Annotated in this window: 61 protein-coding genes and 2 pseudogenes (2 of these 63 cut by a window edge); 17 read left to right on the top strand and 46 right to left on the bottom strand. The window is 35.0% G+C overall.

Features of this window, described 5'->3' with window-relative positions; translation table 11 throughout:
- Positions 1 to 65, bottom strand: the 5' end (the start) of a protein-coding gene (locus ACUXEY_RS00625) for a vWA domain-containing protein (protein WP_461299821.1). It extends 2,035 nt beyond the left edge of the window; only the first 65 of its 2,100 coding nucleotides appear in the window; the start codon lies at positions 63 to 65; its stop codon lies off the left edge, out of view.
- A 250-nt stretch (positions 66 to 315) separates the two neighbouring features.
- A complete protein-coding gene (locus ACUXEY_RS00620; RefSeq protein ID WP_071757695.1) occupies positions 316 to 651 on the bottom strand; it encodes a hypothetical protein in 336 nt (111 codons plus the stop codon).
- 134 nt (positions 652 to 785) lie between these two features.
- Between ACUXEY_RS00620 and ACUXEY_RS00615 the strand changes: the two genes are divergently transcribed.
- Complete coding sequence (locus ACUXEY_RS00615; RefSeq protein WP_151634227.1) at positions 786 to 1,175, top strand: hypothetical protein; 390 nt, start codon at positions 786 to 788, stop codon at positions 1,173 to 1,175.
- Positions 1,176 to 1,215: 40 nt separating this feature from the next.
- Here ACUXEY_RS00615 and ACUXEY_RS00610 read toward each other — a convergent pair whose 3' ends face one another.
- The 10 genes from ACUXEY_RS00610 to ACUXEY_RS00565 all read right to left on the bottom strand — a co-directional run bounded on the left by ACUXEY_RS00610 (position 1,216) and on the right by ACUXEY_RS00565 (position 12,522).
- Complete coding sequence (locus ACUXEY_RS00610; RefSeq protein ID WP_166703959.1) at positions 1,216 to 1,935, bottom strand: class I SAM-dependent methyltransferase; 720 nt, start codon at positions 1,933 to 1,935, stop codon at positions 1,216 to 1,218.
- Positions 1,936 to 2,047: 112 nt separating this feature from the next.
- Positions 2,048 to 3,754: a peptide ABC transporter substrate-binding protein gene (locus ACUXEY_RS00605; RefSeq protein WP_166703960.1), complete on the bottom strand. Its 1,707-nt coding sequence runs from the start codon at positions 3,752 to 3,754 to the stop codon at positions 2,048 to 2,050.
- 404 nt (positions 3,755 to 4,158) lie between these two features.
- The gene (locus ACUXEY_RS00600; protein ID WP_461299820.1) at positions 4,159 to 5,871 is read right to left on the bottom strand and encodes a peptide ABC transporter substrate-binding protein; all 1,713 of its coding nucleotides are present in this window, start codon (positions 5,869 to 5,871) and stop codon (positions 4,159 to 4,161) included.
- 348 nt (positions 5,872 to 6,219) lie between these two features.
- A complete protein-coding gene (locus ACUXEY_RS00595; RefSeq protein WP_461299819.1) occupies positions 6,220 to 7,482 on the bottom strand; it encodes a dicarboxylate/amino acid:cation symporter in 1,263 nt (420 codons plus the stop codon).
- A gap of 198 nt (positions 7,483 to 7,680) precedes the next feature.
- The gene (locus tag ACUXEY_RS00590) at positions 7,681 to 8,718 is read right to left on the bottom strand and encodes an LCP family protein (RefSeq protein WP_461299818.1); all 1,038 of its coding nucleotides are present in this window, start codon (positions 8,716 to 8,718) and stop codon (positions 7,681 to 7,683) included.
- 17 nt (positions 8,719 to 8,735) lie between these two features.
- A complete protein-coding gene (locus ACUXEY_RS00585; RefSeq protein ID WP_461299817.1) occupies positions 8,736 to 9,734 on the bottom strand; it encodes an anti-sigma factor in 999 nt (332 codons plus the stop codon).
- A gap of 12 nt (positions 9,735 to 9,746) precedes the next feature.
- Positions 9,747 to 10,280: a sigma-70 family RNA polymerase sigma factor gene (locus ACUXEY_RS00580; RefSeq protein WP_461299816.1), complete on the bottom strand. Its 534-nt coding sequence runs from the start codon at positions 10,278 to 10,280 to the stop codon at positions 9,747 to 9,749.
- A gap of 127 nt (positions 10,281 to 10,407) precedes the next feature.
- The gene (locus tag ACUXEY_RS00575) at positions 10,408 to 10,779 is read right to left on the bottom strand and encodes a VOC family protein (protein ID WP_461299815.1); all 372 of its coding nucleotides are present in this window, start codon (positions 10,777 to 10,779) and stop codon (positions 10,408 to 10,410) included.
- A 50-nt stretch (positions 10,780 to 10,829) separates the two neighbouring features.
- Positions 10,830 to 11,636: an ABC transporter permease subunit gene (locus ACUXEY_RS00570; RefSeq protein ID WP_166703967.1), complete on the bottom strand. Its 807-nt coding sequence runs from the start codon at positions 11,634 to 11,636 to the stop codon at positions 10,830 to 10,832.
- Complete coding sequence (locus ACUXEY_RS00565) at positions 11,629 to 12,522, bottom strand: ABC transporter ATP-binding protein (RefSeq protein ID WP_461299814.1); 894 nt, start codon at positions 12,520 to 12,522, stop codon at positions 11,629 to 11,631. Before ACUXEY_RS00565 ends, ACUXEY_RS00570 begins: the two co-directional genes overlap by 8 nt.
- Before the next feature lie 155 nt (positions 12,523 to 12,677).
- On the opposite strand from ACUXEY_RS00565, the gene ACUXEY_RS00560 reads away from it, so the two are divergent.
- Complete coding sequence (locus ACUXEY_RS00560) at positions 12,678 to 13,280, top strand: TetR/AcrR family transcriptional regulator (protein ID WP_166704111.1); 603 nt, start codon at positions 12,678 to 12,680, stop codon at positions 13,278 to 13,280.
- Positions 13,281 to 13,370: 90 nt separating this feature from the next.
- Here ACUXEY_RS00560 and ACUXEY_RS00555 read toward each other — a convergent pair.
- A pseudogene (locus ACUXEY_RS00555) lies at positions 13,371 to 14,314 on the bottom strand (helix-turn-helix transcriptional regulator).
- An 82-nt stretch (positions 14,315 to 14,396) separates the two neighbouring features.
- Here ACUXEY_RS00555 and ACUXEY_RS00550 point away from each other — a divergent pair.
- On the top strand, positions 14,397 to 14,840 hold the full coding sequence (locus ACUXEY_RS00550) for a VOC family protein (RefSeq protein ID WP_461299813.1): 444 nt from the start codon (positions 14,397 to 14,399) through the stop codon (positions 14,838 to 14,840).
- 56 nt (positions 14,841 to 14,896) lie between these two features.
- On the opposite strand, the gene ACUXEY_RS00545 is transcribed toward ACUXEY_RS00550, so the two are convergent.
- The 8 genes from ACUXEY_RS00545 to ACUXEY_RS00510 all read right to left on the bottom strand — a co-directional run bounded on the left by ACUXEY_RS00545 (position 14,897) and on the right by ACUXEY_RS00510 (position 25,862).
- Positions 14,897 to 15,928 (bottom strand): oxidoreductase, encoded by a 1,032-nt coding sequence (locus ACUXEY_RS00545; RefSeq protein ID WP_461299812.1) that lies wholly within the window; start codon positions 15,926 to 15,928, stop codon positions 14,897 to 14,899.
- 229 nt (positions 15,929 to 16,157) lie between these two features.
- On the bottom strand, positions 16,158 to 18,581 hold the full coding sequence (parC, locus tag ACUXEY_RS00540) for a DNA topoisomerase IV subunit A (protein ID WP_429603156.1): 2,424 nt from the start codon (positions 18,579 to 18,581) through the stop codon (positions 16,158 to 16,160).
- Between the two features lies 1 nt (position 18,582).
- A complete protein-coding gene (gene parE, locus ACUXEY_RS00535) occupies positions 18,583 to 20,547 on the bottom strand; it encodes a DNA topoisomerase IV subunit B (RefSeq protein ID WP_353768512.1) in 1,965 nt (654 codons plus the stop codon).
- Between the two features lie 376 nt (positions 20,548 to 20,923).
- A complete protein-coding gene (locus ACUXEY_RS00530) occupies positions 20,924 to 21,337 on the bottom strand; it encodes a CoA-binding protein (RefSeq protein WP_461299811.1) in 414 nt (137 codons plus the stop codon).
- Between the two features lie 79 nt (positions 21,338 to 21,416).
- Entirely contained in the window at positions 21,417 to 22,658 is a 1,242-nt protein-coding gene (locus ACUXEY_RS00525) for a S1C family serine protease (RefSeq protein WP_166703974.1), read from the bottom strand.
- 202 nt (positions 22,659 to 22,860) lie between these two features.
- A complete protein-coding gene (locus ACUXEY_RS00520; protein WP_001044683.1) occupies positions 22,861 to 23,538 on the bottom strand; it encodes a response regulator transcription factor in 678 nt (225 codons plus the stop codon).
- An 18-nt stretch (positions 23,539 to 23,556) separates the two neighbouring features.
- Positions 23,557 to 24,009 carry an anaerobic ribonucleoside-triphosphate reductase activating protein gene (gene nrdG, locus ACUXEY_RS00515; RefSeq protein ID WP_001994666.1) on the bottom strand — a complete coding sequence of 151 codons (453 nt, stop codon included), beginning with the start codon at positions 24,007 to 24,009 and terminating at the stop codon, positions 23,557 to 23,559.
- Entirely contained in the window at positions 24,006 to 25,862 is a 1,857-nt protein-coding gene (locus ACUXEY_RS00510; protein ID WP_461299810.1) for an anaerobic ribonucleoside triphosphate reductase, read from the bottom strand. The genes nrdG and ACUXEY_RS00510 overlap by 4 nt, the downstream gene beginning before the upstream one ends.
- A 225-nt stretch (positions 25,863 to 26,087) precedes the next feature.
- On the opposite strand from ACUXEY_RS00510, the gene plsY reads away from it, so the two are divergent.
- Complete coding sequence (plsY, locus tag ACUXEY_RS00505) at positions 26,088 to 26,684, top strand: glycerol-3-phosphate 1-O-acyltransferase PlsY (protein ID WP_000258967.1); 597 nt, start codon at positions 26,088 to 26,090, stop codon at positions 26,682 to 26,684.
- Between the two features lie 108 nt (positions 26,685 to 26,792).
- Positions 26,793 to 27,083, top strand: a complete 291-nt coding sequence (locus tag ACUXEY_RS00500; protein ID WP_001054449.1) for a HesB/YadR/YfhF family protein — start codon at positions 26,793 to 26,795, stop codon at positions 27,081 to 27,083.
- Between the two features lie 26 nt (positions 27,084 to 27,109).
- Here ACUXEY_RS00500 and ACUXEY_RS00495 read toward each other — a convergent pair whose 3' ends face one another.
- On the bottom strand, positions 27,110 to 27,529 hold the full coding sequence (locus tag ACUXEY_RS00495) for an acyl-CoA thioesterase (RefSeq protein WP_000495807.1): 420 nt from the start codon (positions 27,527 to 27,529) through the stop codon (positions 27,110 to 27,112).
- Between the two features lie 109 nt (positions 27,530 to 27,638).
- On the opposite strand from ACUXEY_RS00495, the gene ACUXEY_RS00490 reads away from it, so the two are divergent.
- Complete coding sequence (locus ACUXEY_RS00490; RefSeq protein WP_166703977.1) at positions 27,639 to 28,931, top strand: glycosyl hydrolase family 18 protein; 1,293 nt, start codon at positions 27,639 to 27,641, stop codon at positions 28,929 to 28,931.
- Between the two features lie 28 nt (positions 28,932 to 28,959).
- Here the strand turns inward: ACUXEY_RS00490 and tlp are convergent, their stop codons facing one another.
- The 5 genes from tlp to ACUXEY_RS00465 all read right to left on the bottom strand — a co-directional run bounded on the left by tlp (position 28,960) and on the right by ACUXEY_RS00465 (position 31,357).
- Positions 28,960 to 29,157 (bottom strand): small acid-soluble spore protein Tlp, encoded by a 198-nt coding sequence (tlp, locus tag ACUXEY_RS00485; RefSeq protein WP_002172888.1) that lies wholly within the window; start codon positions 29,155 to 29,157, stop codon positions 28,960 to 28,962.
- A 99-nt stretch (positions 29,158 to 29,256) separates the two neighbouring features.
- Positions 29,257 to 29,391 carry an acid-soluble spore protein SspN gene (sspN, locus tag ACUXEY_RS00480; protein WP_000527987.1) on the bottom strand — a complete coding sequence of 45 codons (135 nt, stop codon included), beginning with the start codon at positions 29,389 to 29,391 and terminating at the stop codon, positions 29,257 to 29,259.
- Between the two features lie 43 nt (positions 29,392 to 29,434).
- On the bottom strand, positions 29,435 to 29,578 hold the full coding sequence (locus ACUXEY_RS00475; protein WP_001254697.1) for an FbpB family small basic protein: 144 nt from the start codon (positions 29,576 to 29,578) through the stop codon (positions 29,435 to 29,437).
- 139 nt (positions 29,579 to 29,717) lie between these two features.
- Entirely contained in the window at positions 29,718 to 30,665 is a 948-nt protein-coding gene (locus tag ACUXEY_RS00470) for a 3'-5' exonuclease (protein ID WP_461299809.1), read from the bottom strand.
- Between the two features lie 116 nt (positions 30,666 to 30,781).
- Positions 30,782 to 31,357, bottom strand: coding sequence for a TlpA family protein disulfide reductase (locus ACUXEY_RS00465; protein ID WP_461299808.1), 576 nt, complete (start codon positions 31,355 to 31,357; stop codon positions 30,782 to 30,784).
- Between the two features lie 483 nt (positions 31,358 to 31,840).
- On the opposite strand from ACUXEY_RS00465, the gene ACUXEY_RS00460 reads away from it, so the two are divergent.
- Both ACUXEY_RS00460 and ACUXEY_RS00455 read left to right on the top strand, forming a co-directional pair.
- Complete coding sequence (locus tag ACUXEY_RS00460; RefSeq protein ID WP_429603159.1) at positions 31,841 to 32,053, top strand: hypothetical protein; 213 nt, start codon at positions 31,841 to 31,843, stop codon at positions 32,051 to 32,053.
- Positions 32,054 to 32,064: 11 nt separating this feature from the next.
- Entirely contained in the window at positions 32,065 to 32,379 is a 315-nt protein-coding gene (locus ACUXEY_RS00455) for a YmzC family protein (RefSeq protein ID WP_166703997.1), read from the top strand.
- A 40-nt stretch (positions 32,380 to 32,419) separates the two neighbouring features.
- Here ACUXEY_RS00455 and ACUXEY_RS00450 read toward each other — a convergent pair whose 3' ends face one another.
- Positions 32,420 to 34,078, bottom strand: a complete 1,659-nt coding sequence (locus ACUXEY_RS00450) for an ABC transporter ATP-binding protein (RefSeq protein ID WP_429603160.1) — start codon at positions 34,076 to 34,078, stop codon at positions 32,420 to 32,422.
- Positions 34,079 to 34,194: 116 nt separating this feature from the next.
- Entirely contained in the window at positions 34,195 to 36,918 is a 2,724-nt protein-coding gene (gene acnA, locus ACUXEY_RS00445) for an aconitate hydratase AcnA (RefSeq protein ID WP_166704001.1), read from the bottom strand.
- A 290-nt stretch (positions 36,919 to 37,208) separates the two neighbouring features.
- On the opposite strand from acnA, the gene sspO reads away from it, so the two are divergent.
- Positions 37,209 to 37,358, top strand: coding sequence for an acid-soluble spore protein SspO (gene sspO / locus ACUXEY_RS00440; protein ID WP_000518057.1), 150 nt, complete (start codon positions 37,209 to 37,211; stop codon positions 37,356 to 37,358).
- A 41-nt stretch (positions 37,359 to 37,399) separates the two neighbouring features.
- Here the strand turns inward: sspO and pdaB are convergent, their stop codons facing one another.
- Both pdaB and ACUXEY_RS00430 read right to left on the bottom strand, forming a co-directional pair.
- Positions 37,400 to 38,125 (bottom strand): polysaccharide deacetylase family sporulation protein PdaB, encoded by a 726-nt coding sequence (gene pdaB / locus ACUXEY_RS00435; RefSeq protein WP_461300037.1) that lies wholly within the window; start codon positions 38,123 to 38,125, stop codon positions 37,400 to 37,402.
- Positions 38,126 to 38,170: 45 nt separating this feature from the next.
- On the bottom strand, positions 38,171 to 38,434 hold the full coding sequence (locus ACUXEY_RS00430; RefSeq protein ID WP_001146291.1) for a hypothetical protein: 264 nt from the start codon (positions 38,432 to 38,434) through the stop codon (positions 38,171 to 38,173).
- 121 nt (positions 38,435 to 38,555) lie between these two features.
- Here ACUXEY_RS00430 and ACUXEY_RS00425 point away from each other — a divergent pair, with 121 nt between their 5' ends.
- Both ACUXEY_RS00425 and ACUXEY_RS00420 read left to right on the top strand, forming a co-directional pair.
- A complete protein-coding gene (locus ACUXEY_RS00425; protein ID WP_000517650.1) occupies positions 38,556 to 38,678 on the top strand; it encodes a small acid-soluble spore protein P in 123 nt (40 codons plus the stop codon).
- Positions 38,679 to 38,802: 124 nt separating this feature from the next.
- Entirely contained in the window at positions 38,803 to 39,189 is a 387-nt protein-coding gene (locus ACUXEY_RS00420; RefSeq protein ID WP_429603162.1) for an Hsp20/alpha crystallin family protein, read from the top strand.
- A 43-nt stretch (positions 39,190 to 39,232) separates the two neighbouring features.
- Here the strand turns inward: ACUXEY_RS00420 and ACUXEY_RS00415 are convergent, their stop codons facing one another.
- Both ACUXEY_RS00415 and ACUXEY_RS00410 read right to left on the bottom strand, forming a co-directional pair.
- Entirely contained in the window at positions 39,233 to 40,471 is a 1,239-nt protein-coding gene (locus tag ACUXEY_RS00415) for an MDR family MFS transporter (protein WP_461299807.1), read from the bottom strand.
- A 68-nt stretch (positions 40,472 to 40,539) separates the two neighbouring features.
- Complete coding sequence (locus ACUXEY_RS00410; RefSeq protein ID WP_000965138.1) at positions 40,540 to 40,947, bottom strand: hypothetical protein; 408 nt, start codon at positions 40,945 to 40,947, stop codon at positions 40,540 to 40,542.
- Between the two features lie 137 nt (positions 40,948 to 41,084).
- Here ACUXEY_RS00410 and ACUXEY_RS00405 point away from each other — a divergent pair, with 137 nt between their 5' ends.
- A complete protein-coding gene (locus ACUXEY_RS00405; protein ID WP_461299806.1) occupies positions 41,085 to 42,287 on the top strand; it encodes an alanyl-tRNA editing protein in 1,203 nt (400 codons plus the stop codon).
- Between the two features lie 44 nt (positions 42,288 to 42,331).
- Here ACUXEY_RS00405 and ACUXEY_RS00400 read toward each other — a convergent pair whose 3' ends face one another.
- The gene (locus ACUXEY_RS00400) at positions 42,332 to 42,775 is read right to left on the bottom strand and encodes an NUDIX hydrolase (RefSeq protein ID WP_429603166.1); all 444 of its coding nucleotides are present in this window, start codon (positions 42,773 to 42,775) and stop codon (positions 42,332 to 42,334) included.
- 104 nt (positions 42,776 to 42,879) lie between these two features.
- Between ACUXEY_RS00400 and ACUXEY_RS00395 the strand changes: the two genes are divergently transcribed.
- A complete protein-coding gene (locus tag ACUXEY_RS00395) occupies positions 42,880 to 43,461 on the top strand; it encodes a DUF6434 domain-containing protein (protein ID WP_461299805.1) in 582 nt (193 codons plus the stop codon).
- Positions 43,462 to 43,468: 7 nt separating this feature from the next.
- Here ACUXEY_RS00395 and ACUXEY_RS00390 read toward each other — a convergent pair whose 3' ends face one another.
- The 7 genes and pseudogenes from ACUXEY_RS00390 to ACUXEY_RS00360 form a co-directional block, all read right to left on the bottom strand.
- Positions 43,469 to 44,560 carry an acetyl-CoA C-acyltransferase gene (locus ACUXEY_RS00390; protein ID WP_461299804.1) on the bottom strand — a complete coding sequence of 364 codons (1,092 nt, stop codon included), beginning with the start codon at positions 44,558 to 44,560 and terminating at the stop codon, positions 43,469 to 43,471.
- A complete protein-coding gene (locus ACUXEY_RS00385; RefSeq protein ID WP_461299803.1) occupies positions 44,553 to 46,016 on the bottom strand; it encodes an acyl-CoA synthetase in 1,464 nt (487 codons plus the stop codon). The genes ACUXEY_RS00390 and ACUXEY_RS00385 overlap by 8 nt, the downstream gene beginning before the upstream one ends.
- Before the next feature lie 65 nt (positions 46,017 to 46,081).
- Complete coding sequence (locus ACUXEY_RS00380) at positions 46,082 to 46,657, bottom strand: biotin transporter BioY (protein ID WP_166704019.1); 576 nt, start codon at positions 46,655 to 46,657, stop codon at positions 46,082 to 46,084.
- A gap of 123 nt (positions 46,658 to 46,780) precedes the next feature.
- On the bottom strand, positions 46,781 to 48,394 hold the full coding sequence (locus ACUXEY_RS00375; protein ID WP_461299802.1) for a long-chain fatty acid--CoA ligase: 1,614 nt from the start codon (positions 48,392 to 48,394) through the stop codon (positions 46,781 to 46,783).
- 136 nt (positions 48,395 to 48,530) lie between these two features.
- The gene (locus ACUXEY_RS00370; protein ID WP_461299801.1) at positions 48,531 to 49,181 is read right to left on the bottom strand and encodes an ABC-2 transporter permease; all 651 of its coding nucleotides are present in this window, start codon (positions 49,179 to 49,181) and stop codon (positions 48,531 to 48,533) included.
- Positions 49,182 to 49,538, bottom strand: a pseudogene (locus ACUXEY_RS00365) (ABC transporter ATP-binding protein); the annotation flags it as partial.
- A 257-nt stretch (positions 49,539 to 49,795) separates the two neighbouring features.
- Positions 49,796 to 49,999, bottom strand: a complete 204-nt coding sequence (locus ACUXEY_RS00360) for a hypothetical protein (RefSeq protein WP_000810205.1) — start codon at positions 49,997 to 49,999, stop codon at positions 49,796 to 49,798.
- Between the two features lie 152 nt (positions 50,000 to 50,151).
- Between ACUXEY_RS00360 and ACUXEY_RS00355 the strand changes: the two genes are divergently transcribed.
- Positions 50,152 to 50,958: a GNAT family N-acetyltransferase gene (locus ACUXEY_RS00355; protein ID WP_166704024.1), complete on the top strand. Its 807-nt coding sequence runs from the start codon at positions 50,152 to 50,154 to the stop codon at positions 50,956 to 50,958.
- A gap of 171 nt (positions 50,959 to 51,129) precedes the next feature.
- Entirely contained in the window at positions 51,130 to 51,354 is a 225-nt protein-coding gene (locus ACUXEY_RS00350; protein ID WP_461299800.1) for a CsbD family protein, read from the top strand.
- Positions 51,355 to 51,479: 125 nt separating this feature from the next.
- Here ACUXEY_RS00350 and ACUXEY_RS00345 read toward each other — a convergent pair whose 3' ends face one another.
- The 4 genes from ACUXEY_RS00345 to ACUXEY_RS00330 all read right to left on the bottom strand — a co-directional run bounded on the left by ACUXEY_RS00345 (position 51,480) and on the right by ACUXEY_RS00330 (position 54,935).
- Positions 51,480 to 52,958: a DUF4822 domain-containing protein gene (locus ACUXEY_RS00345; RefSeq protein ID WP_461299799.1), complete on the bottom strand. Its 1,479-nt coding sequence runs from the start codon at positions 52,956 to 52,958 to the stop codon at positions 51,480 to 51,482.
- 420 nt (positions 52,959 to 53,378) lie between these two features.
- On the bottom strand, positions 53,379 to 53,630 hold the full coding sequence (locus ACUXEY_RS00340; RefSeq protein ID WP_001994665.1) for a DUF2164 domain-containing protein: 252 nt from the start codon (positions 53,628 to 53,630) through the stop codon (positions 53,379 to 53,381).
- A gap of 11 nt (positions 53,631 to 53,641) precedes the next feature.
- Positions 53,642 to 54,100, bottom strand: coding sequence for a peptidoglycan recognition protein family protein (locus ACUXEY_RS00335; protein WP_000402967.1), 459 nt, complete (start codon positions 54,098 to 54,100; stop codon positions 53,642 to 53,644).
- 13 nt (positions 54,101 to 54,113) lie between these two features.
- Positions 54,114 to 54,935: a protein phosphatase 2C domain-containing protein gene (locus ACUXEY_RS00330; protein ID WP_461299798.1), complete on the bottom strand. Its 822-nt coding sequence runs from the start codon at positions 54,933 to 54,935 to the stop codon at positions 54,114 to 54,116.
- A 126-nt stretch (positions 54,936 to 55,061) separates the two neighbouring features.
- On the opposite strand from ACUXEY_RS00330, the gene ACUXEY_RS00325 reads away from it, so the two are divergent.
- Positions 55,062 to 55,871, top strand: a complete 810-nt coding sequence (locus tag ACUXEY_RS00325) for a YitT family protein (protein WP_000251333.1) — start codon at positions 55,062 to 55,064, stop codon at positions 55,869 to 55,871.
- A gap of 20 nt (positions 55,872 to 55,891) precedes the next feature.
- Here ACUXEY_RS00325 and ACUXEY_RS00320 read toward each other — a convergent pair whose 3' ends face one another.
- Positions 55,892 to 56,263 carry a VOC family protein gene (locus ACUXEY_RS00320; protein WP_429603176.1) on the bottom strand — a complete coding sequence of 124 codons (372 nt, stop codon included), beginning with the start codon at positions 56,261 to 56,263 and terminating at the stop codon, positions 55,892 to 55,894.
- 236 nt (positions 56,264 to 56,499) lie between these two features.
- Here ACUXEY_RS00320 and ACUXEY_RS00315 point away from each other — a divergent pair, with 236 nt between their 5' ends.
- Positions 56,500 to 57,671: the 5' portion of a BA3702 family sensor histidine kinase gene (locus ACUXEY_RS00315; protein WP_461299797.1), read on the top strand. 361 nt of this gene lie beyond the right edge of the window; the window shows 1,172 of its 1,533 coding nt (coding positions 1-1,172); its start codon is at positions 56,500 to 56,502; its stop codon lies beyond the right edge, outside the window.

The raw sequence follows: 57,671 nt of genomic DNA, 5'->3' as shown, positions 1-57,671 counted from the left end.
GTCCAAAAAGGATGTAAACATATAAATAAAAACAACATGAATGTGGCACAAATTCGAATTTTCATGATGAGGCTTCGCCACCTTTGTAGACAAATTCCTATGTTTAAATTTATGAGAGGATACAAGATATATGACTTGTATTTTAGGACAACTAACACACCATAACTTTATTATGTAAACAGTTATACAAACTGAATATGCCCCCTTCAAGCATTTTCTATCCGATACTATAAGTAAAAAAGCCTGTTTAAGCTCTACACTTAAAACAGACTTTTCCTACTTTTTATATTGAAAACACATAATAAAAAGTTTGATTTATTGCTTCACATACACTTCAACAATTGGATTATCTTTATGATCCGCATGTAAGCGTAAATTCTCTTCACTTGTACTATAAATGCTAGCTAATAACATAATCGTTAACACGTTAGGAGTTTTTGCATCGCTCCCATATTTTCTTTCAAGCGCTTCCTTATATTCAAAATCCAAATCCCCTTGCACATATGTATACACTTCAAAACCGTCTTCTAAATTACAAACTACTGTATCAATAATATCTGCTCCTACTTGCTTCTTCATTTCCTCTCGCAACGCTTCAATAAATTCTTCCCATGGTACTTCATATGTCTGAAACTGATCTGTAGATTTCATGCCTTTTCCTCCTTATATATCCTCTTCCTATATTTCCCCTTTCCTATAACAATTATGATAGATAGGGCATTCGTACAAGCCGCACTTGTCCCCTTTACATATCGTATTACTGTAATGGGGAAGGAGGAATGAATATGCATAGACAAAAATGTTATGATACGTGCCGACGTTATTTCGGTAAAGTCGTTCGCATTGAAGATCGTGATGGTCGCATTCATTTAGGTAAAATAATTGATGTGACAAACAGCTCTGTATGGATTGAGCCAGTGCAACAGCGCTCATCTTTTGATACTGGATTCGGATACTATGACGCATATGCAAACGGTGGTTGTGACCTTTGTGGCGGCATTAGCAGATGTGATAGTTGCGGATTTGGTTGTGGTGGTGGATTCAGCGGCTGTGGATGTGGCGGTCGTGGTTGCGGTAGTTGCGGCGGCTGGGGAGGCGGCGGTTGTGGATGGGGCGTCGAACTCGGATTTGGTTTCATCTTCGGAATTACATTAGCTGCATTATTTTTCATTTAACATAGTAAAGAGTTGACTACCTTTAGCCAACTCTTTACCTTTATTTTTCACATATAAAAATACGATGACCTAAAATGTGCTGGTACATAAGCCGTACATTTTCATGCTGTACCCATGCCTCATATAATTCATTTGGAATATGCGAGGATACATTCCATTCTGGCTCTTCTATATAGCCCGAGATCGTTTCTGCAATTGTACCACCACCAGCGATTGTAATTCTTTTAAAGTTTGCTTTCTGAAATAATTGTACCCATTCACGCTCAGTTAATAGTTCTTTCATCCCGTATAATTGAGCGATTTTTTCTTCCTCCCCCTTATCAATATGCCTATCAATAATCATTTCAATGACAACAAGCTTACCGTCTTTCTGTAGTACACGATAGCACTCTGAGATAACCCTTTCTTTCTCTGTAAAAGCAAGTATCGATTCTCCGAGTACGAACTCAAATGAGTCATGCAAACATGGTAATTGCTCTACATTCCCTTCAATTAATTGAATATTTATTCCTTCAAACGACCATCTATCTTTCGCCTTTTGAATCATAATCTCATTCTTTTCAACCGCCGTTACTTTATAACCACACTCTTTTGTCATGTACGCCGCTGTTTTCCCTGTACCGCAGCCGATTTCAAGGACTTTTGCTCCATATTTAAAAGGCAATTGTGCTAACAATTGTTTTGTTAACGTAAAACCACCAGGATGAGCACTTCCTATTCCGTAATAAGCTAGGAAATCGATGTAAGTATTTCGTTTCATAAAATTCTCCTTTAAATTTTCTATAATACATATATTCACCCATCAATAAATCGTGCACATAAAAAAGCATTTCCAAGTGCTATACAGCAGCTTGAAAATGCTCTTATCTTTTTTATTTCTCTTCTACATACGCCCATTTAAAACTATATTCCGGACTAATATTATGTTTCACAATTCCCTTTACATTTGGTTTCATAACATATGCATCACCACGTTGGTATAAAGGTACAATTGCTACATCTTTTTCTAGGAGTAATTTCTCAGCTTTTCCTAGTTCGTCCCAACGTTTTTTCGCATCACTCATTAATTCGCCGCCAGCTTTTTTGATCATATCATCATAGTTTGAATCAGAGAAACTCATTTGGTTCTGTGAATTTTTTGATTCAAACATATCAAGATACGTCATTGGATCCGCATAATCAGGATTCCAACCACCATATGAGAAATCATAATCTTGGTCTGACTCTAATTTCAGTTTTTGCTTAAATGGTTGTAGCTTAATATTTACTGTCACACCTTTTAGGTTCTTTTCAACTTGGTCTTTTATATATTCCCCAACTTTTTTCGCATTACCAGTATCATAATTTAACAGTTCAACTGTCACTTGATCTTTTCCAAGTTCTTTTTTCGCTTCTTCCCAAGCAACTGCTGCCTTTTTGGAGTCTTGTTTTAAACCGTTTTTGAATGTTTCTGCAAAATCTTTACCGTCTGGTCCAGCCGCTAAACCTTTTGCTACTAAGAAATCAACTGGTTTTGAACCATCATTTAAAATAACATTTGCTAAATTTTTCTTGTCAATAGAGTAGGCAATTGCCTCACGTAGTTTTTGGCTCTTGAACGGCGTATCTTGTCCGCCACGTTTTTGGTTCATACGGATAAAGTATGTGCTTACTTGTGAATAAGTCCCAAACTCTTCTTTATTATTTCTATACTTATCAACAAATTCTCCTGATAACAACGCGAAATCAATTGCACCTGTATCATATAAGTTTACTCTTGTAGCTACTTCTTTTACTACACTATAATTAATTTCATCTAGTTTTACAGTCTTTTTATCCCAATATTGATCATTTTTCTTCAGTTTCCATCCTTGCTCATGTTTCCAATCAGTAAGAACGAACGGGCCGTTATATACTGTCGTATCAGATTCTAAACCGTATTTATCTCCTTTTTCTTTTACGAACTTTTCATTTAATGGATAGTACGATGGGAATGCCATTAAATTCAAGAAATATGGTACTGGTTTTTCTAATTCGACTTCCAGCGTATAATCATCTACTGCTTTTACACCTAATGTAGACACTTCTGCTTTTCCTTGATTAATCGCTTCTGCATTTTTAAGATAGTATGCAATAAACGCATACTCAGCAGCTGTTTTTGGATCTAATATACGTTGCCATGCAAATACGAAATCTTTCGCTGTTACTGGATCACCATTCGACCATTTTGCATCTTTTCGTAATTTAAAAGTATATTTTTTACCATCCTCGCTTTTTGTGCTAGATTCTGCTACAGCGGGAATTGGTTTATTATCTTTATCAAGGCGATATAAACCTTCCATCGTATTCCCTAAAATTTGAGAACCTAAAGTATCAGTTGATTTAGAGGTATCCATTGTCGGAATTTCATTCGTTTCTGTACGATTTAACACTTGCTTTGCCGCATATTTGATATCAGATTTCTTCTCTTCCCCACCATTATTAGACGTCGTTGTCGTTTTCTTCTCCCCACCAGAAGATCCAGAACACGCAGTTAACGCCATACTCATCGCTAAAACTGGCGCTACAACCGCCGTAAACTTTTTCATCTTTTTCTTCATTCTTGTACCCTCCCCAATTATATGTACGAAATTAACTTTGAGAGATTTCCCGTTAAATTAGTTATCAGAAAATTCTTATTAATTAATATTCTACTGATTTTTCAGTTTTTGTAAAGTTATTTTTCTTTTTTTTAGAATATTTAACTTTTTGTTATAGTAACAATATATTTTTCTATTACTACTAAATAGGTTATCTCCCCCATCTACTATATGTTAGCTATATTTTTCTTATTCTCTCTATATATAAAATTTGATCAAATAGTAAAAAGCATCCCAAAAGTAAGTAGTCTACTTTCGGGATGCTCTATCATTTTATCTTTCTATTGTGGACAATGAGATTCTCACTACAAAATAAGTTAAGAAGCTTGTATACATCCACTTAAAACTAGCATTATTGTTTAAAATTATTTCCCATCTTTTTCAGTCATGTATGCCCACTTGAAGCTATACTCTGGGCTAATGTTATGGTGAACGATGCCTTTTGCATTTGGTTTTTGAACGTATGCATCACCACGTTGGTATAAAGGTACAAGTGCTACATCTTGCTCAAGAAGCAATTTCTCAGCTTTTCCTAGCTCTTCCCAACGTTTCTTCGCGTCACCCATTAATTCGCCGCCAGCTTTTTTGATCATATCATCATACTTCGGATCTGCGAAGCTCATTTGGTTATGAGAATGATTAGATTGGAACATATCTAAGAATGTCATTGGATCAGCATAGTCAGGTCCCCAACCAGCATATGATAAATCATAATCTTGCTCTGTTTCTAATTTCAGCTTTTGCTTGAATGGCTGAAGTTTAATATTAACAGTTACCCCTTTTAAGTTTTTCTCAATTTGATCTTTTACATATTCCCCAACTTTTTTCGCATTACCAGTGTCATAGTTTAATAACTCAATTGTAACTTGGTCTTTTCCAAGCTCTTTTTTCGCTTCTTCCCATGCAGCTGCTGCTTTTTTCGCATCTGGTTTAATACCATTTTTAAATGTTTCTTGGAAGTCTTTACCGTCTGGGCCAGTCGCTAATCCTTTTGGTACTAAGAAGTCCGCAGGCTTAGATCCATCATTTAAAATAACATTTGATAAATTCTTTTTATCAATTGATAATGCAATTGCTTCACGTAATTTTTGGCTCTTTAACGGTGTATCTTGTCCGCCACGTTTTTGGTTCATACGTAAGAAGTAAGTACTTACTTGTGAGTATGTGCCAAACTCTTCTTTATTGTTTCTATACTTATCAACGAATTCACCTGATAATAGCGCGAAATCAATTGCATTTGTATCATATAAGTTTACTCTTGTAGCTACTTCTTTTACTACACTATAGTTAATTTCGTCTAGTTTTACAGTCTTTTTATCCCAATATTGATCGTTTTTCTTTAGTTTCCAACCTTGCTCATGCTTCCAATCAGTAAGAACGAACGGTCCGTTATATACTGTTGTATCAGACTCTAAACCGAATTTATCCCCTTTTTCTTTTACAAATTTCTCATTTAACGGATAGTACGATGGGAATGCCACTAAGTTTAAGAAGTATGGCACTGCTTGTTCTAATTCAACTTCTAAAGTAAGGTCATCTACTGCCTTCACTCCTAGTTCAGTTGCAGGTTTTTCCCCTTTATTAACCGCTTCTGCATTTTTAATTGGGAATGCAATGAATGCATACTCAGCAGCTGTTTTTGGGTCTAATAGACGTTGCCATGCAAATGCGAAATCTTTCGCTGTTACAGGATCACCATTTGACCATTTTGCATCTTTACGTAATTTGAATGTATATTTTTTACCATCCTCACTCTTCGTGCTTGATTCTGCCGCAGCTGGGATTGGTTTGTTATCTTTATCTAATCGATATAAACCTTCCATTGTGTTCCCTAAAATTTGAGAACCTAATGTATCTGTATTTTTAGAAGTATCCATTGTTGGAATCTCATTTGTTTCTGTACGATTTAGCACTTGCTTCGCTGCTAGTTTTTCTCCTGATTTACTATCTCCGCCAGAGCTAGAATTTGTGTTTGTCTTCTTATCTCCGCCTGATGTAGAACATGCTGTTAATGCCATACTCATTGCTAAAACTGGTGCTACAACCGCTGTTAGTTTTTTCATTTTTTTCTTTTTCACTTTCTGTACCCTCCCTAATTCTTAACGCTCTCATTTAAGAATTTTCTGATAATTCTGTTTTTATTTATATATTTATCAGAAGATTCTTATTAACTATTATTCTACTAATTTTTCGAGTTTTGTAAAGTGTTATTATTGAAAATTTTTAAAAAATTATTTTTTTACAGTAATATTCATAAAAATTCCATATTCTTTCGAAACACTATACCTTATTGAATTCTATGTATTGATTTAATAGTCTTTATATCTCTTCACTATAAAACACTTGTAAATTATTGTTAATAAATAATGTATATCGTAACAAAGCTCTTTTCTACAAAAATAAAAAAGTCAGCAAAGCTGACTTTTTTATCCGGCCATTTTCTCTCTTTTCATTTCCTCTATTACTCTCGTATACTTCTCATCATCAAATTCATTTTCACTTTTTGCAACAACTACAGTCGCAATACCATTACCAATTAAATTGACGATAGCACGTGCTTCTGACATGAAACGATCTACACCAAGTAATAGTGCTAACCCTTCTAACGGGATAACATTCATTGCAGATAACGTAGATGCTAGTACAATAAAGCCTCCACCTGTTACTGCTGCTGCCCCTTTAGATGTAACTAATAAAATAGCTATTATAGTTAATTGTTGACCTAGTGAAAGATCGACGTGAAAGACTTGAGCTAAAAATATTGTAGCCATCGATAAGTAAATTGTCGTTCCATCTAAATTAAAAGAGTATCCTGTCGGAATGACTAAACCTACTACTGGCTTCGAACATCCGAAGTCTTCCATCTTTGTCATCATTCGCGGCAGTACTGATTCTGATGACGATGTCCCGAGAACAATGAGTAATTCTTCTTTAATGTGAGCTAAATATTTCCACAAACTAAATTTGTACAGTTTACAAATAAAATTTAAAACAATAAAAACAAATAATGCCATTGTCGCATACACACAAATCATTAATTTACTAAGTGGTATGAGCGTGCTTAAACCATATTTACCAATTGTAAACGCCATTCCGCCGAATGCTCCAACCGGTGCTAACTTCATAACAATAGATAAAATATTAAAAAATACTTTCGATAATCTTTCAAAAAAGTCGATAACCGGCTGTCCATTTTTCCCGAGCATCGTTAACCCTGCACCGAATAAAATAGAGAAGAACAGAACTTGTAAAATATCACCTTTTGCAAATGCTTCAAACATGTTAGACGGCACAATATGTAAAAAGAAATCCATCCACTTCATTTCTTGTCCGCTTTGTACATATTGGGAAACATCTCCGCCCTTTAGTTTTGAAGGATCTAATCCATCTCCGGGACGTACAACATTCGCTACGATGATACCAATAAGTAAAGCTGCTGTTGTAACAATTTCAAAATATAATAGTGCCTTACCACCAACACGACCAACCTTTTTCATACTTCCCATACTTGCAATACCAAGCACAATCGTTAAAAAGATTATCGGTGCAATAACCATTTTAATCATATTGATGAACGTTTCACCAATTGGCTTCATCTCTTGTCCAACACTAGGCCAAATTGCCCCTACTGCAATACCACAAATAATTGCCACAATAACTTGGAATGTTAAATTCTTTACAATTCTCATTTTTAATACTCCCCTGTTTTTCATTTCTCCCAAACTATTTTAATCAATGACATGTATTCTATGTGATAGCCTCCTTGTTATTTAACTTAAACCACAACTTTATGTTACACTATTATCTTTAATTTTAAAATAATATATAACATTGATAAATAAATGACATACTATTATACACAATAAAAAGCAGACATTACGTCTGCTTTAATTCTCCTCAATCTGCTTTTCACTTAATCCTAAATGTGTTCTAAGCGTATTACTCAAACTCTGCAAATCTTTTTTATTAGGATTATAATAATATACACGTTGCCCATTTGGACCGTTAGGTAAATATAAATCATCACCAGCTAATTGTATTTTTTCAACTGAACCGTTTAAACCGTATTTATAAAAAGATAAAATATCATCCATTACTAAGTTTGTTTTAAAATCGCCGTCAACCGCTTCAACTATTTTTTCTAGCTTCGTAATCGAGCCTACACTTTTTAATTTACTTAACATCGCTTCAATAACAAGCTGTTGGCGCTGACCTCTCATTGCATCACTATCAATATGACGCGTTCTTGCCAGTGCAAGTGCTTCTTCCCCTGTTAATTTTTGTAGTCCCTTTTTCAAATGAATTGCGTCAGGTTCATCTTTACTATTTTGCTCCGTAAATTCAACCGGGACATCTACTTCAATCCCATCTAATCCATCAACAATTTTCGTGAATGCATTAAAATTAAACTTCACAAAATAATCAACAGGCACTTGTAACAATTTTTCTACCGTTTCCATTGAAGCTTGTGGCCCTCCATCTTTACCATTTTTAACGAAACCACTTCCATATGCATGCGTTATTTTATCTTTTTTCTTTTCAACTGGAACATATGTGTATGTATCACGTGGTATACTCGTTAATTTCACTGTCTTATCATCTTTATTAAAAGTAGCTAACAGTAGCGCATCTGTATGAAATGCACCATTATACTCCTTTTGTCGTTCTTGATTTTCATCAATGCCCATAATTAAAAGTGAAACATTATTTGTAATCGGCTTTACGGCTTTCTCACGTAAATTTGATTTTTCACCGCGTGCTAAATTCAAACTAGATTTTTGTACGAGATTAGAAGTTTTCATATACACATAAGCACCATATGCAACTCCGCCAAATAATAATACTGCTAACAATACACTTATTATCATTGTCTTCTTATATTTTCTTTTATTTTTCTTTTCTCTTGAAGAAGAGGTATTCTCCATATATTTCCCTCCGTTTTCTATTCATCTAATATGTTTTTCAATTTTTCATACTTAGCGCGATCCTTTTGAAATACATTCTCTTTCAACCCTTTGTTTATTTGTATCCATTCAGTCGTAATCGAATATTGAATCATACCTTCGTGGAGACTAAGGAACTTTAGCATAATTCCTGTATTTTTCTCTACAACCATTTCAAATTTCCCTCTTAAATCTTCAGATGTATTTACAGGCATTTCTATATTTATTGTCCCTTCTATTTTGTAGCAATCAAGTCCAAGATACTTCGTTTCTTTATAATTCCAATCTTTATATCGAATGAGTAGATCAGCAAATTCTGATTGAATACTATACTTCGCGAATCCTATATATTCATCATCATACCTTTGTTTCTCGCCTGATTTTCTCAATAACCTTTCCGTAGGATTTAATTTTAATAGTTCATAGTTTCTTCCTTTCGGGCTCCATTTCGTCTCTTTATATGTATACTTCTCATCATCAAATTCTTTTTTCTTGCCCTCGTGATATATAATTGTTCGTTTTTTCGTTAGCTTATCTTCTTTCGAAGAGATACCACTTTGTTGCTCCGTATCAATCGCATATTTGTATGTTGTAGCAATTCTTGACGAACTAGAATATTCCTCAAATTGTCCTGAAATATTATTAAAATGATCAATGGAATCCAGCATCTTTTCATGAATCTTTTCTTTATCTGGATAATTTACGTTCGATTTTATTTCTTCTTCATTTTCATAATCAGAAAACGCCTTTTTCTTTACATATTCAAATACTCCACCATTTTGAGCAAAAATTTGATCAGAAAACTCCGACATAGACACAATGGAAAGTGTTAGAACCGCAGCACTTATAGCCATCATATAAACTCTGTAACCTTTCTTTTTTACCGGAAGATTATGTAGTGTACGATTAATCTTTTCATTTAACTCTGGCGGTACTATAACATTCTCTTCTTTTATTTTCTTTTTTAATTTCTCATCAAATAATTTTTCGTTATCCATCCAATACACCCCCTATTCCATCTTTAATCGCTTTTGCAGTTGTTCCCTCGCGCGTGACAATCTCGATTTCACTGTTCCTTTTGGCACTTCTAAAAGCTTCGCTATACTTTCTTGATTCATATCTTCATAATAAAAAAGCACCGTAACAGCTCTTAACTCTTCATGTAATGATTGAATCGCATTACACAAATCTATATCTTCATACTGATCATAAGCACTCATATTGTAATTACTTTCTTCTATTACCATTACCTTTTTGTATGATCTAATAATGTTGTTACACTCATTTATCAAAATTCGAACTAACCAAGTTTGAAAAAACTCTTCTTTCTTTAATTTTTTTATATTTTCATAGGCTTTTAAAATTGTTGCCTGTATCGCATCTTCTATATTTGCCTCATCGCGTAACATAGCCTTTGCAATGCGATACATCTTCACTTTTTCTGTATGTATAAGCGCCATAAACGCTTCATGATCACCTTTTTTCGCTAAAGAAACATCCGTTTCTTCTTTTACAATCATTTTATATAAAGGGATTACTTTCACAATTGCTCCTCCTGTTTCATCCTCACTTCAAATTTAACTTTACATGTATTAGACGGGTGAGCCTAGAAAAAGGTTCATTTTTTTGAATATTTTCATAAAAAAAGGTAAACATTCTTCATGTTTACCTTTACTTAGATGTGATCCTAAGGAAATATCCGTCTGGATCCACAACTTTAAATCCTCTCATCTCCCACGGATAAGTTTGAATTTCTTCTTGTATTGTACATCGCTTCTCTTTACAACGTTCATATACATCTTCAATGTGGTCGACAACAATAATTAGTTCAAAGCCATTACCCTTCCTTTCTTTTCTATCGTAAAAATAATGATTTTCATTCAATATTGAATCACTAGCTAGTAATAAAGAAAACTGGTCGTGATTAAAACGCACTGCATGCATATTTCTTTTATACAGCTTTAAACCAATTACTTCTTCATAGAACAATAATGTCTTTTCGATATCATTTACATATAGCTTCACCCGGAATAAATGATCCACTAGTTTCCTCCTCATCAAAAAAAGTCCACTCATATAGTGGACTTTCTACTCTATAACGGTAAATCCCTCTTCCTAAACACTACAATCGCTACGATGAAAATACAAAGTGCTCCAGCAGTTAAACCTATACTCACTGGCCATATATTATACGTTCCCTCAGCAATTTCTTTCGGACGAAATAGCGTAAATAATGATATATTTCTCATCCACTCTAACTTATCACTTAATTTACCTACCATATCCGTTACGAAAAACAAAATTGTTAAACTTGCTGAATAGCTAAGTGCCTTTCTTTCGTCATTACATATACAAGAAAAGAAAAATGAATAAGCACTAACGACTAAAAAGATGAGCCCTCCGACTACGTTTATCTTCAGGAATAATTCTTTATTTAAATTATTATCTTCTAAAAACCATTCTGCACCTACTATACCTGCTACATACGTAACAGCTACAATAATTAGTAGTCCCAATATAAGAATAGATGCTTGCGTGATTGCAATTTGCACTCTAGATACAGGCGTTGCGAGTAAATATGCCATCGCTCCTTTATCTACATGACGGGCAATTAAATGCGTCGCAACTGTTACACAAAAAATTGTCAATATGATAATAAACAATAGACTATAATATTCGCCAGCTAAAAAATCCATTACATTTTGAATCGGACTTTCCATGCCAACAATTTTTTTCACACTATCAGGCATAGCACTTATTAATTCATTTAACCCTTTCGCCGATACCATTGAAGGGAAGATCCAAATTATCAACCATAAATATAAAGCTGCGCCAGTTGCATAACTCAAAATACTTTTTTGTGTTTCTTTCAAACTAGCTAAAAACAATTGCTTATTCATGCTTTACCCCTTCTTTCTTATCGTAATAATGCATAAATAAATGTTCTAAATCCATTGCTCTCGTTTGAAGTGCCGTTACATTATAGTTTGAAAGTGTTTGTAAAACAGTTTGATAGTTTCCTTGTACAATAATCGATACTTCTCTACCTTTCACCGCTTCAAATTGCAAATTACATTGCGTAAGAGATTCAATCTCTTCTTGCGATGATACAGTTACATCTATTACTTGTCGTCTCATACTTTGTAAATCATGAATATTTTCAACTGTTACAAGGCGGCCATCTTTAATTATAGCCACTCTGTCACAAGTTCTCTCAATCTCAGTAAAAATGTGTGATGACATAAGGATTGTTTTCCCTCTTTGCTTTTCCTCTACTATTAAATCTATAAATACTTGCTGCATAAGCGGATCGAGTCCTGATGTCGGTTCATCCAAAATTAACACTTCTGGATCATGCATAAAAGCAGCAACAATTCCTACTTTTTGTTTCATTCCTTTAGACATTTTGCGAATTGGTGTTTTTACATCAAATTGTAGACGTTCTATTAGTTCATCTCGTCTTTTCGTATCCTTTAAACCGCGCATTCCTTGCATTAATTTTAAAAACTCTAATCCGTTCATTCCTTCAATAAAAGAAATTTCACCCGGCAAATAACCGACTTCCCTTTGAATTTTCGCCGCTTCATTCCAACAATCTAATCCGAAAATTGAAGATTTTCCAGCAGTCGGTTTTATAAATCCCATTAAATTACGAATCGTTGTGGATTTACCGGCACCATTCGGTCCTAAGTAACCAAATACTTCTCCTTCTTTTACATCAAATGTAATATGAAACAAGCCTTTTCCATTTGAAAACTGTTTTGTAACATCTTGAACTGAAATCATAATTCCACCTCATTTTTTGAAATATTTAACATGTGATATTTCAAAATTATTGTACTCCTCATCTTCCATATTCGCAACAACTTTTTGAAATATTTTTAAGTCGATATTTCAAAATTATTGTTTTTACGTGTATTTTCTTGTATATTTTTATTGAGGTGATTGTATTGAACGGCTTTGAAAAAGTGAAAGAAAAGAAAAAACGTGCTATTAAAGAGGCAGCCTTCTTATTATTTTCAGAACGCGGATTTAATGAAGTGAAAATAGAACATATTGCAAAAGAAGCAAACGTTTCTCAAGTTACCATTTATAATCATTTCGGAAGTAAAGATGCGTTATTTAGAGAGCTTATACAAGAATTTATCATATCTGAATTTCAATATTATAAAGATCTTGCAGCGGAAAAATTACCTTTTCATGATATGATGCAAAAAATGATTGTAAGAAAAATGAATACTGGTGGGTTATTTCAGCCGGATATGTTACTACAAATGATGCAAAGAGATGAAGAGCTCCGAGAGTTTATTTATAGTTATCAAAACGAAAAAATTCTGCCTTGGTATTTAGAAATATTAGAACAAGCACAGCAAAAAAATGAAATTAACCCTCACCTTACTAAAGAAATGATGTTGCTATACATTCAAATGTTCACTAAATTAGGTGATGATTTCGGGGCACAGCTTCTTGAAGGAGATCGCGAAAAACATATACAAGATATCGTTACGATGTTCTTTTATGGACTGTCCGTCCCAAAACAATAATGTTTCTAAAGAACAAATACCATCATAAAAAGCCCTTTGGATATTTAAATCTCAAGGGCTTTTTCATGTCAAAAATGACTAAAGCTGAATTTACCTTAAAGAAGTTAAATGTTGCTTTAAAGAAAATACCTTATTATAGATTAACTCTTTTAGCATAACAGGCTGAATTGAGATAATCGTTTCACCGAAATTCAGAAAATAACTTGAAATAAACTCAACTTCTTGCTTGTTAAAATAGCCTGTTATACTATAATTTTCATTTTCTTTTTGTATCCTCATGGAAGGATAATTCTCTTTATCAAAAATGTCTTTTCCTTTTTGATTAACAATGACAATAAAATCAATTGCATCAGGCTTTCTATGAAAATCAGTAAGATAACTTAACAACTCTTCAAGGTTTTTTGGATTCGTATTTCTTGTTTCCTCAATAGAAAGAATTTTATCACATCTAATTATTTGAACATGATTTGTCTCAAAGTTAAAGATTTTAGCATACCACTGGCCAAATTTAGATTCGATTCGAATAAATTGGGCGATCAATACTTTCTCCGCATCTTTTTTTAAATATGTTAAATGATAAACTCGCTCAGCAAAAATCCCCTGTAAAATTTCTTTTAAGTACGGACTAAAATTACTATGATTTGTTACTTCAAAGGAAAGCGTTCGCTCCATAATAGAAATATTTTTACTCACATTATCCGGTAGTACATGTTTAACTTTATTTTCAAGCGCTATACTTTCTATATTAAATGGTTTCGTCTTGTATCCATTTAGTGTAAGAATCGAAAAGTATAACGCATACATTTCATCCACACTAAAATAAATTGGCGATAACACACTATTTTCTATAATTTTGTAACTTCCATTTCTACCTAGTTCAGAATATATCGGTACACCTATTTCTTCCAGTGATTGAATATCTCGCAACGCGGTACTTTTAGAAATATCATATCTAACCATTAAGTCCTTTAAATTAAAATACCTTTTATTATTTAAGTAAATAAGCATATCATTATTCGTTCCGTTTTTTTCATATTTCCCTCCCGAAAGGTGTCATGTATTGAAACCTTTTTAGTTTATATTATAATTATTAACTAATAAAGGAGTTATAAATTTATGACATTAGAAATAGCTATTTTTCTTTCAATGAATGGGCAAGCAAAGGAGGCAATTAACTTTTATACACGTAATTTAGAAGCTAAAAAATTAATGGTTATTACGTATGAAGAACTGGCGAAAAGAGATCGTTCTTTTAAAATTACAAGTGAAAATAAAGATCATATCGCTCACTCTGTTTTACAAATTGGGAATACAAAGCTAATGATAGCAGAAGATACAATGAATCCTAAGGAACGCTATAACATTGGAAATAACATGTCACTTTGCATTCAAAGTGCTAATTTAGAAGAAATACAAAGGTTTTATAATCACTTAATTTCCGATACGCATGTGAAAATAATCTCTCCGCTAGAAAAAAATATATTTAGTGAAGCATATGGTATTATTGAAGACCCTTACGGCATACAAATCCAGTTAATGTATGACAAACGATTAAGCTAAATAATGAGCCATGTTCACATATTCCTAATAAAAAAGACACGAAATTCGTGTCTTTTTTATTTTACAGTGATAACTCTACCCGTCTCACTACTTTCAATCGCTAATTGAATAAGCCTGATAACTTCTAAGCCTTCTTCTGCTGTTACTGGTGGTTTCTCACCATTTACAATACTATCTCGCACACCTTTATAATACATATCATAACAACCAACTTCTGTCGGAATACGCTCTAGCTTTTCTTCCGTATGTAAAGTAGCAAAATTCTCTTCAGCATCTACTCCATAACCGTTATCGCCTGGCTTCATTCCATTTTTTAATTGTTCCTCCTGTGAATCCATACCGTATTTCACGATAGAACCTTTATCTCCATGCAGTGTAAAGTGTGGACCTGCTTGCTTTACGTAACTGCTACTATGTAAAGTGACACGTTTCACACCGTAATGAAGTATAACATGGAAGTAATCATCAATTTCTGCACCTGGTCGTTGTTTAATTACATCTGCTCTTATCGCATCTGGTTTCCCAAATAATGATAGTGCTTGATCAATTAAATGCGATCCTAAATCGTATAGTATTCCTGATCCTGGTAAGTTCTTTTCTCTCCAACGATCACGTACATGTGGACGGAAACGATCGAAATGCGCTTCATATGCATATACATTCCCTATTCTATTTCCTTCTAGCAATTTCTGTATCGTTAAGAAATCATTATCAAAACGACGATTATGATATACACTTAACACCACATTATGCTTCTGTGCTAATGAAATAAGCTCTTCCCCTTCTTCAATTGAAACAACAAATGGCTTTTCTACAACAACATGCTTACCATTTAATATTGCTTCTTTTACATATGGAAAATGAGTTGTATTCGGTGAAGTAATAACCACTAAGTCAATATCAGCTCGCTTCACCAATTCATCAATTGTACTAACAACGTTAGCGTTCGGTAATGTTTCTTTTACTACCTCTTCTTTTGAAGATAATACGGCACGAATATCATATTCTTCTATCGTTTGTAATAATGGGATGTGAAATGTTGTACTAGAAAATCCAAATCCTACAATCCCTACACCTATTTTTTTCATGTTGCCCCTCCATTTATCCTGCTTTAACGGACAGTAAGATCCTTTGCTCAAAATTCAGCGAAAGTAAAGAAGTTAGTTGAGGAATCAACTGCCCGTAAAAGTCCGATTGATTAAAGTTTCACTTTATGAGAACGATTTCATTCAGTTATTATAACAAGATTATTATTATTTACATAATAATTTGCCTAGAAAAAAGCATCTTGCTATTATTCATAGCAAGATGCTTTTTTTACTCCGGTCGTTTTTTCGTCCACGTTTCTACTACTTCACCAGTATCATTAACATCTAGCACTAGGCTACCGTTACTATACCGATCTTTATTTCGATACGCTTTCGGATCAATCTCTTCTACAATGTTTTTCTCTGTCTTCATGTAAACTAATTCATCATCCCGAACAATTTCAATACCGACAATGCGGTACGGATTACGTTTTAATTCTTTGAAAATAACAAGACCTCGTTTCGCCCTCGTTGATTTTTCAATTTCTGATGCTTTTAGACGTTTTACAGCACCCCGCTGTGTTACGAGTATAAGTTGATCTTTGTCACCATTTAACGGTTTACCAGAAGCGACATAGTCATCTTCTTTTAAATTAATTGCTTTCACACCAGCAGCTCTTACACCGACTGGACTTACTTCATCTTCATGGAAAATAAGTGCATATGCACCGTGTGTAGCAAGAACAATATCACTCGTTCCATCTGTCGCAAATATATCGACAACTTCATCATCTTTTTTCAAGTTTACAGCAACGAATGCCCTTGAATAACGCTGAACTTTATATTGATTTAATTCTGTTTTCTTTATCATACCATTTCGTGTTACAAATACGATAAATCGTTTTTCTTCCTCAAAGTTCGGTACAACCGTTGCCCAAATGATTGTTTCATCTCGGTCGAGTGAAACGATATTTGCAACGTGCTGACCTAAATCTTTCCAACGAATATCTGGCATTTCGTATACTGGAAGATATATATAGTTTCCTTTACTTGTGAATAAAAGAACTGTTTCAGTCGTATTCGTATCGAATCGTTCAAGTAAGATGTCACCCTCTTTCATACCGAAGTCTTTGCCGTTTGATGCATTATGTGAGCGCCATCCAGTACGTTTCACATATCCTTCTTTCGTTACAGTAACGATGACATCTTCTTGTGGAATCATCACTTCTACGTCTATTTTAATTTCTTCAATTTGTTCTTCAATAATAGCACGACGATCATCACTATATGTTTTCTTAACTCTCTTCAAATCAGTTTTAATGACTTGAAGTAATCTTTTTTCACTTTGTAAAATTGACTGTAGCTCTAGAATTTTCTTATTAAGCTCATCTGCTTCTTCTTGTAACGCAGTAATGTCTGTATTCGTTAAGCGATATAATTGCAAGGAAACAATTGCTTCCGCCTGCGCTTCTGTAAAGTCAAATTTTGCACTTAAATTATCTTTCGCATTACGTTTATCTTTTGAAGCTCGAATTGTCTCGATTACTTGGTCTAAAATCGATAATGCTTTCTTTAAACCTTCTACAATATGTTGACGATTTTCTGCTTTTCTTAATTCATATTGCGAACGTCTCGTAATAACCTCTTTTTGATGTCCAATATAAGCATCCAAAATTTTCGGTAATGTCATAAGTGTTGGACGACGATTATTAATCGCTACCATATTAAAGTTATATGGAATTTGCAAATCTGTATTTTTATATAAATAATTTAAAATACCTTCGGCGTTTGCTTCTTTCTTTAATTCAACAACAATTCGTAAACCAGTACGATCTGTCTCATCACGCACTTCAGCAATACCATCTAACTTTTTATCTAGACGTAATTCATCCATTTTCTTTACAAGGTTTGCCTTATTCACTTCGTAAGGAATTTCAGTGATTACAATTTGTTGTTTCCCACCGCGCACTGTTTCAACTTCTGCTTTTCCGCGAATAATAATTTTACCTTTACCTGTTTCATACGCCTTTTTAATACCATCAATCCCCTGAATAATACCGCCTGTTGGGAAATCTGGTCCTTTCATAACTGTTAATAAATCATCAACAGTACTATTTGGCTTATCAATACGCATCATTGTAGCGTCAATAACTTCTCCAAGATGATGCGGAGGAATTTCTGTTGCATAACCAGCGGAAATCCCTGTAGATCCGTTCACTAATAAATTCGGGAACGCTGCTGGTAATACAACCGGTTCTTCACTCGTATCATCAAAGTTTGACACAAATTCAACTGTTTCTTTATCAAGATCACGTAATAATTCAGATGCGATTGGTGATAAACGAGCTTCCGTATAACGCATCGCTGCCGCTGGATCCCCATCAACACTACCGTTATTACCATGCATTTCAACTAAAACATTACGTACTTTCCAAGTTTGGCTTAAGCGTACCATTGCTTCATATACAGAGGAATCACCGTGCGGATGATAATTACCAATAACGTTACCGACTGTTTTAGCTGACTTCCGGAACGCTTTATCATGTACGTTTCCTTCTACATACATAGAGTATAAAATACGTCTTTGTACTGGTTTTAAGCCATCACGCGCATCTGGAAGCGCGCGATCTTGAATAATATATTTACTATAACGTGCAAAGCGATCACCTAACACGTCTTCAAGCGGGAGGTCATGAAACTTCTCTGCTTGCATGTTATTCCACCTCCGTCTCCATAATCATTTCATTTTCTAAAATATTTCCTTCTTCTTGCATACCAAACTGTACATTACGTTCAATCCATTTACGGCGCGGTTCTACTTTATCGCCCATTAATGTTGTAACACGACGCTCTGCTCTTGCTGCATCATCAATTTTCACGCGAATTAATGTACGCGTTTCAGGATTCATTGTTGTTTCCCATAATTGATCCGCATTCATTTCACCAAGTCCTTTATAACGTTGTAACATATAGCCTTTTCCAACTTTTTTCGTTACACCGTCTAATTCCTCATCTGACCAAGCGTATTCAATTACCTCACTCTTACCTTTTCCTTTACTTACTTTGTATAAAGGAGGAAGTGCGATAAACACTTTACCGGCTTCGATAAGTGGCTTCATATATCTGTAGAAGAACGTTAATAACAATACTTGAATATGAGCTCCATCCGTATCGGCATCGGTCATAATTACAACTTTATCGTAGTTAATATCTTCAACATCAAATTCATTTCCTACACCGCCGCCAATCGCATAAATGATTGTATTAATCTCTTCATTTTTAAAGATATCAGCAAGCTTTGCTTTTTCTGTATTAATTACTTTACCACGTAATGGTAATACAGCTTGGAAACGTCGATCTCGACCTTGTTTCGCAGAACCACCGGCAGAGTCACCCTCTACTAGGTATAGTTCATTTTTCTGCGGGTTACGTGATTGTGCAGGTGTTAACTTACCACTTAATGTACCTTCTGATTTCTTTTTCTTTTTACCAGTACGTGCTTCCTCTCTCGCTTTACGAGCGGCTTCACGCGCTTGCGCTGCTTTAATTGCTTTTCTCACAAGAAGTGTAGCTACGTCCGGATTTTCTTCTAAAAAGTAAGCTAAATGCTCTGATACAATGGCATCAATTGAAGAACGAGCTTCACTTGTACCTAGTTTCCCCTTCGTTTGTCCTTCAAACTGAAGTACTTCTTCTGGTACACGTACAGAAACGATAGCAGCTACACCTTCACGAATATCTGTACCTTCTAAGTTTTTATCTTTTTCTTTCAATAGTGAAACTTTACGAGCATACTCATTGAACACACGAGTCATTGCTGTTTTAAATCCAGCTTCATGTGTTCCACCATCTTTTGTACGTACGTTATTTACGAACGACAAAATATTTTCTGAGTAGCCATCGTTAAATTGAAATGCTAGCTCTGCCTCAATTCCATTTTGTTCACCAGTGAAATATACAACCGGATGGATTGAATCTTTTTCTTCGTTTAAGTATGAAACGAAAGCTTCAATCCCTGTTTCATAATGAAACACATCTTCTAAATCATTTCTCTCATCTTTTATTGAGATTTTCATCCCTTTTAATAAAAATGCAGATTCACGTAATCTTTCACATAATGTTTCATAATTGTAATTTGTCGTGCTGAAAATTGTTGTATCTGGTTTGAAATGCATTGTCGTACCAGATTCTTTCGTCTTTCCGATTTTCTCAAGCGTCGTTACAGGAACACCGCCATTTTCAAAGCGTTGTTCATAAATATTTCCGTCACGCTTAATCGTTACGACTAACCATTCTGATAAGGCGTTTACAACTGATGCCCCAACACCGTGTAAACCACCACTCGTTTTGTAACCACCTTGTCCAAACTTACCACCAGCATGAAGTACAGTTAAAATAACTTCAGGTGTAGGTTTCCCAAGTTTATGCATCCCCGTAGGCATTCCTCGCCCTTTATCTATAACGCTAATACTATTATCTTTATGTATTACGACAGAAATTTCGTCGCCAAATCCCGCTAACGCTTCATCAACGGAGTTATCTACTATTTCATATACTAAATGATGCAATCCACGGCTGTCCGTGCTCCCGATATACATACCCGGGCGTTTTCGAACGGCTTCAAGTCCTTCTAACACTTGAATCGCATCTTCATTATATTGGAACTGATGCTTTGCCAAACTCCTTGCCCCTTTCCTAATCCAAAATCAGAACATATGTTTCTATTATAGAATAACGCCTCGACTATAGTTTTGGCAAGTTATCTTATCTCTTTTATATACCATTTTCAATAGAAAAATCCTTGTTTTTTCACAAGGATTCCTCTAGGCTACTATTTCAGAAAAATAATCGTTTGTCAACGAGAAATGGATATGTATTCCAAGATTATACATTCCAAACCTTTATTATGATCCAAATGATCAAGATCCAAAACGGGATTACAAGTAACAATCCCCAAAAACAGCCTTTAAAAAATCTCATGATGAACACCTCGTTCATCGGCCCTACTTATCTATAACGAGGGCTGAAGCAATCTTTCTACCTTTACAATCTATACTATCTTGTCATTGCATGTTCTACTTTTATACAACGATCCATAATAACAGTATAGTCTTTTTCTTTTAAAAGTTTGTATGTATCTTCATCTTGTACTCCTAATTGTGCCCAAAAAACATCTGCATCAATCTCTACAAACTCTTTCGCAATATCCATTAAAAATTCTGAACGGCGGAATACATTTACAATGTCAACATGTTCCTTAATATCTTTTAGTGAAGAAACTGCTTTTTCTCCTAGCACCTCATCTACTGTTGGGTTTACTGGAATAATGCGATACCCAGCATCTTGCATTGCTTTTGAAACCATATACGATGTACGTTCTGGTTTATCCGACAATCCAACAACTGCAATTGTTTTGCTTTTCTTTAACACTTCACCAATTTCCGTACGAGTTGGGTTTTCAATCATCATAATTAATCCCTCCTATTCCTTTAGTATAGCCGATAAAGAAAGTCTCTTTCAACATGAAAGAGACTTTCTTTTATTCCGATTATTGATTCTTTGTAGCTGAGTTATCTGCTAAAGTAGCCGATTTCGTCATTTTTTGACCGTTACGATAGAAAGTCACTTCTACTTTCTCGCCTACTTTTTTCTTTTCATATAAATATTTACGGAATTGAAGTGAGTTTTCTACTTTTTGATTATCTAATGCTACTACAATATCATATTGCTCTAAACCAGCTTTTTCTGCAGGTGATATTGGGTAAATTTTACCTAATACAACACCGTTCGTTACTTCTTTCGGTACTTTCAATTGATTGACTGCATAAGCTTGCACATCTTCTAACGAAACGACACCTACTCCAAGAGCTGGACGTTTTACTACTCCGTCTTTTTCAAGTGATTCAATAACTGGCTTTGCGATATTAATTGGAATAGCAAATCCAATTCCTTCAACTTCTTGTTGTGCAATTTTACTTGAATTAATCCCAATTATTTCACCGTTTTGGTTAAATAACGCACCACCACTGTTACCAGGGTTAATCGCTGCATCTGTTTGAATAACTTGTGCTTGCCAATCTGGGCGTTTATCCCCATCAATATCAACCGGAATTTCACGTTCTTTACTACTAATAATACCTTCTGTTACACTTCCATCAAACCCTAGTGGGTTACCAATTGCAATTGCTTTTTCACCCGCACGGAGTTTACTTGAATCACCTAAAGTGGCAACTTTATTTACGTTAGATCCATCAATTTCTACAACAGCTAAATCTAACCAAGGGTCTTTCCCTACAAGTTTTGCATCTACTTTTTTGCCATCACTTAATTTTACAGCAAGTTTATTCGCTCCATCTACTACATGGTTGTTTGTTACAATATATGCTTTATTTCCTGCTTTTTTATAAATAACACCTGATCCTGAACCAGCTTGTTGTTCTTGGCCTGTCGGTTGCATTGCAAATGGATCAATACTTTGTTGCATATTAATCACACCTACAACAACATCTTTCGCGCCTTCAATCATACCAGGTAAATCAGTTTCATTTTTTGCTTTATTGACAACAGGAACTACAGTACCTTCAACTTTTGAATCCGAACTAAATGATGATACAGCCGCTCCATTATTTTGAGCCCATGGCATATAAGGTGCCGCAAAACTAATTGTGACAGCTCCAACTACCGCTCCGACTAAACCTGTGAAAAAATAACCTTTTTTACTACCTGATTTTCTCACTTCTCTCGTTTCACTATGCTCTTCATTTAAATTCGGTCCGTCGTAATATCCCATGTTTTATTTCCCCTCTCTGGTGAATTCGTATTTTCAGTATAGTCACGTTTTGTGTCCTTCTTGTGAACTCATCGTGAAATCCAATTAAAAAAATACTCTTATCTAACATTGTAGACAAGAAATGTATTTTTTGTACATTCTACCTGCAAAAGAGGATATAAAATCGACATTTCCCTAGGCTAAGGTACACAATTCGTTACAATTATTCTTCAAACTTATAACCAACTCGAATAACAGTACCGATATGCTTCGCTTTATCTCCTAGTTTGTTTCGTAATTTTTTAATATGAGTATCAACCGTTCGGTCATCTCCATAGTAATCATATCCCCATAACTGATCTAATAAATGTTGACGTGACAACACAATTCCTTTGTTCTCCATTAAATAAACAAGAAGTTCAAACTCTTTATGCGTCAATATAATTTCTTCTCCATCTACTAAAACAGTTCTAGATAGACGATTCACTTCTATTCCAGCTAAAGACATAGCATTTTCTTCCGCTACCCCTACCACGCCATCCGCACGTTTCAGTAACGTCTTCGCGCGAGCTACTAACACTTTCGGGCTGAAAGGTTTCGTTACATATTCATCTGCACCTAATTCAAATCCTAGTAATGTATCATCCTCATCCGAACGTGCTGTGAGCATAATAATTGGTACTGCTGATTCTTTTCGAATTCGTCTACAAACAGACCATCCATCTATTTCTGGTAACATAATATCTAACATAATTAAATCAATTTCATGCTCTGCAAATAATTCTAGCGCTTTTTTTCCGTCTTCCGCTTCGATTACTTCAAAACCTTCATTACGAAAATAATCGCTAACGATTTCACGTAATCTTCTTTCATCTTCGACAAGTAATACTGTTTTATTCATATAATCTATCCCGCCTTTTTACTCTTTCAATCGAATAATACGTTGATTGGAGCTTCCGCGAAATGGAAGTGTTAAATCTTTTTTCTCGATTTCAAATCTTCCATCGACTAAAACATCCCCATAATGTAACAACTCTATCATATCATTATTTTGAGAACTCTGTATCTCTTCTAACGTATAACCTGTATACATCCATAAATTTTTTTTCATATCTTTCACTGCTTTTGCTACTTTTTTCACTTCAGCAGCTTGGAAAAATGGATCTCCACCTGAAAATGTTACATCAGTTAATGGATTACTTGCAATCTCTTTCACAATTTCTTCTACTGCCATTTCAGTTCCATTACAAATATTCCATGATTTCGGATTATGGCAACCGAAACAACGATGCGGACAGCCCGCAAAAAACACGACTGTCCGCAACCCTTCTCCATCTACTACACTATCATGAATAATGTTCATCACTTTCATTTATGTTTCACCCGATCCATCTCTTCACTACGTTTCGCACTATTCCACTTCGACATATCTCCTACAAGATAACCTGTTATACGGCGAATTCTTTCTATATTAGCCTCATCTTCATTTCCGCAGCTCGGACATTCATTTCCAATAACTCCGTGATAACTACAGCACTTACAACGGTCAACAGGATGATTAATAGAACCGTATCCAACGCCATGTTCTGCCATCGCTTGCACAATTTGTTTTAACGCCTGTTTGTTATGCATTGCTGCTCCGTCTAGTTCAATATACGTAATATGTCCCCCGTTACATAGAGCGTGGAAAGGTCCTTCTAAACGAATTTTATTTATCGCTTGCATGTTATAATAAACTGGGATATGGAATGAATTCGTATAATAATTATGGTTCGTTATACCGCTAATCACGCCAAATTCTTCCCTATCTTTTTTCACAAACTTCCCTGATAACCCTTCTGCAGGAGTTGCAATTACCGAGAAATTCAGTTCATGTTCTTCTGTCGCTTTGTCCATTCTATCCCTCATAAAGGAAATAATTTCATACCCGAGTCTCCATGATTCTTCATCTTCTCCATGATGCTTTCCTGTTAAAGCTACTAAACACTCCGCAAGACCGATAAAACCAATACTTAACGTCCCTTGCTTTAAAATGGATGCTACAGAATCTTCAGGCTGTAACTTTTCGCCACCGCGCCATACACCTTGTGAGTATAAAAATCGAAAATCTCTTGCTCGTTTCGTACATTGATACTCAAATCTCTCTAATAATTGCTGGATTCCTAAGTCTAAGTAATAATTTAACGCTTCAAAAAACGCTTCTTTTGAACCACTAATTAACGCTAATTTCACTAAATTAATAGACGTAAATGATAAATTCCCTCTTCCAATCGCCGTTTCTTCTCCATGTATGTTAGACATAACACGAGTACGACATCCCATGTAACATACTTCACTTTCCGGTCGTCCATCATAATGCACAGCATTAAATGGCGCATCTAAAAATGAAAAGTTAGGGAATAATCGTTCAGCCGTTGTCTCTAACGCTAATTCAAATAAATCGTAGTTCGGATCGCATTCTTCAAAGTTCACACCTTTTTTCATTTTAAAAATTTGAATCGGAAAAATTGGTGTTTCCCCTTTACCAAGACCAGCTTGTGTCGCTTTTAAAAGCTGTCTAACTAATAACCGTCCCTCTTTTGATGTGTCTGTTCCATAATTAATAGAAATAAACGGTACTTGCCCCCCGCCCCTACTGTGCATACTATTTGAATTATGAATGAAAGCTTCACACGCCTGATACGTATCATTTTCTGTTTCTTTCCATGCAAATTCTTCTATTTGTTCTTTCGTAAGCGGATATGACTGCAATCGTTCCTTATGTCTCGCTACTGTTTTTCTCACATACGGAGCTAAATCAATATCAAAGAGTGCAAACGATTGACCACCGTGCTGCATATTTTGATTCGCTTGAAAAATAATAGATGAAAGAGCCAATGCACTTTTAATGTCTTGCGGTTGTCTCATATGCCCATGTCCGGTATGAAAACCGTTCGCAAGCATTTGCGCTAACGGAATTTGCGAACAAGTCGTCGTTCCCGTCGCATAAAAGTCTAAGTCATGTGGATATAATATATTTTGATTTATCGCTTTTTTCACTTGATCTGACAATAAATTTTCAACAGCGTAATATTTCGCACTCTCAGATGCGAACGTTCCCATTACTCCCATCGGAGAGCGGCCATCTACATTTGCATTTTCTTGCATTAAATCCTGTTCATTGCCGTGGACAATCGTCTCAAACACTCTCATTAATTCTTCTCCACGTGTATTTTTTTGTAACATTCATAACCCTCCACCAATATGTTGTTGTCTTTTGATTAAAATGTTACTACATATAGTCTGATTGTTTCTGTGAGAAATGTAACATTCCTGTGAAATTTTTTTCACGAAATAATGAATTTTTCATTTACAAAAAAGAAATGTGCTCTTTACAAATGTATGGTACAATATACGGGAAAAACTCTTTTTACCCTTTATCAACACATTTGAATAAAGGAGACTGAACTTATGGTTACTACATATCTTTTATTTATCGTTGCCTACTTACTTGGCTCGATTCCATTTGCACTAGTCGTTGGAAAGATTGGTTATGGAATTGACATTCGTGAGCACGGAAGCGGTAATCTAGGCGGAACAAATACATTCCGCACACTAGGGAAAAAAGCAGGTTTTATCGTTACAATTGCTGACATTTTAAAAGGTACATTAGCAACAAGTCTACCGATTATTTTCGGATTAGATGTTCACCCACTATGGTTCGGATTAGCAGCTGTTCTTGGACATGTGTATCCGATTTTCGCGAAATTCCGTGGTGGTAAAGCAGTTGCAACTTCTGCTGGCGTGCTATTATGCTACTCACCAGTTGTTTTTGCAATATTAGCTGTTGTCTTTTTCAGCCTTTTATTTACAACAAGATACGTATCACTTTCTTCTATGGTAACAGCCGTCGTTGCTGTTATTGCATCAATTGTTAGCGGGGATAAAATCTTCATTATTGCGATGTGTTTATTAGCAGGTATGGTTATTTATAAACACCGTGCAAATATCGGACGAATTATAAATAAAACTGAACCGAAAGCAAACTTTTCAAAAAAGCAAAAATAAGATCGTAACCCACATAACGCAAAAAGAAAACGTGAAGCATATTAATAGCGTCTTTTTGCGTTATTTTTTATACTAAAGAAAAAGCAACATAATTTGGAGGAACTATACATGAATCTTTCCGTAACAAAAGAAGCAGCACAATGGTATAAAAACGAATTAAACTTACAATCGGGTGAAACACTACGCCTTTTCGTACAATACGGCGGTTGCAGTACGGTGCAAAAGGGACTTTCTTTAGGTATTCGTAAAGATGATCCTGCACATCCTGCTGTTCAAACTCAAGAAGAAGGTATTAACTTCTTTATTGAAGGCGATGATGAGTGGTTCTTCGATGGACATAATTTATCTGTTACATTTAACGACGGTGATGATTTCCCTCAATTTAATTATGAAAAATAAAAAAGCGTGGCAGATGCCACGCTTTTTTATTTTTTCTTAATTTCCTCATATTTCGCATACCACTCAGGATAGAACTTTTTAAATGATACGGGCCTGAATCCTTCTTTTTTCGCACAAATATTCGTCGTACTCGCAGTAATACAAAGGTCTCCATCGCCATTATAAATTTCATATCCATATACAACACGAAGCGGGCTCACAGTGTCCACCCACGTTTTCACAATTGCCTTTTCACCGTAACGCATCGCTTTACGATATGAAATTTGCAAGTCTAACACAGGAGAAATAATGCCCTCTTTCTCCATTTCAACATATGAAAACCCTAAATCTTGTATAAGTTTCGTACGGCCTAGTTCAAGCCACACTAAATAATTTGAATGGTAAACAACACCCATTTGATCTGTTTCCGCATAACGGATTTCAACTTCATGTTCTGCTACAAACATATGTATTCGCCTTCTTTCACTTCTGCTACCTTGCATACATTTAATCATAATACAGCGGAATCAAAAATAAAATAAAAACAGTGAATCTTTTACCGAAAGGAGCAAACACATGATTCAAATTGTAACTGTTCGTAGCGGGGATAGCGTATATAGCTTGGCATCAAAATACGGATCCACACCTGACGAAATAGTAAAAGACAATGGACTAAATCCAGCTGAAACACTCGTTGTTGGTCAGGCACTTATTGTGAATACGAAAGGGAATAATTATTATGTACAGCCTGGTGATAGTCTGTATCGAATCTCTCAAACATATAACGTTCCTCTCGCTAGTTTAGCTAAAGTGAATAACTTATCTTTAAAATCCATTCTCCACGTTGGACAGCAATTATATATACCGAAAGGGACGAAACGAGCAGTAGAATCCATCGCTTATTTACAACCTTCAACTATACCTATTAAAGAAAGTTTAGTTAATGCTACACGTGCCATTAATCCATTTTTAACATATTTAGCTTACTTCAGTTTCGAGGCAAAAAGAGATGGTACGTTAAAAGAACCAACGGAAACAGCTAAAATCGCTAATATTGCAACGCAAGGCAACACCATTCCTATGCTCGTTATTACGAACATCGAAAATGGAAATTTCAGTGCCGATCTGACATCAGTTATTTTACGGGACGCAACAATTCAAAACAAATTTATTACAAACATTTTGCAAACAGCTGAGAAATACGGTATGCGAGACATTCATTTTGATTTCGAGAGTGTAGCACCAGAAGACCGCGAAGCGTATAATCGTTTTTTACGAAATGTAAAAACACGCTTACCTAACGGATACACATTGAGTACAACGCTTGTACCGAAAACAAGTTCCAATCAAAAGGGAAAATTTTTTGAAGCTCACGATTATAAAGCGCAAGGACAAATTGTTGATTTCGTCGTCATTATGACATACGACTGGGGTTGGCAGGGCGGGCCTCCGATGGCGATTTCACCTATCGGTCCTGTCAAAGAAGTACTTCAATACGCAAAATCTCAAATGCCTCCCCAAAAGATTATGATGGGACAAAATTTATACGGATTTGATTGGAAACTACCGTTCAAACAAGGCAATCCGCCTGCAAAAGCAATTAGCTCTGTTGCAGCTGTTGCGCTAGCTCGTAAATACAATGTTCCTATCCGCTATGATTTCACAGCTCAAGCTCCACATTTTAATTACTTTGACGAAAACGGCGTACAACACGAAGTTTGGTTTGAAGATTCACGGTCTATTCAAAGTAAATTCAATTTAATGAAAGAACAAGGCATTGGTGGCATTAGCTACTGGAAGATCGGTTTACCATTCCCGCAAAATTGGCGTTTACTCGTTGAAAATTTTACGATTACAAAAAAGGCCTGACTTTTGTCGGCCTTTTTTATACGTTCTATTAAGACTCATCTTTTATTTCACTTTTTAATGAATCAATACTCTCTAAACGTCTTTGATTTTTCGCTTCAATAGCAGCACGATCTTTTTCATTAGAAAGTTCTGCTGTTTCTTTTGCTTCATTAAAATTATCAATTGTATTTTGCACCATTTCTTGTAACTTTTCAGCGTTGTCACTTCGATTATCTGGATTTGGCATGTACTTCCCTCCTAATATTGTATATACACACCATCTTAAATTACCTATCTTCCCCCAAATTTATACATAAAAAAGGAGAATACAATATTCTCCTTTTCTTTAACCGTTATCAACAATCGGTTGTTTGCCCGTTTGGTCTTGCATTTGCTTTCCTTTATTGCCACCAGCTTTTTTTGATTGTGTTCCAATATGATTCGGTGCAAAGTCTTTTGAATTCTTTTTCGGATTACCCATTACTATCGCCTCCTTAACACTAGTATCGTACTAGTGTTAAGAATTATTCAGCTTGCTTAAAAAGTTTCATTTCATAACGTTTTTCAATACGCTCTTCAATACGATCGATTGCATCCCGGTCACTTAATAATTGTTGTTTATTTTCTTTCACAAGCTCGTCAAATGATTTACGGCGACTTCTTCTCATGCTGTTCACCCTCTCTCCTTTGCTTTCTTATTACATAGTATGAGCAAAGGAAAAACTCTTTAATCAGATTTGTAAGAAAATTTTATGTTTTAGTACTCCTAAAAAAACTCCGTGCACAATAAAACGTACACGGAGTTTTTCATACCATAATATTCAAATACTCTTTTAACTTTTCATCTGCATTCATTTCACTTTGTTTATAATCATGCAGCGCTTGCAGTACGAAATCATACTGTTCTAAAATATAACTTTCTAATTTCAGGACGTCCTCTAAGCTATTAAGCATAATTCTCGTGTTACCAACTTCACTTTTTAACGCCGGTTCACATTTTAAACTCGTACATATTTCTTTCACATCATCTTCTAATCTCTCTGTTAATATGTATTTCTTTCGTCCTTTTACTTTTATTCTCATAACTGGATAAAAAGCTTTTATATCTAAATAGCTTCCTACATTCATACAACGTACCCATTCAATTTCACGTTTATTTCGTACAAGTATCTTTTTTACTGCTTCATATACTGCTGTTTCATCAAGTACTTCTGTATTTAATTTCCTGTTCGCCTCTTCTTCAATAAAGGCACATTTTTGATAAACTGCTGCACAAGTAATACAATCATCAAATGCATTATGAGAACTTAAACGAATTCCAAGCATTCGCTTTAACGTTTCAAGTTTATGATTAGGCGCGTGCTTCATGTATTTCTTTGCTAGAAACACAGTATCAATCACTTTATTTTGAGGTTCCGGTAATCCAAGCATATTCACATTACTTTTCAAAAAGCGCATATCAAAAGATGCATTATGAGCGACAATTACATTTGTATGTAAAAATGCTAAAAATAAAGGTAACACTTCTTCAATCGTCGGTGCATCCGAAACACGATAATTTGTAATACCTGTTAAACTCGTTATTCGGTCCGGAATTGAACGCTCTGGATTCACATAGGAAACAAATTGATCTACTGGTTCATGATTACGATATTTCACTGCTGCGACTTGAATAATTTTATCATTATAAGGGTTAAATCCTGTTGTTTCAAAATCAATTACAACATAATCTAACGGTAAGGATACATTCCCCACTCCATACCACTCCTTTACCTCTAAACGTTTATATTTCTTTTATCATAACATGCTGCTATCACTACGTGAAAAAGAAAAGGCAGGAATGGTAACTTTCCATCTCTACCTTTTCACCATTATTTTAATTTAGCAATACGTTTCTCCATCTCTTTTTGCGTCATCGGTCCAATAAACTTATCTTGAATGACACCTTTCGTATCTATAAAATACGAAGTTGGGATCGTAATTACTTTATACGCTGTTGTCACATCAATGTTCTTGTCCAATAAAATAGGAAAAGTAATTCCTTTTTCCTTAGCAAAATTGCTTACCTTGTCTACTCCCCCACCTTTTTCTGAAGGCGTATAATTTATTGCTAAAATCTCTACGTTTTCTTTATGTTCTTTATAGAAAGCCTCCATATCTGGCATTTCTTGCTGACAAGGTCCACACCACGTTGCCCAAAAGTTTAAAATTACTTTCTTTCCTTTTAAATCTGATAACTTTACATTCGTTCCATCTAACTTTGTTAATTCAAAGTCTGGCGCACTCTTCCCTATTTCAATACCATTACTTGCAATCATTTCTTTCATAGCAGCTTCACTTTTTTCTTGCTTTCCTTGTACAGCCTGATCGTTTTTATCAAACTGTTCATAAGCTGCATATCCCGCTAAACTAAGTAACACTACAATAATCGTAAGCTTCCTCCACATTTTATATCACCCTAACGTGTTTATCTTCTTATAACTTAATCACTCAAATACTCTATACCTTATTTTAGCTTATACGGACAAGCTTGGAAATATTCACAGTCGAAATAATCAAAATATTCTTAACTAAGATGAAATATTTTCCTTTTCATCATATAATTAGTAATATATACGAAACCTGCGAGGTGATATGTATTTTACAATTGCTAATCAACCCGTTCACTTACGTTTTTTTCACTTTACCATTACTATGTATTTGTTTGAGCAGTTTACTATACAAATTTAAATGGGCTGCTATTATTATTTCTTTTACTGTCCCTTTTATATTTTTCATTATCGTCTCTGAATTTGACATACACCTAGCTTTACAAAGCTTTGATGCTTGGATCATTTTTAGTGCTGTTTATTCTGTACTTTCCTACATAATGGCAGCATTAATAAGAAGAAAACAGCACATATAGAAATGTCAAAAAGGAGGATGTTTTTATGAATTTATTTGAAAAAATACTATTATATATTCTTAGTTTTATATTTTCCCCAATCGGTATTATCACTTGGATCATCTCACTCTTCAGTAAAGATCCTGAAAAAAGGCAAGTGGGACGTATTTGCCTCTATATCGCTTTAATCTCGTTTATCCTATTAGCCGGCCTCGGTTTTCTTACTTTCTTCACGACGACTACGACTACTATACAGTAGTTATAGAAAGGATGATTATTTTGGGAGAACATCCTATAAGTAAAGAACTTCGTTATATACGGATATGTTTAGTTGTTTTAGTAATTGTTCTTTTATTTTTCAATGGTAAAAAAGTCGTTGAAATTTCTACAAATCATGATTCTACAGAAAATGTTTCGACCGGTAATATGACACAGATTGCTGAAAACACATTCGCCATTCAAGAATATAACCCATCTCTAAGTAGCGAACATACGGTCAAAATTTTTAAATATAATCCCGATACAAACCAACTTACTTTGGTGAAAGAGTTTGATGCTAACGATACTGAGTCTTATACGTATTAACTTAATACGAGTGAATGAAGATAAGAGCACTATGTCGCTCTTATCTTTTTATTAACATCTTTTTGAAAAATGACTTATATGTTAATAATTCTCTAGGATCCCCACATTCCACAATAATTCCATTATTCATGACAACAACCCAATCCGCTATCATCGCCTTCTCGACATCATGCGTTGCCACAATTCTCGTTACATCCCTTCCTAATCCTTCTATCATATTCCAGACAGTTTCTTGATTGCTCGGATCTAATCCCGTAGTCGGTTCATCTAAAACAATAAGATTCGGATTTGAACCTATTGCTCGCAATAATGCAAGACGTTTTCTTTCCCCTCCCGAAAACTCTTCCCCGCTTTTATGTAGTACAGTTTGAATCCCCTCAGGTAAATCTCTAATAATCGGCTTCACATTAACAAGCTCCATATTTTTTTCTAACTGGGTTTCTGAATACACTTCCCCGAAATACATATTCTCTTTTACTGTCGTTCGGAAAAAGCGAGGTTCTTGCCATATCGCAGTCATACGTGCCTCATTACCATAATAAACAATGCTACCGTTAGATGGTTTATACAAACCTGTCATTAATTTTAAAAGCGTCGTTTTTCCTGCACCACTTTCTCCCACAATCATAACGAGTTCGCCAGGATTAATTTGCAAATCAATATTATGAATTCTGCATTTCTCTTCATCGTTCTCCTGAAATGAAACATTTGTTATCGTCATTCCCATCGCTCTTTCTCGATTACCATTTGCCACTCGTTTATCTAAAAAGGAAAAAATTCTATTTGCCGAAGCGACTGCAACTTGTGTCATCATTAATAAATCGCCCACATAACGGACCGGAAAAAAGAGCATTTCAATTGTCGCTAACACTGCAACAAGTGAACCAACTTCCATTTCCCCTTTCATTATTTTTTGCGCGCCTATAATGAGAACAACGATATATGCTCCTGTTTCAATCACTGTTCCAACTACTCCAATGCAATGTTGCATCATCGTCTTCTTTACTTCTGTTTTATAAGATTGTGCTGTTACTCCTTTAAATAAGCGAATGGCCCACTTTTCTTTTTGCAAACTACGTAAATCTTGCGCTCCTTTTACAAACTGTGACACCATCTCTACAACACTTGACTGATTGTTTTGAGCAATGCTTGCAATATTTCTTACCTTTTCCCCCATCAATATCGGAACAGTTGCACTTAAAAACAAAAACGGAGTTACCCACAATATGAACTTTATATCTATATGTTGTAGTGCTATGAACGCACCTACAAATTGCGCAATAGCGTGTATATATTCTATTAATATAGAACCATATAATCTGACCCAATTCGGAATATCAGACACAACTAACGTTTCTAACTCTCCTTGTTTAATTTTCTCACTCTCTTCAAACGGTAATAAGAAAAAATGGCGTAATACATCTATACGTGTCTTTCGCAATATTCGTTGACTTGCTTTGGAGCTTACATAATCAAATGAAAGATTGTTTATCCACATCAACAAGCGACTAGCTGCAAACAAAGTAATGTAAAGATACGCTCCCTTTAGCTCTCGTTGAATAAGATTATCTACAATTAGCCCCATGAATAGTGGCCGTGATAAGTTTAAAATAGCAGCAAAAATCCCACTGCATACAGCTGCTATTACTAACATTTTTTCTTTCTGTAGCGGTAACAATATTCTTTTATATTCTTTCATGATGTTCCCTCCATTTTTATAGTAAAAAGAAAGGGATGAAACCAAATGGTTTCATCCCTTTCCATAAAATAAGGAAGCTAACAGTTGTTAGCTTCCTTCTCGTTCAATTCAATTATTTAGTTCGACACTTTAGACTCTTCGATTTTTTCACGAAGAACCATTTGTAAGATACCACCGTGACGGTAGTAGTCAATTTCCACTTCACTATCGAAACGAGCTACTACTTCAAATTGTTTTTCGTTGCCATCTGCATCAGTTGCAACTACTTTTACAAGATCGCGTGGTCTAACTGTTTTGTCAATTTGAATTTCAAATGACTCGTTACCAACAAGACCTAACGTTTCAGCGCTTTCGCCATCTTTAAATTGAAGTGGTAACACACCCATTAATACTAGGTTACTACGGTGAATACGCTCGAAGCTTTCTGCGATTACTGCTTTAATACCTAATAAGTTTGTACCTTTCGCAGCCCAGTCACGAGAACTTCCCATGCCGTAATCTTTACCAGCAACAACTAGAAGGCCTGTGCCATCTTCTTTATATTTCATAGCAGCATCATAGATAGATGTTACTTCACCAGTTGGCCAATATGTTGTATATCCGCCTTCTGTTCCTGGTGCGATTTGGTTTTTAATACGGATGTTCGCGAATGTACCACGCATCATAACTTCATGGTTACCACGACGAGAACCGTAAGAGTTGAAGTCAACTGGTTGTACGCCGTTTTCTAATAAGTAGCGTCCAGCTGGTGTATGCTTACCGATTGAACCTGCTGGTGAAATGTGGTCTGTCGTTACAGAGTCACCAAATTTACCAACTACGCGTAAGCCTGATAACGTTTCAACTTCACCTGGCTCTTTAGATAATCCTTCAAAGAATGGTGGGTTTTGAATGTATGTTGAATCATTATCCCAAGTATATAAAGCTTCATTAGAAGTTTGGATTTCATTCCAACGCTCATTGCTATTAAATACTTGTGCATATTCTTTCTTGAACAGTTCAGATGTAACAACGCTTTGAACTACATCTTCAATTTCTTTAGCTGATGGCCAAATATCATTGAAGTAAACAGCATTGCCATTTGCATCTTTACCGATTTCATCATTTTTCAGGTCAATATCAACAGTACCTGCAAGTGCATATGCCACAACAAGTGGTGGTGATGCTAAGTAGTTTGCTTTTACAAGTGGGTGAATACGACCTTCAAAGTTACGGTTACCAGATAAAACAGATGTTACTAGTAAGTCGTTTGCTGCGATTGATTCTTCTAATTCTGGCGCTAATGGACCAGAGTTACCGATACAAGTCGTACAGCCGTAACCAACTGTTTGGAAACCTAATTGATCTAAATATGTTGTTAAACCTGATTTATCTAAGTATTCAGTAACAACTTTAGATCCTGGTGCTAATGATGTTTTTACGTACTCAGGTACTACAAGCCCTTTTTCAATTGCTTTTTTCGCAACTAGACCTGCCCCGATTAATACGTATGGGTTTGATGTATTTGTACAGCTTGTAATTGCAGCGATTGCAATTGCACCTGTTTTCATCGTTACTTCTTTATCTTCTAATGTAACCTTCACTTCTTTATCGAACTCTTGCTCATTAAATCCAAGTCCTTGTGTTCCAACTGGCGCTAAAACAGCTTTGTGGAACGCATCTTTCATATCTGAAAGTGGAATTAAATCTTGTGGGCGTTTCGGTCCAGAAAGGTTAGATTCAATTGTATTTAAATCAATTTCAACAAGATCAGTGTAAATTGGATCTTTGCTGTCTGCTGTATAGAATAAGCCGTTCGCTTTACAGTATTCTTCAACAACGCGAATTTGCTCTTCATCTCTACCTGTTAAACGTAAGTATTCTAATGAAATATCGTCGATTGGGAAGAATCCACAAGTTGCGCCGTATTCTGGCGCCATGTTTGAAATTGTTGCACGGTCAGCTAAAGGCATGCTCTTTAGTCCATTACCGAAGAACTCAACGAATTTACCAACTACACCTTTTTGACGTAATACTTGTGTTACTTTTAATGCAACGTCTGTTGCTGTAGTACCACTTGGAAGTGTACCAGTTAATTTCACACCGATTACTTCAGGTACTGGGAAGTATGAAGGCTGTCCAAGCATTCCTGCTTCTGCTTCAATACCACCAACGCCCCATCCAAGAACGCCGATACCGTTAATCATTGTTGTATGTGAGTCTGTTCCAACTAATGAATCTGGGTATGCAACTAAGTCACCTTCAGCATTTTTCACAGCATGAACGACTGGCGCTAAATATTCAAGGTTTACTTGGTGTACAATACCTGTAGCTGGTGGAACTGCACGGTAGTTATCAAATGATTTTTGTGCCCAGCTTAAAAATTTATAACGTTCTTCATTACGTTTAAACTCTAAGTCCATATTGAATGCAAGCGCGTCTGCCGTACCCGCTCTATCAACCTGTACAGAGTGGTCAATTACAAGGTCTACAGTAATTTCTGGATTAATTTTATCAGGATCCCCACCCATGTCTGCCATTGCTTTACGAAGCGAAGCCAAATCTACAACAGCCGGAACACCAGTGAAATCTTGTAAAATTACACGAGATGGTTTAAATGGAACATCGATATCTTGCACATCTTTCGTTCCCCATTTCGCTAAATTTGTAACATGCTCTTCTGTAATTACACGTCCGTCTACTTGACGAAGTACTGATTCAAGTAAAACTTTCACGGAATATGGTAATTGAGATACGTTGCCAACCCCTGCGTTTTCAAGCGCTTTCAAATCATAATAATGATACGTTTTTCCATCTACTTCAAAAGTTGCACGTGATTGAAATGGATTATGTTTGACCATTATGTTTCCCCCCTGTTAAACGTGACTAAGTTGTCTGAATATAAAATGTAGACAAACTTTTCAATACCTTACGATAATATCTTATTACAACTTTCTAAATAAGTAAATAATAAGAAACTTATAGATTATCATAAGTTTTCTTTATGTTTCTAAATTTGAATAATGTTCACGCTCCTTATGAATACTATTACCATAAAGTAAAGTACTCTATTAACGCTTTACTTACAGTTCATACACACTATGAACTGCTCTTCATTCAACTTACAAAAAAGTTATAGAGGTGAAACAACATGGGTAAAAGAAAAGCAAATCATACTATTTCAGGAATGAATGCTGCATCTGCACAAGGACAAGGAACTGGTTACAATGAAGAATTTGCAAACGAGCCTTTAACTCCCGCAGAGCGACAAAATAATAAGAAACGTAAAAAGAACCAGTAACGAAAAATCCCAAAAGGTCCATTCTCCTTTTGGGATTTTTTCTAATGTTTATAACGTAGTAATTCCGAAACCGTCACAAATCGATAACCTTGTTTTTTCAGCTCAGGTAAAATTTTTGCTAATGCTGCTACTGTTTGACTACGATCATTTCCTCCATCATGTAACAATACGATATCTCCACTTTTAGCATGTTTCACTACATGATTTACAATGGATTCAACCCCTGGATTCGCCCAATCACGTGGGTCTTGATGCCACGACCATAGAACAGTTTGATAACCCGCTTCTTTCGCGGTTTTAAATACAGCATCGTTAATATATCCGCCAGGAGGGCGGAATAGCAAAGGTTCTTTCACCCATTTTTTAAAATATTTCTTTCCATCTAAAATATCATTTTCTAATTTTTCATCTGATGAATTACTCGCATACAAATGATTCATCGTATGATTTCCAACTTCATGCCCCTCTTTTAACACTTGTTTCACCAAATATGGATTACGCTGAACTCGAAATCCAATCATAAAAAATGTCGCTTCTGCTTTATATTGACGTAATAAATGTAAAATTTGTGGTGTATAAGTTGGATCTGGTCCATCATCAAATGTAATGGCAATAATCTTTTCATTATTAGGTACTTCCCACGTTACATAGCCAGTTGGTTCTAGCTCTTTTCTGAGCAACATTTTCGCTTCCACTTTTTCAACTTGAAATATATGTACTGCGCATAATAAAGAGAAAACGAATAGAAAAATTTTCTTTTTTCGCATAATGTTCATTAAAGTAAGAGGTTGCCGAATACACAACAACCTCATTTACTTTTCTAATTGATCTACATGTTGCATAATATTTTGGAGATTATTTTCGTATTGCTCAAGTTGTGGGCGTTGTGTTTCCGAAGCTACTTCTAATGCATTTTGAATCTGTTCATACGCCTCCTGAACCTCTTGGCGCAACTCTTTTAAATCATGACCGTAGTTTGGATCATTTTTTACAATGTTGTTAAATGCATGTTCTGCTTGTGTAACTCCTTGCTGCGCTGCTTGAAAAGCTTGTTGTTTATCTTTATGATATGGCATTATATAATCCCCTTTCCATAATAGTTAGTCCCATTTATCTTTACCTTTTTTTCTAAAAACATTCTCGTATAAATTTGCAAACTTCTCTCATTCTAAAGAGAAAGAGGAGGTGTCACATACAATGGGAAAAAACAATCGTGAAGCGAAAGAAAAAAAGGGACAACCTGAACCATTAAGCGGATCTCATAAAGTAAAAAACCGTAACCATTCACGCCAAAAAAATCATGCACATCATGATATGTAAAACAAAAGGCTCACACTAGCTACCTTTATCACATACAATGTTTATATTTTTACATTTATTCTTCACCCCTACTTCATTCATGCATAACATAGTATGAATTGAGATTTTACGGAGGGTGTCTTACATGGGCAAGAAAAAGAAGGATTGTCTTTTTCATGTTGATGGTTTCGAAGAATGGATGGATCAATTTTGTTCTGATTCTTGTAGTAACTTTAGTTTCCCAAATCAAATTCATATTGACCTTTGCGAAACTGAACAAGAGTATATTTTGGAAACAGATGTACCGAATGTATCTGAACAAAATGTAGTCATTAAAAAGATGGAGACAGGCCTAAATATTTGCATACTTCATAAAAATATTTCTTTGCAGCGGAGCATTCCTTTACCCGCCAATATTATTTATAAGAAGATGCTAGCCTGCTTAGAGAATGGATATTTAGCCATTCATATTTCAAAAAACGAAGTTGCTACTAAACATGAAGAAAAAGTTCTTTTTCAAATTGAGAATTAAAATAAATACAAAAATAAGCCCCAGCCGTCTGCTGGGGCTTATTTTATTTCGCATGTAATTGTAAATTACAATTTCTATCATGCCTTTTTTTCAATAAACCTTTTGTAACTAAAAGTACAGGAAATGCTACAGTTGAAAATATAGCTAGCGCTGAAAAGACGATAAATCCATTTTGGTACCCGTAGTAATCGAGAAGTACCCCCCCAAACCACGGACCAATTACTGCTCCAATTCCTGAAAACCCCATCGCTCCAAAATACGTTCCTTTTAAATGCGAAACAGCTATATCATCTATAAACACATCCGTCATTGAAAACATGAGAACCTCTCCAATTGTAAAAATAATTGTGCAGACGGCAGCACCTATCATAGATTCTACTATTCCAAATCCAAACAATCCTCCGCTTACAAATAAAGTTCCAACCATAATGGATACTAACGGTGTATACTTTTTACACATTTGAATAACAGGATATTGAATTACGACTACAACAATCGCATTTAAAACTAACATATATGAAAATAATTTCACCCCATCCTGAAATATATGTGCATTTGCAAAATATTGAGATACTGTTGTCGTTAAGTGAGAAAAACTGGAATTACTCAAAATAATACCGAATAAGGCAACTAAAAATACGACATCCTTTCGCAAAATGCGGATTGCATTTAACATTGTGACAGGCTTTTCTGTCTTTACTTTCTTTTTTCCAATTGGATACTTCTTAAATTGGAACGCTAATATAGCTGTATATAGAATGTATACTCCAGCTGCCACTAAAAACGGAATTGTCGATTTTGCGCTTCCAATCTGTAATCCGACAAGTGGACCAATCGCTACTCCAACATTGATTGCACCGTAACGCAAATTATATACAAGTAAACGATACTCTGGTTTCGTTAAATCTGATAATAATGCCCTTGACGTGGGTTCAAAAAAGGACCTACATAATCCATTTAAAGCATTTAATAAAAAGAAACTTAAAACATGATCTGCAAGTGAAAAACCTATGAATACAAAGACCCAAACGATCATGGACCATATTATAATCATATTTCGACCGAATCGATCAGATAAATTCCCTCCAATAAAACTAGCAAAAACTCCAACAAGTGCACTCGTTCCAATAATAGCACCCGTCATTCCAGCTGATACACCTTTAACAGTCGTTAAATAAATTGCTAAAAAGGGAATACTCATTGACGTGGCAAACCTCGCAAATAAAGTCCCTATTATAATTGTCATTCCTAATGGATGTATATTTTGTAACTTCCCCTTCATCTAAAAAACCTACTCTCCCTGTTCTTACATGAAAAAAGAAAGCAAAGGATCTGCTTTCTTTTCCCTTTTTATACTTGAGCTGTTGATACCCGCGCTGTTCTCGTTATATCCATATCTATGCCATATGTAAACTGTAATTCTTTACAAACATCTTTAATTAAAATTGTGACATTATACTTCTCATTAAATTGTAAAACGATGTTTTCTACTTCTTCATATGTATACTTATATTCCCCTGTAATGACACTTTTTAGATCAAAGCATTCATTTATACAAAGTTGTACAAGCAGCTCGTCATATTTCTCTATTACATCTTCTTTCTTCCAAAGTACCTCTTTTACATATAACCGATCAAACTTCACACTTTCTCGATTACAGTCCGTTAAAATCCGGGTCATTTCATTTAATTCTCGATACAATTCAGAAATATTTTTGCTTAAACTAAGCAGTTTATCTACGCCGTTTTCATATAACATATTCATTCCACCCCCGCATTTTCTTTTTCTTATTATAGCAAGAAAATTCTAAAAATAGTTTCTTTCTTCTGAAATATTAGGAAACTAATTTCAATTGCTTTACAATGAAACTAGTGAACACGAAGGGGGAAATAAACTTGGAGCAAAAATTATATTACACTGACGCTTATAAGCAAGACTTTACTACTAAAATTATAAAGAAAGATTATGATAAAGACGGTAACTTATACGTTGTTTTAAACGAAACGGCATTTTATCCTACAGGCGGCGGACAACCATTTGATACTGGTACATTAAATGGTATCGATGTAATCAATGTAGAAGAGATAAATGGAGAAATTCGTCACTTTATTGTAGAACAATTACATACTGAAGAAGTAGAAGGTAAAATCAATTGGGAGCGCCGTTTTGATCATATGCAGCAGCATACAGCTCAGCACATTTTATCTGCTGCTTTTTGGGACCATTTTAACATACCTACGATTGGATTCCATCTTGGTAAAGAAACGGTAACAATTGATTTAGAAACAGAAAAGCTTCATGCAGAAACGGTTGAAAAAGCAGTACAAATTGCAAACAAAATTGTTTTTGAAAACCATCCAATCCGCATCCAGTGGATGAACTTAGAAGAAGCGAAAACGTTGCCCCTTCGTAAAGAACCGACTTTAACAGAAAATATACGTGTTGTTATAATTGAAAACTTCGACTACAACGGCTGTGGCGGAACACATCCGAAACATACAGGTGAAGTAGGTCCTATTCAAGTATTAGGATGGGAGCGTAATAAAGGCGGCATACGATTAACGTTTATCGCTGGCTGGCGCACACTAAAACTTATGGGGCAACAGCAACAAATTATAAAAGATGTTTCTAAACAATTAAACAGTAGCGAAAATGATATTCCAACAAAAGTAGCACAACTTCTTACTTCTCAAAAAGAAAACGAAAAAACAATACAAACAATGAATGAAAAATTATTATATGCAGAGGCAAACGAACTACTGCAACAGCCTTCAGAAATACATGCTGGCATACTTATTTCTAAAGTATTTACAAGTCGTTCTATGCAAGAAATCGCAAAGCTTTCTGCTATTATTACAGAACAACAAGAGCATGCCATTACATATTTCGTTATCGAAAATGAGGACAAATTACAATGTATTCTTGCTTGCGGAAAATCAGTCACACTCGATATGAACACACTTTTAAAAGATGCTCTTCCTACAATTGAAGGAAAAGGTGGCGGAAATAAAAAGATTGCGCGCGGCGGTGGAAAAGCGGTTATGACCGGGGACGAGTTTTTAAATCAGCTTGTTTCTTCTTTACAGTCAGCGGTGTAAAATGTTTTTGCGAAGGATAGCTACTTGCTATCCTTCCTCTCTATTTACAGGCCAATATTTCGTTTCACTCCTTGATAACTCCCTGCATTTGCAAACCCTTCATTTACCAGTTTTATAAAAGTTTCCGAAAAGTCATAATGACTTAATTCTTTAATCGGTACCATTTGCACATCTTGAATTGGATTATGATCAAACTCATTAGAAGGCAGCGTAATTTCACCTTCAATCCTTTCAAGTAGAAACGTAATATGTAATAAAGATGGGCTAGCATCTGGTTTATCACAAACATAGAGTAACTTCTTTATTTTAACTTCTAACCCTGTTTCTTCTCTCATTTCTCGAATCATCGCCTCTTCTAACATTTCACCATTCTCTACCCTTCCCCCAGGTAAAGACCAATTGCGATTAGCCACTTTTTGCTTTACTAGCAATACTTTTTCATCTTCAATTAAAATTCCCGTAACACGAACTTGCATTACACTTTCCATATGTAATCTCCTCTTCCCGTTATATTTACAAATTAATCCTTCCACAAAAAGAACGTACGTTTTATAATTAAAGAAAATTACGGAAGAAAGAAGTTGTTACATTCATGCGTCCACCTTTAACAAAGTCTATATCACTTGAAGATTTCCAAAACTATTACTGGTTAAAAGCAGAACTGCAAACATTTTGTCGTGAGCATGGTTTGCCAGCTATTGGCTCTAAGATTGAAATAACCGAGCGTATCTCACATTATTTACAGACTGGTAAAACATTAAAAAACAGCTCTGCTCAAAAGTTGAGTAAAGCTTCCCTCTCTTATAAAGACATTTCTCTTCAAACGATTATTACTAACAATCACCGCTGTAGCGAAGATGTTCGTGCTTTTTTCAAAGAAAAAATTGGAGCAAACTTCCGCTTTACAGTAGCTCTTCAAAAATTTTTAAAAGAGAATGTTGGAAAAACATATGAAGACGCGATAACTTTTTGGTATGAAGAATACGAACGAAAAAAAGATCCTACATACAAAACAACTATTAGTGCGCAGTTTGAATACAATCGTTTTACTCGCGACTTTTTCGAAGATCCAAATAACAAAGGGAAATCAAAAGCTGATGCTATCGCTGCTTGGAATGAAATAAAAGCAAAACCTGGTAGCAATGCTTATGTTCCTCAAAAAGTAGAAAACTAGTTCTTTTCTAGTCTTCTACTTTTTCAAATAATAGCGCCAGCCCTATCCCGCCCCCTATTCCTAACGTCGCAATTCCATATTTCATATGTTCTCGTTTCACCTGATAAAACAAGCGCGTTACAAGCATAGCACCAGATGCACCGTACGGATGACCGAGCGCAATTGCCCCACCATTTACATTTAATTTTTCATATGGAATTTGTAACTCCTTTGCACAAGCAACAACTTTTGAGGCAAATGCTTCATTTATTTCAAAATAATCGATGTCCTCTACTTTCATATTCATTTCGTTTAATAATTTGTTCACCGCGAATATCGGACCAGTCCCCGGAAGATTTGGATCCACTCCAACTACAGCACTACGAACGAAACGAAGTACAGGCTTGTATCCTAATTTTCGGGCTTGCCCCTCTTCCATTACAAGAACGGCACACGCACCATCATTTACACCGCACGAATTACCTGCCGTTACTGTACCATTTTGTAAAAATGCAGGCTTTGTTTTTTTAATCATTCTTTCATAATTCATTTCTCGTTTTATAGCTTCGTCAAAAGAGCCATTAAACGGAAGTATTTCATCTTGTAAATATCCATTTTCTACTGCTTGCAGTGTCCGTTTATAACTAAGACAAGCGTATTCGTCTTGCATTTCTCGCGTTATATTATAACGCTCTGCAACATATTCAGCCGCCACTCCCATATTAGGATCACCAATTGTTTCTGGTGAAAATCGCGCTCTATTTTGAAATGGTGATGTACTTGTACTCTCTACTCCTCCTGCAATATAACAATTACCTGCCCCGCCTTGAATGAAATGACATGCGGTGCGAATTGCTTCCAAACCAGCACCACATTGCCGATCAATCGTTACACCAGGAATATGATAGCCAAGTCCTGCCTCTAAAGCAGATAATCTCGCAACATTCCCTCTTGGTCCAACAACATTACCTAATATGACATCGTCTATTTCTCTCTCAATGCCTTTACTTAAAAACGTAAGAAGCGGCGCTGCTAATTGCTGAACTTCATAATCTTTTAACATCCCATTCTTCTTACCAATGGGCGTCCTTTTCGCTTCTACAATAACCGCTCTATTCATATATCTTCTCCCGGTTTTCAATCAGATTTTTTGCTGCAATACGAGCGATTTTCCCGCTGTCTGTATACGGTATTTCATCTACAAAATACCATTCTTTCGGTATTTTAAACGAAGATAATCGTTGTAAGCAAAAACTTTTTAATTGTTGCTTCGTAGCGCTTCCTTTTACGATGGCGACAGGTTTTTCACCCCAATAACTATCTTTCAAACCAACTACAACTATTTCATCTACAGCTGGATGTTCATGTAATATACTCTCTATTTCTTCTGGAAAAATATTAATTCCTCCAAATAAAATCATATTCTTCTCTCTACCAGCAATATAAATAAAACCTTCTTCATCTTCATAACCTACATCTCGCACTGTCATCCAGCCATCCGTACTGACCTCTGGAACTAAAATCTCATCTAATATGTATCCCATAAAAAACTGATCACTTTTCACATAAACTGTCCCTATCTCGCCTTTCTGTACTTCTTCTCCTGCTTCATTGCATATTCGAACTTGCACATTGTGACAAGGTTTCCCTACTGAATTTGGCCTTCTATCGCCCTCTTCATCAACTAGCGCTGTTACAAAACTTAGTTCCGATGCACCGTAAAATTCATATTTTCGTGCATAAGGGAATATACTCTTTATTTTTTCTTTCGCTTCAGCTTCCCATTTCGCTCCTGACGAAATAATTTTCATTTCATTTTCTATTACTCTATTTTCTTTATATAAAGATTCTAACATTGTCGGAACTGCATACATGACCGAAATATGTTCCTTCTCTAACTTATCCAGTACTTGATCTGGAATAAACTTTTTCATTATATGCACCGTTTGTCCTACATATAATGCACTTATTACACCGTATAAAAAAAGAGAATGAACGAGCGTCCCAGCTATTAAAATAGAATCTTCTTTTTTCATATGAAAATCATGTACATTACAATCAAAACTATGAACCCACGATTGTTGTGCACGTAAAAACGCTTTCGCCTTCCCAGTCGATCCTGATGTAAACCCCATATAAAAAGGAGCATGTTGTACATTTTCTATAGGGAAATATGTAGGCAGATAGTTCTCTATCATTCTTTTCCACTCATCAATTTCCATTACTCTTCCTTCTTCATCCGGTAGATCATTTACCTTATATCGCTCTGTCACAATTAAATCCGGATTACAGATTGCGATTCTTTCTTTGAGCTCATCCTGTTTCCACTTTATATCTAATGGTACACAAACCCATCCGGCCATAGCAGCACCAGCGAATAGTTGTAAAAACTCGATACTATTTTCTAATACAATTGCTATCGTTTTATTCTTCGATTCTTTTTCACTCAACCAGTTTGTTACTTTACATACTGACTCAAACCAATCTTTATATGTTAAAACTCGATTATTTTCCTTTATTGCTATTTTATTTGGTTGTAAAGAGGCATGCTCTTTATATTCTTTTGTAATCCCCATTTGAGACGTCCTTCCCTTACAAAATAATAAAAAGAAACACGCAATGAACGTGTTTCTTCTCTTTCTTATCCTGCATTTGTATATTTCCCACTCTTTAGGGCAGGCGTAATAATATGTTTCAATGAACGATGTAATTTCGTTACGAGAATTGCTCCTATAATCGCTTTTATGCAATCCCCTGGTAAAAATACAACACTTACTTTCATCGTCTGCCATATAGAAATATCCATTACGAAAGCTTGTACAATAATACCAAATACATAAACTACGAAAATACCACCAATTATATTAATACATAATACCTTTATTATAGAAACTTCACGTAAACGCTCAATTAAATAACCGATGACAAACGCTCCAACGATATAACCGAGTAAATATCCTGCACTTGGTCCAACAAATACACTAAGGCCACCGCGTCCACCAGCAAGTAATGGTGCACCTACTCCTACAATAAGTAAGAAAATAAGCTGACTTAATGCACCTAGTCGTGACCCTAACAATCCACCAGCAAGCATAACACCAAGTGATTGTAATGTAATAGGAACTGGTGTAATAGCAAGAGCAATTGGAGGTATTAACCCTAACACTCCCATAATAGAACTAAATAAAGCGACGAAAACTAAGTTTTTTGTATTCATATTTGCTTCTCCTATTTGTAAACTCAAAATGTTTTTTAGATAACATATTATAGAAGTTATATTATCTTTCTCTCTAGTCTTTGTCAACTCGTTTTTGTTCTAGGTTTACAAATATAAATTCCATTATTTCTCTTTATGCAAATGCTCAAGTTCTTTTCGAAGCGCCTGTTTTAAAAACTTCCCAACAGATGTTTTCGGTATTTCTTCCATAAATACAATATCGTCTGGTAACCACCACTTCGCAAACTGTGGTTTTAAAAACTCATATATTTCTTCTTTCGTTACTGTACTATTTTTCTTTTGAACAACGCAGGCAACAGGTCGCTCTTGCCACTGCGGATGAGGAACGGCAACGACAGCCGCTTCAAATATAGCATCATGTGCCATTAAAGCATTTTCAAGGTCAACTGAGGAAATCCACTCGCCCCCGCTTTTAATCACATCTTTCGTACGGTCGACGATTTTCACGCAGCCTTCCTCATCAACCGTAACGACATCTCCTGTATATAACCAACCATCACGAAAACCTTCGACAGTACGCTCATCGTTATAATAACTTTCAGCGATCCATGGCGCTCGTAAACATAATTCTCCCATCTCCGTACCGTCCCACTTCACTTCACCATTTGTACCGACTACTTTCATCTCTACACCAGGGACAAGATACCCCTGTTTCGAACGGATTTCTAATTGCTCTTCATACGATAATTCTGTTTCATAACTTTTTAAACGCGCAAGTGTTACGAGTGGGCTTGTTTCGGTCATTCCATACGCGTGGATGAAAGGAACATTGTGTTTCTGTTCAAATGCTTTAATAACACTTTTCGGTGCAGCTGCACCACCGCATAGTATTCTCGTCATACTAGATAAATCGTAACTATTATTTTCTAACTCTTGTAATACACCAAGCCAAATTGTCGGCACACCGGCAGCTAACGTCACTTTTTCAGATTGAATCATTTCTAATAAAATTTTTGGCGTAAACATTGGTCCTGGAAGAACTTGTTTTGATCCAAACCAAGTAGCAGCGAAAGGAAGTCCCCAAGCATTCACATGGAACATTGGTACAATCGCCATTGCCGCATCACTTTCCGATAAAGCTGCTGTATCCGCTAAACCGAGTGCCATGCAATGCAAAACAGTACTACGATGCGTATATACAACACCTTTTGGATTTCCTGTAGTCGCTGACGTATAACACATACCAGCAGGTGTATTTTCATCAATATCTTTTACAAATTGGAAATTTGGATCGCCTTCTTCTAATAGTTTTTCATAATGATATACAGGTTCTAGCGTAGTATTTGGAAGTTCATCTTTATCAGTCATAATAATGTAGGCTTGTACAGTTGATAATTGTGATTGAATATTTTCAACGAGTGGTACGAGATCTTCATCAATAAGTAGAATGCGATCTCCTGCGTGCTGAATAATATATGAAATATGTTGAGGAGATAAACGAATATTAATTGTGTGTAAAACGGAAGCAATACCAGGAATAGCAAAATATGCTTCCACATGTCGATGATGATTCCACGCTAACGTTCCTATACGCTCGCCTTCTTTAATTCCTAATTTTTTTAACGCACTAGAAAGCCTTCTCGTCCTTTCACCTAACTGCTTATACGTTAACGTCGTAATTGTATCATGTGTCCGTGAAACAATTTCTTTCTTTGAAAACAGTTTTTCTGCTCTTTCCATCATAGAACTAATTGTTAGCGGTACATTCATCATCATATTGGTTATATCCCCCTTTTAAAACGTTTTCATTTTTGTTTATTATAACAGACTTCAACAAATAATTACGACATTTTTCTGTATTTTCTGAATTATTCCTTTGGAAATAATTCAGAAAATACTAAGAGAAAACATACTAAAATTCCTTCTTACGATATATAAATACCGAAATAACAAAAGAAAAGATATATATGATAACACCAAATATTGTATATAGCATTGAAACGTATACAGATGAATTTAAATTTGATATTGGAAATTGTTCTATGAGATAGCCAATAACACTTTGTAATCCAAAATAAGTAACAAGTCCCCCGCATGCGCCTCCAATTGTAATAGCATCAGATTTTTCTGCTCCAAAAACATAGAGGAGTGGATAGGCTATTGCTCCGGCATTAAGGATGATGAACGTCCCTAAAGTAACACTCTTAAATATATCATCATCAATTGGTGTATCTGAAAATGAAGCATGTACATAAAATATGCCATACGATAATAAAGTACCAATAATTACAACTACAAAATAGAAAAGGTAGTGACTTTGCACAATGTTATTTCTAGTAACCGGTAAAGTAAGTACATATTTTTCATAACCCGACTTACTCTCATACTTAATAACTTCAAGTGCAGGAATCGCAGCAAATAAGATAATGAATGTAGCAATTAAACGGTACATTGAAGCATTACCAAAATAAAAAACAAATCCCAATCCTAATATCGCTATTCCCATGAACGTAAAGAAAGTTCGATACACTAGATAATAGTTTGTCAATAATAAACCTTTCATTTATTTTTCAATCCTCGTTAATAAAACACTTATTTCTTCTATCGAAATGGTTCTATGAGCAATCCCACTTGGTAATTTATGCACATCTGATACAAGTACATTGAAATAAGAACCATTATTCCTTTTCACCACAACTATATCTTTGTTGATTAAAGTTAGTTGTTCCTTATCAACATCTACAATGGCATAATTGTCCAAAACCTTATCCTTTTCTTCATTCAATAAAATTTCTCCATCTTTTATCACGATAAGGTGACTAGCTATTTTTTCTACATCACTCATAATATGTGAAGAAAGTAATATACCACCATTACTTTTACTCACAAAACCTTTTAACTCCTCTAACACGCCCTCTCTAAAGGTAATTATTGTTATAAAAAACTCGAAAAACTCCCTTATTTATTTAAAGGAGTTTTCGATATACAGTATTTCAAGAGGACTAATTTTACTTCTTCACATTGATTCACAATTTCTTCTATACATTTTTGTACGTTGTGCAACGATTAATAAACATCCCACACAGTATATGTTATCATCTCTTTATATAAGGCATACTCATATATATGTAAAATATTACTCCTATTAATTTCCCTAATAAAAATACTTCTCAATAATCATAACGGCTTCTGCTTAAACTTTTCATAATGTCGTACTTTTAATAAAATGATATTCCCGCAATCTGTACAAATATAAGCATCTACTGGTGAAGATGTGAACATCGTCTCCTTTTTCCGTATTTGTGCATAACCGACAAACTCTCCTTCTCCTATGTTATGAGAACCACAATTAGAGCATGTCTGCACGTCTTTCTGTTTCATGAGAGCACCACCTTTAATCTGTTTCTACTCCCTTCGACAATTCACTTCCATTTCCCTTCCAAAAAACCTCTTATTCTCTTACATTTCAACAGGAATCTCAGAACAAACATCGTATATGTACTATGAAATATATTTAATAACGGAGGAATTTTATGAGTACAATTATGACACTCAATGCAGCTCAAGAAATTGAAAACGCCGAAATACATATGCTCTCTTCTAGACTAAAAGCATTACAAGCGTTAGCTGAAAATCCAATGCAAGTACAAATGAAAAAGTTCGGGAGTGCCACTGCCTTTTCATCAAAAATAATTGCTGGTCCGGCTTTTAATACCGTAAAAGGTATTACAAATACAGATGAGTTAGATGAAATTATCTCTTATTATCAATCATTACAAATTCCTTGTCGTTTTGAAATTACACCCGCTCAAGGTACAGCTGAATTATTTCAATATTTATCTCAAAAAGGCTTTTACCAATCCAGCTTCCATACCGCTTTATATAGTATACCGAGAGAAGATCCATCCCTTCTTCCTGCTAACATTTCAGTACGCCAACTTAAAGAAAATGAATTTCATATTTTTGCAGACATATATGTACGTGGATTTAACATGCCATCCTTTACAAAAGATGGCGTCCGTCAAAATAATGAAATTCTCTACAATAAACCCGGCTGGCATTTTTTCATAGCCGAATTTCAAAACACTCCTGCTAGTATAGGAGTTCTCTATATAAATAACGGTGTTGCTTCATTAGCTGCATCTGCTACTTTACCAGAATTTCAACGTAAAGGCTGTCATACTGCATTAATTCAAAAACGAATTGAAACAGCTATTGAATTCAATTGTAATTTAATAGTTGGACAAGCAAGATTCGGTAGCAGCAGCCAAAATAATATGGAACGGGCCCATATGAAAATTGCTTATACAAAATCAATATGGACTGCAAAAGACATATAATTAACATTCCTTCTCCTTGCATTACAATCTTACACATTCTATGACAATTCTTTTTCTATGCCATTAATCATTTGAATATTCAAACTAGATTTGTTACGCTATGACTAGATACATCATTCAACTTGCGATATGAAAAGTGAATTCTAATCAAACTACAAGGAGGAGAAATGTATGACTAAACATGATCATGGTTTAAAAGAAAAAGTAGAAGGTGCTATTGATAAAGTAAAAGGCGAAGTAAAAGGCGAAGTAAAAGAAGTTGTCGGGAAAGTAACTGACAATAAGAAATTACAAGCTGAAGGAAAATGGGATAAGGTAAAAGGCACCGCTAAAGATACTGTCGGTAATGTAAAAGAGAAAGTTAATGAATATAAAGAGCATAAAGAGAATAAATAAAAAAGAACCAGGATGTATGGTTGGGCAAGTAGTAAGTTACTAAAGTTTTTGCCCATAAAATCATTTTAAAACGACAAAAAGATGCCTGAAGGCATCTTTTTGTATATAAACAACTATTTTACATATTACTTTGTGAAATTTGGTTTTAGGTCACCTGTATACGGTTCGTGCTCAACAAAGATTTTTATATCTTTTCCATTCGCATCTTTCCCCATTCTTGTATACGTAAATTTCTCTTTATTTAATTCTGTAAGTTCAAGAACTGCACCGTATTTATTATTTCCTAACGAAACGTGAGCTCTTATTTTATTACCATGTACAACATCAAAGAAACCATAGTCTCCACGACTTTCTCCTGTATTCACATTGAAAAACTCATATTTATTTGTATTTTTATCATATTTTGCTAGACTGATTAAGTTTGAGTTGTATTTTGTTACATTATTACCTTGTTCGTCTAATACCACCGTTCCGTTCCATAGTGTACTAGATAATATTTTATCTCCATCAACATCTGTAACTATTTTACCCGTCGAGCTCTCTAAATTTTTATCAGGTCGCGTGAAAGACAACTCTTTTTCATGATAAGGAATATGTTCAACAAACACTTCTACATCGTTTCCTTTTGCATCTTTCCCCATTCTTTTATATGTAAATTTCTCTTTATCTAATTGCGTTAATTCAACAACTGCTTGATAATTTTGCGTTTCAGAAATTAACACTCTTTTCTTTCCATCATTCGTTATAAAAAAGGTACCGCTATCATTACGACTCTCTCCTGTATTTGCATGAAAGAATTCATACCTTGCAGTTTTAGCATCATACTTTGCAAGCCCAATGAAATTTTGATTTTCTTTCGTTACATCATTATGATCTTTGTCATAGACTTTTGTCCCTTGCCAATTTGTTTCACCAAGTATACTAGCTAATTGTTGTCCTTTCGTTTGTTGAGTTTTCTCAGTCTCTTGTATTGCATTGTATAAAAATTGTGCATACTGTTCACGCGTCACATCTATACTTGGAGCAAATCTCCCTTCTCCTACTCCTTTTGCAATATTATTTGTTTGAACAGCACTAATTGCATTTCTTGCCCATGAGTTCGTTGAAACGTCAGTAAAAGTGTGATCACTCTTTGCCTTTAAATGAAAAGCATTTGTAAGAACCTGCGCCATTTCTGCACGTGTTAAGGATGCCTTCGGTCTAAAGTTTCCATGCTCATCCCCCGTAAAAACACCCATTTCTGTTAAAGATAAAATTTCCTTTATATAGCTTGTTGAATCTTCACTTACGTCACTGTATGGGTTCTCATATTTTTTGTTTTCTTCCATATTAAAATAACGATACATTAAAGCTGCAACTTGTTCGCGTGTTACGTTATCTCCAAACCCAAAGCTTCCATCATCATAGCCAAAAATGATTTTCTCACCTGTTAATTGCTGAATCGCCTCATATGCCCAGTGTCCCTTTGGAACATCTTTGAATACACGAGTATGATTCGTGTTTGCTGTAACCGCTTCTGCTTTCACCTCTCCAGTCGTTTCACTTAATAGACTTCCACCTAAAACTGCTGATATGATACATGTTTTTAAAATTGTTTTATTCATCGCTTTCCAATCCCTTCCTTCATTTAACAAAGAATTACACCACTTATCTTCCAAAATAAGATTCTATGTGAGCAATTCATGTTTTAAATTTTAATTACAGCTAATCGCTTACACCTCCAAGTTTTTTTTCGTAGTATCCATAGCTGTTATATATAGGAATTATAAATAGCAACTATAAATTGCCCATAAATAAATTATTAAAAAAAGATAAAATTAAGATAATATATTTTTAATCTCAATCTAAAAAAAACGTTATTCTTTCTCATCTAGCTTGTTAAGAAAGAATAACGTTTTTTAATTCTAGGATCCTGACCAAAAAGAGGTTTTATTTTACATGTCCAAAAACAATTTCACGGCCCTTTCCAACCAAAACATCGGAAAGAAGTCGTGGCAAATACTTATTTTATAATTGGAGAAAGTTTACTTCCCTTCATTCTTCTCTAACACATACAAATCTTCTTCAATATTAGATAGTTTCTCTGTTACAAGTTTTCTAGCATCTCCAATTGCTTGATTGTATGCAAATGGTCCTACTAATTTAATCATTTCTTCTATTAAACGCTCTGCTTGAAAGCGCCCAATTTCATCTAAATCTTCTTCAACGAAAAATTGTTGAATTTGTGCTACTAGCTCTTCTTTTTTATCATTTGGTATTTTTATATTCATCATCATTTATTACTCCTCTATATGTAAGATAGTACGTTTCTTAACTCTACCATAGAAAAACGCTTTCCAGGACAACTTTTTGTAACGCCTTCTAGCTCCCTGTGACCGAGTATATTTTCTTTCTTTATAGCAAACTGCTTCATAAACATTTTACATAAAGAATACAATGCATTCATTTGTGCGGTAGTTGGATCATATTTATCAAAATTACCCGTCATACATATCCCAATTGTATCTCTATTATTATCTTTCGCATGCGCTCCAATATGTAAACCTCGTCCTTCGACTATAGTTCCATCTTCTTCAATAAAATAATTGTAACCGATCCCGCTCCATCCTCTTACTTTTTGATGAAATTCATGTGTTTTATACACATCCCATCCATCTTCGGATGTATGGTGGATAATCAGTTTGTTTACTTTTTCTAAAGGAACTAATTCATCTTGAAATGTTAAATTAACACATTTAATTTCCATTTGAACATCCCCCTTACAAATCAATAATCATAATTGTTTTATCATCTGGTCTTATTCTCTTTTCCCCTTCTAGCTCTTCGATAATGGCTACATATTCCTTTATACTATTCTTTCTTATATATGCAACAGTTTGTTCCAGTGGCCAATCTGGGTGGAATAATCCGTCTGAACAAATAAAAATCCCGCTTACTTCATCTATATGTAATTCACCATGTTGTAAATAATGTATCGCTTCTTTCATTCCATTTGCAACGGAATATCCGCCCTGCATATTTGCAAGATAACGATTATATTTTAACTGCTCTTTCACATCTTGAAAAATATGTTCTTCCGGTACAGATAACCCCTTTTTACGATCTTCTTCTCTTTTCTTTTTTGCTCGTTGACTAATTCCTTCAACCGTGTCTTTCGTTAATACTTGCATTTTTCCATTTTGAAATATTGCGACAATCATACAGTCCCCTAACTGTGCATATTCAATTTTCTCACCAACTATTTGCACAGCCGCAATACATGTGCACCACAAATGCTCTTTCTTTCTCGTATCTACTTCATACTCTAACATTTTGCTTTGCAATGCTTCATTTGCTTTTGCAACTGCAACTGGTAAACTATGATTTTCACGTAATGAAGCAAAATAACTTGCAAATAAATGTGAAGCGATGTATGCTCCATTATGTCCCTTTTCATCACGAAAGGGTACGAGCGGTGTTGCACCGTCACATACACCATAAACCTTTTTTTCTTCATTACAAAAATAAGAATCCTCACATTCTTGCTTCAACGGGCTTTTCTGTTGATATGTTTTTATCTTCACAACTGTATCCCCTTTCAAATAATAAAATACTCAAATTCTTTTGATTAATCTAATTTCCCGAAATAAACTGTTTTTACCCAAAACTTTCAATATCATATATAATCTTGAAATAATATGAATTTTTTAGTGAAGGACGGGAAAGAGATGGTCAGATTTCTTGGTGTTATTATTGGTTCTATTATTATTGCGATTGCCTTTAATCTTTTCCTTATCCCCCACAAAATTTTAAGTAGTGGAATTGGCGGAATTGCTATTATTTTAGGGATTGTAACTCCTGTAAACACAGGTATTATTAACTTTGTATTAAACTTACCTATCCTTATTTTAGGATACATAGGTCTTGGAAAAAAAGTCATTTTTAACACTATTATCTCTGTTATTGTATTATCTGTTGCATTATACTATGTTCCAGTGAAAGTCGTCGCAACAGATCCGCTTTTATCATCTATCTTTGGTGGTGTCATTGCCGGAGCTGGTATCGGTCTTGTTTTTAACTGTAATGGATCAACTGGTGGATTTGATATTATCGGTATGTTGTTATCTCGCAAACGAGACATTAAACTTGGCGGATTCCTTATTGTTTTAAATGCAGTCGTTGTAATCATTGCAGGATTCTTCTTCACTTGGGATGTTGCTCTTACAAGCTTACTTTCGATTTATGTAACTGGTAAAGTTATCGATGCTATTCATACGAAACATCGGAAGGTTACACTTATGATTGTAACAAATGAAGCAGAAAAAATGAAAAAACAACTTCTTTCAACTGTTGTACGTGGAATTACATTACTTGATGGCGAAGGTGCTTATTCCAGCGAAAAGAAACGTGTACTTATGACAGTCGTTTCTCGTGAAGAATTAGCAAGTATGAAATTAACAATTTCTGAAATTGACCCTCATGCATTCGTTAACATTACCGAAACGGTTGAAGTATTAGGATTGTTTAGAAAAGGTTAAAAAACTAGGTGGAAATTCACCTAGTTTTTATTTTCCATAAATTCAATTCGATTTCCGAATGGATCTGACACATAAAATCTAATTACATCTGGACGTGCATGATCATCTATTACTTCAATACCTTTCTTTATTAACTCTTGTTTAAATTCATCTATTTTTAAAACATAAAAAGCTGGATGCGCCTTTTTAGCTGGATTGAAGTTTTGCTCAACTCCGATATGAATCTCTTGATTTCCACACTTAAACCAGCACCCACCACGCTTCTTTAATTCCTCCGGCTTCGGTATTTCCACCATACCTATTTTTTCACCATAAAACGCTCGTACTTCTTCTTCACACCCTACAGGCGCAGCTACTTGTACATGATCGATACCTTGAATATAATGTCTCATTTTCTCTCCCCCTCTTCTACCCTAATGTTATACAGAAAACCTACTTTTGTAACTTACAAAAAATTTATAAAACAATATAAGCTTCCCCTATTAACACCTTACACTCACTTTGCAAAAAATAAAGAAAACAAAATTTATTCTATAACTTCCATTTTTTATAGAAATACACATTACATCTATATTATAGTTATGAATAGACAAATCTTTTTAGATGCTATTTGTACGGAGGAACTATTATGAGTCGTAAAAAATTTTCATCAACTCAAAGAAAACGTCATCCGAACATTTCTAGACGTTTGCGAAACCATATACAAAATCGTTCATTAACAGAAATGTACGCATCTCTGTTCGAACACAATCCTGATAGTATTATTTCATTAAATTTAGAGGGAGTTATTCTACATATAAATCCTTCTGCCGAAAAAATATTAGGTTATACTTCTTTAGAATTAGAACAGAAAAATATTATCTCTATTTTAGAAACCCATATTTCTGAGCAAGTATTACAAAATATAAAGAATACGGAAGCGGATAATCAACAAGAGTATATTTTATCTATTTATCATAAAAATGGATTCTTATTAGATGTCGTAACAAAACTAGTTCCTATTTTTGTCCAAAATCGTCTAACTGGCGTTTATGCCATTATGAAACCTCTTGAGAAATCAGAAAGAATTGAGAATATGCTAAAAGAAAGTGAGAAGAGATTACGTACATTAGTGGACTCCATGCCTGCGTTTGTTATATTTAAGGATCATGAAGGACGCTGGCTTGAAGCAAATGACTACGCACTTTCTTGTTTCAATTTCCACCATGTACCTTATCACGGAAAAAAAGATAGTGAACTCATTCAATATAACGAAGCATACCGAGAAGCTTTTTTACATTGTGAAGAAGTTGACGAACTAGCATGGCAACAAAGACAAATTCTTCATGGTGAGGAATTTATTATTCATAGAGATGATTTCGACTTAATCTTAAGTATATCGAAAGTTCCACTTTATCATCCTGACGGCTCGCGAAAAGGTCTTATCGTAATGGGAAGAGACGTTACCGAACTAAAAGAAACGGAAAAGTTATTACGAAAATCAGAAAAGCTCGCAGTAGTCGGACAACTGACAGCGGGAATCGCCCATGAAATTCGAAATCCACTCACTTCTCTAAAAGGTTTTCTAACATTACTACTCCCTGAAATAAATGAGGAGCAAAAATGGTATATCGATGTTATGTTAAGTGAGATTTCACAGATGGAATCTATCACTAGTCAATTTATGGCGATGTCTAAACCACAAGTATTATCTATCCAAACTTGTAACATACAAACTTTAATTGAAGAGGTAGTTACATTTATTTTACCAACTGCTATTATGCATAGTGTTCATATTATTATGGATCATTTTGATCACAA

This window comes from Bacillus sp. F9_6S_D1_P_5, from assembly GCF_054823925.1.
The sequence above is the reverse complement of the archived record's forward strand: the minus strand, read 5'-3'. Positions and strand labels throughout refer to the sequence as shown.

Bases quoted from the DNA above. Each gene is read 5' to 3' on its own strand.
- ACUXEY_RS00355 (WP_166704024.1), top strand. From the start codon at position 50,152: ATGAGTACAATTATGACACTCAATGCAGCTCAAGAAATTGAAAACGCC.
- ACUXEY_RS00565 (WP_461299814.1), bottom strand. From the start codon at position 12,522: ATGATTTCAGTTCAAGATGTTACAAAACAGTTTTCAAATGGAAAAGGC.
- ACUXEY_RS00500 (WP_001054449.1), top strand. From the start codon at position 26,793: ATGAATCTTTCCGTAACAAAAGAAGCAGCACAATGGTATAAAAACGAA.
- plsY (WP_000258967.1), top strand. From the start codon at position 26,088: ATGGTTACTACATATCTTTTATTTATCGTTGCCTACTTACTTGGCTCG.
- ACUXEY_RS00350 (WP_461299800.1), top strand. From the start codon at position 51,130: ATGACTAAACATGATCATGGTTTAAAAGAAAAAGTAGAAGGTGCTATT.
- ACUXEY_RS00455 (WP_166703997.1), top strand. From the start codon at position 32,065: ATGATTATTTTGGGAGAACATCCTATAAGTAAAGAACTTCGTTATATA.
- ACUXEY_RS00610 (WP_166703959.1), bottom strand. From the start codon at position 1,935: ATGAAACGAAATACTTACATCGATTTCCTAGCTTATTACGGAATAGGA.
- ACUXEY_RS00380 (WP_166704019.1), bottom strand. From the start codon at position 46,657: ATGAATACAAAAAACTTAGTTTTCGTCGCTTTATTTAGTTCTATTATG.
- ACUXEY_RS00325 (WP_000251333.1), top strand. From the start codon at position 55,062: ATGGTCAGATTTCTTGGTGTTATTATTGGTTCTATTATTATTGCGATT.
- ACUXEY_RS00375 (WP_461299802.1), bottom strand. From the start codon at position 48,394: ATGATGATGAATGTACCGCTAACAATTAGTTCTATGATGGAAAGAGCA.
- ACUXEY_RS00615 (WP_151634227.1), top strand. From the start codon at position 786: ATGCATAGACAAAAATGTTATGATACGTGCCGACGTTATTTCGGTAAA.
- sspN (WP_000527987.1), bottom strand. From the start codon at position 29,391: ATGGGTAATCCGAAAAAGAATTCAAAAGACTTTGCACCGAATCATATT.
- ACUXEY_RS00605 (WP_166703960.1), bottom strand. From the start codon at position 3,754: ATGAAGAAAAAGATGAAAAAGTTTACGGCGGTTGTAGCGCCAGTTTTA.
- ACUXEY_RS00465 (WP_461299808.1), bottom strand. From the start codon at position 31,357: ATGTGGAGGAAGCTTACGATTATTGTAGTGTTACTTAGTTTAGCGGGA.
- parC (WP_429603156.1), bottom strand. From the start codon at position 18,581: ATGCAAGCAGAGAAGTTTCATGACCTCCCGCTTGAAGACGTGTTAGGT.
- ACUXEY_RS00475 (WP_001254697.1), bottom strand. From the start codon at position 29,578: ATGAGAAGAAGTCGCCGTAAATCATTTGACGAGCTTGTGAAAGAAAAT.
- ACUXEY_RS00450 (WP_429603160.1), bottom strand. From the start codon at position 34,078: ATGAAAGAATATAAAAGAATATTGTTACCGCTACAGAAAGAAAAAATG.
- ACUXEY_RS00345 (WP_461299799.1), bottom strand. From the start codon at position 52,958: ATGAATAAAACAATTTTAAAAACATGTATCATATCAGCAGTTTTAGGT.
- ACUXEY_RS00570 (WP_166703967.1), bottom strand. From the start codon at position 11,636: ATGAATAAGCAATTGTTTTTAGCTAGTTTGAAAGAAACACAAAAAAGT.
- nrdG (WP_001994666.1), bottom strand. From the start codon at position 24,009: ATGAAAGTGATGAACATTATTCATGATAGTGTAGTAGATGGAGAAGGG.
- ACUXEY_RS00395 (WP_461299805.1), top strand. From the start codon at position 42,880: ATGCGTCCACCTTTAACAAAGTCTATATCACTTGAAGATTTCCAAAAC.
- ACUXEY_RS00525 (WP_166703974.1), bottom strand. From the start codon at position 22,658: ATGGGATATTACGACGGACCGAATTTAAATGAAGAGCATAGTGAAACG.
- ACUXEY_RS00390 (WP_461299804.1), bottom strand. From the start codon at position 44,560: ATGAATAGAGCGGTTATTGTAGAAGCGAAAAGGACGCCCATTGGTAAG.
- ACUXEY_RS00545 (WP_461299812.1), bottom strand. From the start codon at position 15,928: ATGAAAAAAATAGGTGTAGGGATTGTAGGATTTGGATTTTCTAGTACA.
- sspO (WP_000518057.1), top strand. From the start codon at position 37,209: ATGGGTAAAAGAAAAGCAAATCATACTATTTCAGGAATGAATGCTGCA.
- ACUXEY_RS00370 (WP_461299801.1), bottom strand. From the start codon at position 49,181: ATGAAAGGTTTATTATTGACAAACTATTATCTAGTGTATCGAACTTTC.
- ACUXEY_RS00520 (WP_001044683.1), bottom strand. From the start codon at position 23,538: ATGAATAAAACAGTATTACTTGTCGAAGATGAAAGAAGATTACGTGAA.
- ACUXEY_RS00530 (WP_461299811.1), bottom strand. From the start codon at position 21,337: ATGATGATTGAAAACCCAACTCGTACGGAAATTGGTGAAGTGTTAAAG.
- ACUXEY_RS00490 (WP_166703977.1), top strand. From the start codon at position 27,639: ATGATTCAAATTGTAACTGTTCGTAGCGGGGATAGCGTATATAGCTTG.
- ACUXEY_RS00590 (WP_461299818.1), bottom strand. From the start codon at position 8,718: ATGGAGAATACCTCTTCTTCAAGAGAAAAGAAAAATAAAAGAAAATAT.
- pdaB (WP_461300037.1), bottom strand. From the start codon at position 38,125: ATGCGAAAAAAGAAAATTTTTCTATTCGTTTTCTCTTTATTATGCGCA.
- ACUXEY_RS00410 (WP_000965138.1), bottom strand. From the start codon at position 40,947: ATGTTATATGAAAACGGCGTAGATAAACTGCTTAGTTTAAGCAAAAAT.
- ACUXEY_RS00425 (WP_000517650.1), top strand. From the start codon at position 38,556: ATGGGAAAAAACAATCGTGAAGCGAAAGAAAAAAAGGGACAACCTGAA.
- ACUXEY_RS00360 (WP_000810205.1), bottom strand. From the start codon at position 49,999: ATGAAACAGAAAGACGTGCAGACATGCTCTAATTGTGGTTCTCATAAC.
- ACUXEY_RS00430 (WP_001146291.1), bottom strand. From the start codon at position 38,434: ATGCCATATCATAAAGATAAACAACAAGCTTTTCAAGCAGCGCAGCAA.
- ACUXEY_RS00415 (WP_461299807.1), bottom strand. From the start codon at position 40,471: ATGAAGGGGAAGTTACAAAATATACATCCATTAGGAATGACAATTATA.
- ACUXEY_RS00460 (WP_429603159.1), top strand. From the start codon at position 31,841: ATGAATTTATTTGAAAAAATACTATTATATATTCTTAGTTTTATATTT.
- ACUXEY_RS00595 (WP_461299819.1), bottom strand. From the start codon at position 7,482: ATGAGAATTGTAAAGAATTTAACATTCCAAGTTATTGTGGCAATTATT.
- ACUXEY_RS00320 (WP_429603176.1), bottom strand. From the start codon at position 56,263: ATGAGACATTATATTCAAGGTATCGATCATGTACAAGTAGCTGCGCCT.
- ACUXEY_RS00550 (WP_461299813.1), top strand. From the start codon at position 14,397: ATGACATTAGAAATAGCTATTTTTCTTTCAATGAATGGGCAAGCAAAG.
- ACUXEY_RS00585 (WP_461299817.1), bottom strand. From the start codon at position 9,734: ATGGATAACGAAAAATTATTTGATGAGAAATTAAAAAAGAAAATAAAA.
- ACUXEY_RS00385 (WP_461299803.1), bottom strand. From the start codon at position 46,016: ATGGGGATTACAAAAGAATATAAAGAGCATGCCTCTTTACAACCAAAT.
- ACUXEY_RS00335 (WP_000402967.1), bottom strand. From the start codon at position 54,100: ATGGAAATTAAATGTGTTAATTTAACATTTCAAGATGAATTAGTTCCT.
- ACUXEY_RS00620 (WP_071757695.1), bottom strand. From the start codon at position 651: ATGAAATCTACAGATCAGTTTCAGACATATGAAGTACCATGGGAAGAA.
- ACUXEY_RS00340 (WP_001994665.1), bottom strand. From the start codon at position 53,630: ATGATGATGAATATAAAAATACCAAATGATAAAAAAGAAGAGCTAGTA.
- ACUXEY_RS00510 (WP_461299810.1), bottom strand. From the start codon at position 25,862: ATGTTACAAAAAAATACACGTGGAGAAGAATTAATGAGAGTGTTTGAG.
- tlp (WP_002172888.1), bottom strand. From the start codon at position 29,157: ATGCCAAATCCAGATAATCGAAGTGACAACGCTGAAAAGTTACAAGAA.
- ACUXEY_RS00420 (WP_429603162.1), top strand. From the start codon at position 38,803: ATGGGCAAGAAAAAGAAGGATTGTCTTTTTCATGTTGATGGTTTCGAA.
- ACUXEY_RS00495 (WP_000495807.1), bottom strand. From the start codon at position 27,529: ATGTTTGTAGCAGAACATGAAGTTGAAATCCGTTATGCGGAAACAGAT.
- acnA (WP_166704001.1), bottom strand. From the start codon at position 36,918: ATGGTCAAACATAATCCATTTCAATCACGTGCAACTTTTGAAGTAGAT.
- ACUXEY_RS00400 (WP_429603166.1), bottom strand. From the start codon at position 42,775: ATGGAAAGTGTAATGCAAGTTCGTGTTACGGGAATTTTAATTGAAGAT.